General features: G+C 67.8%; 49 protein-coding genes and 1 pseudogene (1 of these 50 running past the window's edge). 22 read left to right on the top strand and 28 right to left on the bottom strand.

Annotation, left to right across the window (positions count from 1 at the left end):
• Positions 1 to 1882, top strand: partial view of a CocE/NonD family hydrolase gene (locus Q8L83_RS12015; protein WP_305287228.1) — the 3' portion only. The gene continues 245 nt to the left of window position 1, outside the view; only the last 1882 of its 2127 coding nucleotides appear in the window; the start codon falls outside the window, past its left edge; its stop codon occupies positions 1880 to 1882.
• 15 nt (positions 1883 to 1897) lie between these two features.
• Here the strand turns inward: Q8L83_RS12015 and Q8L83_RS12010 are convergent, their stop codons facing one another.
• From Q8L83_RS12010 to Q8L83_RS12000, 3 genes are read right to left on the bottom strand one after another with little or no spacing between them, the layout of a single operon-like run.
• Positions 1898 to 2389, bottom strand: coding sequence for an Lrp/AsnC family transcriptional regulator (locus Q8L83_RS12010; RefSeq protein ID WP_305287227.1), 492 nt, complete (start codon positions 2387 to 2389; stop codon positions 1898 to 1900).
• A 28-nt stretch (positions 2390 to 2417) separates the two neighbouring features.
• Complete coding sequence (locus tag Q8L83_RS12005) at positions 2418 to 3599, bottom strand: Xaa-Pro peptidase family protein (RefSeq protein ID WP_305287226.1); 1182 nt, start codon at positions 3597 to 3599, stop codon at positions 2418 to 2420.
• On the bottom strand, positions 3596 to 4936 hold the full coding sequence (locus Q8L83_RS12000; protein ID WP_305287224.1) for a peptide MFS transporter: 1341 nt from the start codon (positions 4934 to 4936) through the stop codon (positions 3596 to 3598). Before Q8L83_RS12000 ends, Q8L83_RS12005 begins: the two co-directional genes overlap by 4 nt.
• Positions 4937 to 5211: 275 nt before the next feature.
• Between Q8L83_RS12000 and Q8L83_RS11995 the strand changes: the two genes are divergently transcribed.
• Genes Q8L83_RS11995 through Q8L83_RS11985 form a run of 3 tightly spaced genes read left to right on the top strand, consistent with a single transcriptional unit; the run spans position 5212 to position 9181 of the window.
• Entirely contained in the window at positions 5212 to 6630 is a 1419-nt protein-coding gene (locus Q8L83_RS11995) for an NAD-dependent succinate-semialdehyde dehydrogenase (RefSeq protein WP_305287222.1), read from the top strand.
• A 5-nt stretch (positions 6631 to 6635) separates the two neighbouring features.
• The gene (locus Q8L83_RS11990) at positions 6636 to 8039 is read left to right on the top strand and encodes an aminotransferase (protein ID WP_305287220.1); all 1404 of its coding nucleotides are present in this window, start codon (positions 6636 to 6638) and stop codon (positions 8037 to 8039) included.
• Between the two features lie 11 nt (positions 8040 to 8050).
• Complete coding sequence (locus Q8L83_RS11985) at positions 8051 to 9181, top strand: alanine racemase (RefSeq protein ID WP_305287218.1); 1131 nt, start codon at positions 8051 to 8053, stop codon at positions 9179 to 9181.
• A gap of 2 nt (positions 9182 to 9183) precedes the next feature.
• Here Q8L83_RS11985 and Q8L83_RS11980 read toward each other — a convergent pair whose 3' ends face one another.
• Both Q8L83_RS11980 and Q8L83_RS11975 read right to left on the bottom strand, forming a co-directional pair.
• Positions 9184 to 10140: an ornithine cyclodeaminase family protein gene (locus Q8L83_RS11980; protein WP_305287216.1), complete on the bottom strand. Its 957-nt coding sequence runs from the start codon at positions 10138 to 10140 to the stop codon at positions 9184 to 9186.
• Positions 10137 to 11237, bottom strand: a complete 1101-nt coding sequence (locus Q8L83_RS11975) for a DUF2817 domain-containing protein (protein ID WP_305287213.1) — start codon at positions 11235 to 11237, stop codon at positions 10137 to 10139. The genes Q8L83_RS11980 and Q8L83_RS11975 overlap by 4 nt, the downstream gene beginning before the upstream one ends.
• A gap of 180 nt (positions 11238 to 11417) precedes the next feature.
• Here Q8L83_RS11975 and alr (Q8L83_RS11970) point away from each other — a divergent pair, with 180 nt between their 5' ends.
• The 6 genes from alr (Q8L83_RS11970) to Q8L83_RS11945 all read left to right on the top strand — a co-directional run bounded on the left by alr (Q8L83_RS11970) (position 11418) and on the right by Q8L83_RS11945 (position 18254).
• Entirely contained in the window at positions 11418 to 12563 is a 1146-nt protein-coding gene (gene alr / locus Q8L83_RS11970) for an alanine racemase (protein WP_305287211.1), read from the top strand.
• The gene (locus Q8L83_RS11965; RefSeq protein ID WP_305287209.1) at positions 12554 to 13810 is read left to right on the top strand and encodes a D-amino acid dehydrogenase; all 1257 of its coding nucleotides are present in this window, start codon (positions 12554 to 12556) and stop codon (positions 13808 to 13810) included. Before alr (Q8L83_RS11970) ends, Q8L83_RS11965 begins: the two co-directional genes overlap by 10 nt.
• A 27-nt stretch (positions 13811 to 13837) precedes the next feature.
• Entirely contained in the window at positions 13838 to 14185 is a 348-nt protein-coding gene (locus Q8L83_RS11960; RefSeq protein ID WP_305287207.1) for a RidA family protein, read from the top strand.
• A gap of 128 nt (positions 14186 to 14313) precedes the next feature.
• Positions 14314 to 15324, top strand: coding sequence for a dipeptide epimerase (locus Q8L83_RS11955; RefSeq protein WP_305287205.1), 1011 nt, complete (start codon positions 14314 to 14316; stop codon positions 15322 to 15324).
• Positions 15321 to 16631, top strand: coding sequence for a peptide MFS transporter (locus tag Q8L83_RS11950; RefSeq protein ID WP_305287203.1), 1311 nt, complete (start codon positions 15321 to 15323; stop codon positions 16629 to 16631). The genes Q8L83_RS11955 and Q8L83_RS11950 overlap by 4 nt, the downstream gene beginning before the upstream one ends.
• A gap of 24 nt (positions 16632 to 16655) precedes the next feature.
• Entirely contained in the window at positions 16656 to 18254 is a 1599-nt protein-coding gene (locus tag Q8L83_RS11945) for a serine hydrolase (RefSeq protein WP_305287201.1), read from the top strand.
• A 13-nt stretch (positions 18255 to 18267) separates the two neighbouring features.
• On the opposite strand, the gene Q8L83_RS11940 is transcribed toward Q8L83_RS11945, so the two are convergent.
• From Q8L83_RS11940 to coxB, 4 genes are read right to left on the bottom strand one after another with little or no spacing between them, the layout of a single operon-like run.
• Positions 18268 to 20679 (bottom strand): membrane-bound PQQ-dependent dehydrogenase, glucose/quinate/shikimate family, encoded by a 2412-nt coding sequence (locus tag Q8L83_RS11940; RefSeq protein WP_305287200.1) that lies wholly within the window; start codon positions 20677 to 20679, stop codon positions 18268 to 18270.
• A 60-nt stretch (positions 20680 to 20739) separates the two neighbouring features.
• Positions 20740 to 21051, bottom strand: a complete 312-nt coding sequence (locus tag Q8L83_RS11935) for a hypothetical protein (protein WP_305287198.1) — start codon at positions 21049 to 21051, stop codon at positions 20740 to 20742.
• Between the two features lie 29 nt (positions 21052 to 21080).
• Positions 21081 to 23603, bottom strand: a complete 2523-nt coding sequence (gene ctaD / locus Q8L83_RS11930) for a cytochrome c oxidase subunit I (RefSeq protein ID WP_305287196.1) — start codon at positions 23601 to 23603, stop codon at positions 21081 to 21083.
• Complete coding sequence (gene coxB / locus Q8L83_RS11925) at positions 23600 to 24220, bottom strand: cytochrome c oxidase subunit II (protein ID WP_305287194.1); 621 nt, start codon at positions 24218 to 24220, stop codon at positions 23600 to 23602. The genes ctaD and coxB overlap by 4 nt, the downstream gene beginning before the upstream one ends.
• 75 nt (positions 24221 to 24295) lie before the next feature.
• On the opposite strand from coxB, the gene Q8L83_RS11920 reads away from it, so the two are divergent.
• Complete coding sequence (locus Q8L83_RS11920) at positions 24296 to 24778, top strand: DUF2231 domain-containing protein (RefSeq protein WP_305287192.1); 483 nt, start codon at positions 24296 to 24298, stop codon at positions 24776 to 24778.
• Here the strand turns inward: Q8L83_RS11920 and Q8L83_RS11915 are convergent.
• Together Q8L83_RS11915 and Q8L83_RS11910 are read right to left on the bottom strand one after the other, a co-directional pair.
• Entirely contained in the window at positions 24748 to 25239 is a 492-nt protein-coding gene (locus Q8L83_RS11915; RefSeq protein WP_305287190.1) for a CopD family protein, read from the bottom strand. The genes Q8L83_RS11920 and Q8L83_RS11915 overlap by 31 nt on opposite strands.
• The gene (locus Q8L83_RS11910) at positions 25227 to 25994 is read right to left on the bottom strand and encodes a cytochrome c oxidase assembly protein (RefSeq protein WP_305287188.1); all 768 of its coding nucleotides are present in this window, start codon (positions 25992 to 25994) and stop codon (positions 25227 to 25229) included. The genes Q8L83_RS11915 and Q8L83_RS11910 overlap by 13 nt, the downstream gene beginning before the upstream one ends.
• Before the next feature lie 156 nt (positions 25995 to 26150).
• Between Q8L83_RS11910 and mtnP the strand changes: the two genes are divergently transcribed.
• Positions 26151 to 27032, top strand: a complete 882-nt coding sequence (mtnP, locus tag Q8L83_RS11905) for an S-methyl-5'-thioadenosine phosphorylase (RefSeq protein ID WP_305287186.1) — start codon at positions 26151 to 26153, stop codon at positions 27030 to 27032.
• On the opposite strand, the gene Q8L83_RS11900 is transcribed toward mtnP, so the two are convergent.
• Genes Q8L83_RS11900 through Q8L83_RS11890 form a run of 3 tightly spaced genes read right to left on the bottom strand, consistent with a single transcriptional unit; the run spans position 27010 to position 29250 of the window.
• A complete protein-coding gene (locus tag Q8L83_RS11900) occupies positions 27010 to 27612 on the bottom strand; it encodes a DUF2064 domain-containing protein (protein ID WP_305287184.1) in 603 nt (200 codons plus the stop codon). The genes mtnP and Q8L83_RS11900 overlap by 23 nt on opposite strands.
• The gene (locus Q8L83_RS11895; protein ID WP_305287182.1) at positions 27602 to 28282 is read right to left on the bottom strand and encodes a TIGR04283 family arsenosugar biosynthesis glycosyltransferase; all 681 of its coding nucleotides are present in this window, start codon (positions 28280 to 28282) and stop codon (positions 27602 to 27604) included. Before Q8L83_RS11895 ends, Q8L83_RS11900 begins: the two co-directional genes overlap by 11 nt.
• Positions 28279 to 29250: a radical SAM protein gene (locus tag Q8L83_RS11890; protein WP_305287180.1), complete on the bottom strand. Its 972-nt coding sequence runs from the start codon at positions 29248 to 29250 to the stop codon at positions 28279 to 28281. Before Q8L83_RS11890 ends, Q8L83_RS11895 begins: the two co-directional genes overlap by 4 nt.
• 152 nt (positions 29251 to 29402) lie before the next feature.
• Between Q8L83_RS11890 and Q8L83_RS11885 the strand changes: the two genes are divergently transcribed.
• Positions 29403 to 30203, top strand: coding sequence for a DUF1499 domain-containing protein (locus Q8L83_RS11885; protein WP_305287178.1), 801 nt, complete (start codon positions 29403 to 29405; stop codon positions 30201 to 30203).
• A gap of 21 nt (positions 30204 to 30224) precedes the next feature.
• Positions 30225 to 31334 (top strand): FAD-dependent oxidoreductase, encoded by a 1110-nt coding sequence (locus Q8L83_RS11880; RefSeq protein WP_305287176.1) that lies wholly within the window; start codon positions 30225 to 30227, stop codon positions 31332 to 31334.
• Here Q8L83_RS11880 and Q8L83_RS11875 read toward each other — a convergent pair.
• The 3 genes from Q8L83_RS11875 to Q8L83_RS11865 all read right to left on the bottom strand — a co-directional run bounded on the left by Q8L83_RS11875 (position 31318) and on the right by Q8L83_RS11865 (position 36403).
• The gene (locus tag Q8L83_RS11875) at positions 31318 to 32736 is read right to left on the bottom strand and encodes an NAD(P)/FAD-dependent oxidoreductase (RefSeq protein WP_305287175.1); all 1419 of its coding nucleotides are present in this window, start codon (positions 32734 to 32736) and stop codon (positions 31318 to 31320) included. The two genes, Q8L83_RS11880 and Q8L83_RS11875, sit on opposite strands and share 17 nt — an antisense overlap.
• The gene (locus tag Q8L83_RS11870; RefSeq protein WP_305287173.1) at positions 32733 to 33449 is read right to left on the bottom strand and encodes a TVP38/TMEM64 family protein; all 717 of its coding nucleotides are present in this window, start codon (positions 33447 to 33449) and stop codon (positions 32733 to 32735) included. The genes Q8L83_RS11875 and Q8L83_RS11870 overlap by 4 nt, the downstream gene beginning before the upstream one ends.
• A gap of 137 nt (positions 33450 to 33586) precedes the next feature.
• Positions 33587 to 36403: a TonB-dependent siderophore receptor gene (locus Q8L83_RS11865; protein WP_305287171.1), complete on the bottom strand. Its 2817-nt coding sequence runs from the start codon at positions 36401 to 36403 to the stop codon at positions 33587 to 33589.
• Between the two features lie 530 nt (positions 36404 to 36933).
• On the opposite strand from Q8L83_RS11865, the gene Q8L83_RS11860 reads away from it, so the two are divergent.
• Positions 36934 to 37437, top strand: a complete 504-nt coding sequence (locus Q8L83_RS11860) for an Lrp/AsnC family transcriptional regulator (protein ID WP_305287169.1) — start codon at positions 36934 to 36936, stop codon at positions 37435 to 37437.
• Positions 37438 to 37562: 125 nt separating this feature from the next.
• Here Q8L83_RS11860 and Q8L83_RS11855 read toward each other — a convergent pair whose 3' ends face one another.
• Positions 37563 to 39155: an amidohydrolase gene (locus Q8L83_RS11855; RefSeq protein WP_305287168.1), complete on the bottom strand. Its 1593-nt coding sequence runs from the start codon at positions 39153 to 39155 to the stop codon at positions 37563 to 37565.
• 437 nt (positions 39156 to 39592) lie between these two features.
• On the opposite strand from Q8L83_RS11855, the gene Q8L83_RS11850 reads away from it, so the two are divergent.
• The 7 genes from Q8L83_RS11850 (at position 39593) to der (ending at position 45729) form a co-directional block, all read left to right on the top strand.
• A complete protein-coding gene (locus Q8L83_RS11850) occupies positions 39593 to 39997 on the top strand; it encodes a DUF6249 domain-containing protein (RefSeq protein ID WP_305287166.1) in 405 nt (134 codons plus the stop codon).
• A 22-nt stretch (positions 39998 to 40019) separates the two neighbouring features.
• Positions 40020 to 40601 (top strand): RNA polymerase sigma factor, encoded by a 582-nt coding sequence (locus Q8L83_RS11845; protein WP_305287164.1) that lies wholly within the window; start codon positions 40020 to 40022, stop codon positions 40599 to 40601.
• Positions 40594 to 40974, top strand: a complete 381-nt coding sequence (locus Q8L83_RS11840; RefSeq protein ID WP_305287162.1) for a hypothetical protein — start codon at positions 40594 to 40596, stop codon at positions 40972 to 40974. Before Q8L83_RS11845 ends, Q8L83_RS11840 begins: the two co-directional genes overlap by 8 nt.
• A 1-nt stretch (position 40975) precedes the next feature.
• Complete coding sequence (gene panB / locus Q8L83_RS11835; protein ID WP_305287250.1) at positions 40976 to 41803, top strand: 3-methyl-2-oxobutanoate hydroxymethyltransferase; 828 nt, start codon at positions 40976 to 40978, stop codon at positions 41801 to 41803.
• 114 nt (positions 41804 to 41917) lie between these two features.
• Entirely contained in the window at positions 41918 to 42673 is a 756-nt protein-coding gene (locus Q8L83_RS11830; RefSeq protein WP_305287160.1) for a tetratricopeptide repeat protein, read from the top strand.
• Complete coding sequence (locus Q8L83_RS11825; RefSeq protein ID WP_305287158.1) at positions 42670 to 44055, top strand: PQQ-like beta-propeller repeat protein; 1386 nt, start codon at positions 42670 to 42672, stop codon at positions 44053 to 44055. Before Q8L83_RS11830 ends, Q8L83_RS11825 begins: the two co-directional genes overlap by 4 nt.
• A 114-nt stretch (positions 44056 to 44169) precedes the next feature.
• Positions 44170 to 45729 carry a ribosome biogenesis GTPase Der gene (der, locus tag Q8L83_RS11820; protein ID WP_370868390.1) on the top strand — a complete coding sequence of 520 codons (1560 nt, stop codon included), beginning with the start codon at positions 44170 to 44172 and terminating at the stop codon, positions 45727 to 45729.
• Here der and Q8L83_RS11815 read toward each other — a convergent pair.
• From Q8L83_RS11815 to Q8L83_RS11770, 10 genes and pseudogenes are all read right to left on the bottom strand, one after another.
• Positions 45683 to 46447: an SDR family NAD(P)-dependent oxidoreductase gene (locus Q8L83_RS11815; RefSeq protein ID WP_305287156.1), complete on the bottom strand. Its 765-nt coding sequence runs from the start codon at positions 46445 to 46447 to the stop codon at positions 45683 to 45685. The genes der and Q8L83_RS11815 overlap by 47 nt on opposite strands.
• A 9-nt stretch (positions 46448 to 46456) precedes the next feature.
• The gene (locus Q8L83_RS11810; RefSeq protein WP_370868389.1) at positions 46457 to 47455 is read right to left on the bottom strand and encodes a bile acid:sodium symporter family protein; all 999 of its coding nucleotides are present in this window, start codon (positions 47453 to 47455) and stop codon (positions 46457 to 46459) included.
• Positions 47452 to 48942, bottom strand: coding sequence for an amidophosphoribosyltransferase (purF, locus tag Q8L83_RS11805; RefSeq protein WP_305287154.1), 1491 nt, complete (start codon positions 48940 to 48942; stop codon positions 47452 to 47454). The genes Q8L83_RS11810 and purF overlap by 4 nt, the downstream gene beginning before the upstream one ends.
• Positions 48939 to 49547 carry a CvpA family protein gene (locus Q8L83_RS11800; protein WP_305287152.1) on the bottom strand — a complete coding sequence of 203 codons (609 nt, stop codon included), beginning with the start codon at positions 49545 to 49547 and terminating at the stop codon, positions 48939 to 48941. The genes purF and Q8L83_RS11800 overlap by 4 nt, the downstream gene beginning before the upstream one ends.
• Positions 49544 to 50923: a DNA repair protein RadA gene (radA, locus tag Q8L83_RS11795; protein ID WP_305287150.1), complete on the bottom strand. Its 1380-nt coding sequence runs from the start codon at positions 50921 to 50923 to the stop codon at positions 49544 to 49546. Before radA ends, Q8L83_RS11800 begins: the two co-directional genes overlap by 4 nt.
• A gap of 60 nt (positions 50924 to 50983) precedes the next feature.
• Positions 50984 to 52090 carry an alanine racemase gene (gene alr, locus Q8L83_RS11790; RefSeq protein WP_305287148.1) on the bottom strand — a complete coding sequence of 369 codons (1107 nt, stop codon included), beginning with the start codon at positions 52088 to 52090 and terminating at the stop codon, positions 50984 to 50986.
• Positions 52091 to 52136: 46 nt separating this feature from the next.
• On the bottom strand, positions 52137 to 53627 hold the full coding sequence (locus Q8L83_RS11785; protein ID WP_305287146.1) for a replicative DNA helicase: 1491 nt from the start codon (positions 53625 to 53627) through the stop codon (positions 52137 to 52139).
• Positions 53628 to 53777: 150 nt separating this feature from the next.
• Positions 53778 to 56198, bottom strand: coding sequence for a TonB-dependent siderophore receptor (locus Q8L83_RS11780; protein ID WP_305287144.1), 2421 nt, complete (start codon positions 56196 to 56198; stop codon positions 53778 to 53780).
• Between the two features lie 191 nt (positions 56199 to 56389).
• On the bottom strand, positions 56390 to 56974 hold the full coding sequence (gene rplI, locus Q8L83_RS11775; protein WP_305287142.1) for a 50S ribosomal protein L9: 585 nt from the start codon (positions 56972 to 56974) through the stop codon (positions 56390 to 56392).
• A gap of 12 nt (positions 56975 to 56986) precedes the next feature.
• Positions 56987 to 57065 (bottom strand): annotated as a pseudogene (locus Q8L83_RS11770) (30S ribosomal protein S18); the annotation flags it as partial.

The raw sequence follows: 57065 nt of genomic DNA, 5'->3' as shown, positions 1-57065 counted from the left end.
GATCTTCTACTACGCCCGCTACTGGCGGGCGCGGCAGCTGCCTGACGGGTCGATCTCAACCAATCTCGGCGTCCTGATGAAGGGCCAGAGCATTGGCGCCCTGACATCTCGCGACAGCAGCGGCCGGCTTCTGTTCTGGGACACGGGCCGGGAATCGATCCCAGAGATCATGCGTCACGGCTACATTTTCGTCCGGGCCGAGGGCCGTGGGACCGGCGCCTCGGAGGGCGTACGCCTGACCGACTACGCCCCGGAAGAAGCCCGCGATGGGGCCGACCTCGTAGCCTGGATCGCCGACCAGCCCTGGAGCAATGGCAAGGTCGGCATGATGGGCGGATCCTATCCGGGCATCACCCAGCTCATGGTGGCGGCCGAGGCGCCGCCGGCCCTCAAGGCGATCTTTCCGGCCGCGCCGGCCCTGGATTTCTACCGCCTGATGAGCGGCGGGACGGGCGTGCTGCACAAGGGCATTGTCGGCTTCCAGGCCGCCCAGGCCCGCAGCGACGGCCTGGATGTCGAGGCCCCGGTGGCGGCCAAGGTCGTGCCCGTGGATGATGATCCCGACGGCGTGCGCCTGCGGGAAATCCTCGACGCGCGGGTGGCCAATACGCCGCCGGATTCGGCTTTGCGTGCGCTGCATGGGCTGAGTCCTGAGTTTGCCGGGACGGTTCAGGCGCTGGCCCAGGCCTGGGAGCTGACCAGCCTCGCGGAGGCGAGCGCCACCTTCCTGGACGCCGCCACCCTTATGGATCGCCAGCGGCCGGATGCGAATCTCCAGGCCAAGGCCCTGGCGGGCCTGCACCTCTTCCGTGACACCGAGGTCTTCTCCGAGCCGGACACGACCGGCATGGTCTCGCCGCATCTGAAACTGCCGGCCCTGAAGGCGGCCAAGGTTCCCACCTATGTGTGGAGCGGCTGGTACGACATGGACACGGTGGGGGCGACCCAGCTGTTCCAGAACCTCGATGGGCCAAAGAAGATGACCATCGGCCCCTGGAGCCATGGCCCCAATGAGGACAACGGATCCCAGCGGAGCCCCTTGATCCATGCCGAGGCCCGAGCCCGTGAACTGCTGACGGCTGAAGCCACCCGCTGGTTCGACCACTGGCTGAAGGGACGGGACAACGGCGTGATGAACGATCCGCCCGTCCACTATGGCTATAAGGCCAGTGGCGCGATCCGCTGGGCGGGCGCCGAGCAGTGGCCTGCCCCGGACGCGCGGGCCGAAACCTTCCACCTCCTGGGCGGAGCGGGCGAGGGCGGCCTGGCCACGACGCCTGGCGCGGCGGCCGAGATGAGCTTCACGGTGGATTACCTGGCCACGATGGGGCCGCAGTCGCGCTATCACGACTCCTTCAGCGGCGCGCCGGAGATGGCCTATCCGGACCTGGCGGCCCATGCGCAGAAGGGCCTGACCTTCACCACGACGCCGTTGGCCGACGATCTGGTGGTGGTGGGTCATCCGGTCATCACCTTGCTGGCTCGCTCCACCGCCGCCGACGGGGACGTGTTCGTCTATCTGGAAGATGTCGGACCTGAGGGGACCAGTTATGTGACCGAGGCGGTGATCCGCGCCTCTCACCGCACCCTTGCATCGGCGCCCTATGACGTCATGGGTCTGCCCTTCTCGGAGTCGAGCCGGGCCGCCGTCGCCGCCACGAGGCCATTCAACGCCGGCCCCGTCCGGCTGGTCGCCGACCTGCAGCCGACAGCCTACCGCTTCAAGGCGGGGCATCGGATTCGGGTGGTGGTGACGGGGGCGGACGCCGACAACTACATCACCCCGCCCATCCTGCCGGAGCCGGAGATCACCCTGTCGGTCGGCGGACGGTCCGGCAGCGCGATCGTGTTGCCGGTGCTGGCGGAGGCGGGCGCGAAATAAGGCCTGCGCGCCTAATCAGAGGGCCGGCTGTCGCGCCTTCTGGGCGAGGTAGCTGGCCGCCATGGCCTCTTCCTTGGTCTTGCGCATCACGATGTAGGACGAGAACTGGCTCATCTTGCCAAAGGCGTCCATCAGGCCGTCCATCGTCGCCAGATAGTCGGTCATGTCCCGCGCCACGACCTTGAGCATGTAGTCGAACTGTCCGGCGACGAAGAGGCATTCCACTACCTCAGGCGTGGCGGCCACGATCTGTTCGAAGCGTGCGGACTCATGTTGCCGGTGCGACTCCAGGGTCACACAGGCCACGACCGTGACGAAGGAGCCGATGGCCTTCTGGTCAAACTGAGCGCCATAGCGCTGCAGCACCTTCTGTTGCTCGAGCCGCTTGACCCGGTTGAAACAGGCGCTTTCCGACAGGCCGACATCCAGGGCGAGGCGGGCATTGGTGATCCGCCCGTCCTTCTGAAGGACGTCGAGGATTTTAAGGTCGAAGCTGTCGATCTGCATGATCGGTTCCGAAGGCCGCAGGTTGAACTCAGTCGGTGACGAACAGTCGCCGCTCGAACTTGCACAGGGTGTCCGACCCCGTCGCCGTCACCACGAAGGGCTCGGTGATGACGATGGAGGCGTTCTCCTGCCAGACCCCCGGCATCAGGTGGAAGGTCATGCCTTCCTCCAACACCGTCTTGTCTTCCGGCCTCAAGCTGATGTTCAGCTCGCCGATAGTCGGGGGATAGGCGATGCCTATGCCATAGCCGCAGCGGGCGGCCTTATGCACGCCGCGGCGCCCAGCGGCCTTTTGCCACGCATGCTCGACGTCTGCGGCAGTGGCGCCCGGCTTGGCCGCCTCGAGCGCCGCTTCGACGCCGTCCAGGGCCGCCTTCTCCAGGTCGAGCAGGGCCTGGGATGGCTCGCCCAGAAATACGGTTCGGGCCAGCGGCGTGTGATAGCGATGGCGCGCCGCCACCAGTTCGAAATTGGCCTGACCGCCGGCCTCATAGGGGGCGTCGGTCCATGACAGGTGCGGCGTGTCCACGCGCTCCCCGGTCGGCATGAAGGGCGGGGAGGCGGCGTACTGGCCGCCATACTCGGCCGTGCCGCGCATCAGGGCGCGATAGATTTCGGCGGCGACGTCGCACTGGCGGACGCCGGGCCGCGTATGCTCGATGGCCGTGCGCATGCCGCTTTCGACGATCTTCGCCCCCTGGCGCATCAGGGCCACCTCGGCCGGCGACTTCTTCGACCGGATGAAGTTCACCAGCAGGCTGGCCTCGACCAGGGTGGCGTTGGGCAGGGAGGCCTCGAGCACGGCCTGGGTCTTGGCGGTCAGGTAATAGCTCTGCAGTTCTGTGCCGATCCGCCCCTTGTCCAGCCCGCGCTCGGCCAGGAAGGCGGCCAGAAACTGGGCCGGATGGCGCTCGGCCGACTGCACGTAGGTGTCGGGATAGGTGTGGATGTCCTCGTCTTGCAGCCAGGTGGTCAGGCGCGCGCCCCGGGCGTCCATCTCGCGACCCAGCCACAGGGGGCGGCCGCCGTCGGCGGTGACGATAAGGTACTGCTGGACGTAGAAGGACCAGGCCTCGTAGCCGCTGACATAATAGAAGTTGCAAGGGTCGCTGAGGATCAGCAGGTCCAGCTTCTGCGCGGCCATGGCGGCCCGGACGCGACCCAGGCGGGCCTCGAATTCGGCGGTCTCGAAGATGGGGGAGGGGTTCATTCGGCGCCTTTCGAGGAATCGACGACGGCCCGTAGGCTCGGCGAACGCGCGCGGATGATGAACAGCAGCGCGGCCGAGGCGACGAGGCCGACCTGGATGATGGTGAAATAAGGGGCGAGGCCGATGCGCTCGGCATAGATGCCGAGGAAGCCGGCCAGATAGTTGCCGACGCCGACCGTGACGTACCAGACGCCGATCAGAAGGCCGGTCAGCCGCGGCGGCGACAGGCGACTGATGGTCGAGATTTGCGGTGGCCAGATCAGCACGTCGCCGACGGAAAAGCAGAGATAGCCGGCGACGATCCACCAGGCGCTGTGCAGGCCAGTGGCCGACTGTCCGCTCTGCGCGGCCGCCCCAAGGAAGAAGGCGTAGCCGACCGCCAGGGCCAGCAGGGCGCCGATCTGTTTCAGATAGGGGTCGATGTGAATGGCGCGGGCGGCGAGCCTGGCCAGCGCCACTTCGAAGAGGGGGGCCAGGATGACGAAGCCGATGGTGCTGATCGTCAGGAAGACCGAGGCCGGCAGCTCGACCCCGCCGACCATGCGGTCGGTGTCTGACTTGACCATCAGGGTCAGCACGCCGGCCTTCTGGTAAAAGGCAGTGGCGTAGATCGCGGTGAAGGCGGTGAGCAGCAGGATGGCCGGAACCGCCATGGGCGGCCGGCTCGCCTCCAGCCCGGTGGCCTTGCCGGCGGCGGCGGGCCTTCGCCCGATGTCACCGAGCAGCGTCGGCGCCTTGACCACATAGAGGATCAGGCCCGCGGCCATGCCCAGTGACGACACCAGAAAGCCCCAACGGAAGCCAATGAGTTCGCCAAGGGCGCCTGCCAGCAGGGTGCCGGCCACCGAGCCCATCCAGATGCACATCAGGAAGATGGTGTAGCCCGCGGTCCGCGGAAGCTCGGGGCGCGTGTCATACACCCGGCCGACCAGGGTCGAGATGGCGGGTTTGAGCAGCCCGGTGCCCAGTACGATCAGGCCAAGACCGGCGAACAGCAGGGCTCCGGCCAGCGCGCCCTGGAGGCCCCAGGTCATCAGAAACAGCGACAGGTTGCCCAGGAGAATGCCCAGACCACCCAACAGGACGCCCGAACGCTCTCCCAGCCAGCGGTCGGCGATCCAGCCGCCGGCGGCCGGCAGGCAGAAGGCCAGGCCCGCAAAGATGCCATAGGTCTGCAGGGCTTGATCGCGGCTCCAGCCCAGCCCGCCATCGGCGGTGGCGGTGCTGAGGAACAGCACCAGCAGCGCGACCATCCCATAGTAGGAAAATCGCTCCCAGAACTCGGCGGCCGCGACCAGGTAGACGCCGGCCGGCTGCCGCCAAAGGCTCGTGGACATGTCGACCATCATCTTCCCCCGCGGCCATAGCTTCCGACGCTGGTCATGATCTGGACCAAAGGGCGAGATGTCCGCCGCGCAAGGCGCTTTTGACGAAAGAATCTTCTGACCGCGGCAATCCTGGGGAGGACTGTCCTGATTGGGACAATTCAGACCCTCTCCGAAGAGGCCACTGAAAACCGACCCATTCGCAGAAGATCACTTCGTCCGTCATCCCCCTTCTCGAAGTCTTGCGGCGACCGCCCCCCTAGCCTTGGGGAGAGAGGCGGGGAGCGATGTTGTCGTCCAAGATCAAAGATACCGAGCCGCAGGCGACAGGACCGTTTTTCCCGGTCTTTGATCCGGCCACGGGCGCTCAGGTCGGGCTGGCCCCCGACCTGAGCCTCGATGAGGCTGAACGCGTCGTCCAGGCCGCCGCCGCCGCCTTTCCGGCCTGGAGCCGCCAGACGGCCCAGGCGCGCGCGGCCTGCCTCCGGCGCTGGCGCGATATCCTGGCGGCGCAGGCCGATCATCTGGCGATGCTCATCACCCGGGAACAGGGAAAGCCTCTCGCGGAGTCCCGGGGGGAGGTGGCCTATGGCCTGGCCTTCGTCGACTGGTTCGCCGAGGAGGCCGTCCGCGTCAATGGCGCGGTGATTGCAAGCCATATCCCGGGGTCTCAACTTTCGGCCACGCCCGCGCCGCTCGGCGTGGCGGTGGCCATCACCCCCTGGAATTTTCCATTCGCCATGATCCTGCGGAAGGCCGCCGCGGCCCTGGCCGCAGGCTGCGCTGTCGTGGTCAAACCCTCGCCCGAGACGCCCCTGACGGCGCTCGCCATCCAGGTCGCAGCGCGGGAGGCGGGCTTCCCCACAGGCGTCTGCTCCACGCTGACGGGCCTGTCGGCCTCCCTTGGAGAATATCTGGTCGCACACCCCTTGGTGCGGGCGGTGAGCTTCACGGGATCGACAGCGGTGGGGCGGCGGATCCTTCGGGACGCCGCCCCCACCATTAAGCGTGTCCTTCTGGAATTGGGCGGGCATGCGCCGTTCATCATCTTAGACGACGCCGATCTGGACGCTGCTGTGGCCGACTGCGTGGCGGCGAAGTTCGTCACCTCAGGCCAGGACTGCCTGGCGGCCAATCGGATCTTCGTCCACCGAAGTCTCCACGTCGCCTTTGTCGAGAAGCTGGTGGCGGCGACGGCCGCCCTCAAGGTCGGGTCAGGCCTCGAGCCGGGCGTACACATGGGGCCGATGATCCATGCGGCGCAGGCGAAGGCCTGTGAAGCCCAGATCGACGACGCGCTGGCCAAGGGCGCGATTCTGAGGTTCCGAGGCGAGGCGCCCGACGGGCCGGCCTATTGCGCGCCTGCGGTTCTGGACCAGGTCACGGAAGAGATGCGGATCTTCCATGAGGAGACCTTCGGTCCCGTCGCGCCCGTGATCGTCTTCGACGACGAAGACGAAGTCGTCCGCCGCGCCAATGACAGCATCTATGGGCTGGCCGCCTACGTGCAGACCCGCGATCTCGGCCGGGCCATCCGCGTCCAGCAGGCCCTCGACTACGGCATGGTCGCGGTCAACAGCGCCCGCATGACCGGGCCCCCCATTCCCTTCGGCGGGCGTCGCCAGTCCGGCCTCGGCCGGGAAGGCGCCCAGCAGGGCCTGCTCGACTTCACCGACACCAAGTATCTTTGCCTCCATCACAGGTGACCGCCTTGACCGCCAATTTCGATAGCGCTCCGCGTCTCAATGAGAGCCTGGAGCGCCTGGATCAGGTTTCACTGATCCATCCGTTCACCAGCCTGAGGAGTTATGCGGCGGGGGAGGCGGGCGAGCCCCGTATCGTCACGGGCGGGCGCGGCGCCTGGATCCGCGACCAGCACGGCCGGGAGTTCCTGGACGCGTTCGCCGGGCTCTATTGCGTCAATGTCGGCTATGGACGCGAAGAGATCGCCGACGCCATCGCCAACCAGGCCCGCAAGCTGGCCTACTACCATGCCTATGCCGGGGCCACGAACGAGCCGGCCATTCGCTTGGCCGACAAGATCCTCTCCATGGCGCCGAAGGGCATGAAGCGGGTCTATTTCGGCCTGTCCGGCTCGGACGCCAACGAGACCCAGGTCAAGCTCGTCTGGTACTACAACAATGTCCTGGGTCGCCCGCAGAAGAAGAAGATCATCTCGCGACGCCGGGGCTATCATGGCGGCACCATCATTTCCGGAGCGCTCACGGGCCTCGATGTCTACCATGCCGGCTTCGACCTGCCGTATGGCCCCATCCGCCACACGACCGCGCCGCACCACTACTGGGAAGCCAAGCCGGGCATGAGCGAGGACGCCTTCTCGGCCCAATGCGCCGATGACCTGGAGCGCCTGATCCTCGAGGAAGGCCCTGAGACCGTGGCAGCCTTCATCGGCGAGCCGGCGCTGGGCACCGGCGGGATCGTCCCGCCGCCGGCCGGCTATTGGGCCGCCATCCAGGCGGTCCTGCGCAAGTACGACATCCTGCTGATCGCCGATGAAGTGGTCTGTGGCTTTGGCCGTCTGGGCGAGAACTTCGGATCCGACGTCTATGACATGGCCCCCGATCTGATCACCGTCGCCAAGGGGCTGACCAGCGCCTACCTGCCACTGTCCGGCGTGATCGTCGGGGAACGGGTGTGGGAGGTCCTGCAGGCGGGGCAGGACACCTACGGCGCCTTCTCCCATGGCTATACCTATTCGGCACATCCGGTCTGCGCCGCCGCGGGCCTTGCCAACCTCGAACTTATCGAGCGCGAGGACATCATGGGCAATGTGCGTTCGGTGGGGCCTTACCTGCTGGCGCAACTCCAGGCCGCCTTCGCCGATCATCCCAAGGTCGGTGAGGTTCGAGGGGTAGGCATGTTGGCGGCGATCGAGTTTGTGGCCGACAAGGACGCCAAGACGCGGTTTGATCCGGCTGAGCGTATAGGCGCGCGCGTGTCGGCCGCGTGCTCTGACCTTGGCCTGATCGCCCGGGGCATGCCGGGCGGCGATATTCTGGGATTTGCCCCGCCGCTCGTCCTGACCAAGGATGATGTCGGCGTGATCGTCGAGCGCGTCGGTAAGGCGCTGGCGACCGTGTTCCCTGCCGCATAAGGGCAAGACCCGTGAGTGAACATCTGAGTCAGGTCGAAACACCCAGCCTGATCCTCGACCTTGACCGGCTGGACCGGAACCTGGCTCGGATGGGCGCCCAGCTGGCGCCTTGGCCCAAGGTCGCCTTCCGTCCTCACATGAAGACGGCCAAGTGCGTGGACGTCGCCCGTCGCGCCTTGCCGCAGGGTGGGCCGATCATGGTCTCGACCCTGCATGAGGCCGAGTACTTCTTCGGCCACGGGTTCGACGACATCCTCTATGGGGTCGGTGTCTCCCCGGACAAACTGCCGCGCATTGCGCGACTGGCGGGCCGTGGCGCGAAGATTACCGTCATCCTGGACAGCGTGGCGATGGCCGAGGCGCTTTGCGGCTTTCTCGCGGCAGGCGGTCCGCCGATCACGGTCCTCATCGAGATCGACACCGATGGTCACCGCAGCGGCGTGCGGCCCGACGCCCCCGAGCTGCTGGAGATCGGCGCCGTCCTGAGCGGGGCGGGCGCGTTAGGGGGCGTTCTCACCCATGCCGGTGAGAGCTATCAGGCCCGCAGCCTGGAAGATCTTCATGCCTATGCCGAACTGGAGCGCTCGGGCGCCGTGCAGGCGGCTGAGCGTCTGCGTAGCGCTGGCTGGGCCGCGCCGGTCGTCAGTGTTGGCTCTACTCCCACGGCGCTGTTCGCCCAGGACCTGACCGGCGTGACCGAGGTGCGGGCCGGGGTCTTCATGTTCCAGGACCTGGTGATGGCCGGCGTCGGGGTCTGTTCGCCGAACGACATCGCCCTGTCGGTCCTGACCACAGTGATCGGCCATCAGGCCAGCCGGAACTGGATCATCACCGACGCCGGATGGATGGCGATGTCGCGGGACAGGGGCACTGAGCGCCAGGCCGTGGACCAGGGCTATGGCCTGGTCTGCGATATGGCGGGGGCGCCGATCGGCGATCTGATCATGGTGTCGGCCAATCAGGAGCACGGGGTCATCGCTGATCGGGCCGGCGCGGGCCTGGATCTGAGCGCCTTTCCCATTGGGTCAAGGCTGCGCATCCTGCCCAATCATGCCTGCGCCACCGGGGCGCAGCACGGGGCCTACACGGTCGTCCGCGGCGAGGAGATCCTCGACCGCTGGACCCGCGAACGGGGCTGGTAGCCTCAGATCTCGACCACCGTCGTTTCGCTCGTCTGGCTCGCCTTCGACAGGACCAGCTGAGCCATGGCGAGATCCTGCAGACCAAGGCCCGTCCCGTCGAACAGGGTGACGTCATCGTCCGAGACCCGGCCTGGGGCTCGGCCAAGGATGACCCCGCCCAGCGGCGTCAGCGCCTCGGCTCTTTCGGGAACGCGTTGGCATTCGCCAAGCGTCAGGGCCTGGGCGGTGGAATCGACAAACAGCCGAGCCGCCCTGAGAAGCCCGTCGGGGGTTTCGCCCTTGCCGGCCGTGTCTGATCCCATGCAGGCGAAGTGGGTTCCGGGGCGCACTGCGTCGGCCGAAAACAAGGGCGTCGTGGCGCCGGTGATGGTGACGACCACGTCGCAGGCGCTCACCAGCGCATCGGCGGTCGCCGCTGGCCTGGCGTGGGGGCCAAGCGCCGAGGCCAGGCGCGCGGCGGCTTCGGGCGTCCGGTTCCAGACCAGCACCTGATCGAAGTCGCGGACCGCCAGCACGGCCCGGGCGTGCCAGAGCGCCTGGCCCCCCGCGCCGATGATCCCCAAGACCTTTGCATCCCGGCGGGCGAGGACGTCCACCGACAGGGCGGCGGAGGCTGCGGTTCGCAGGGCCGTGATCACATTGCCGCCCACCAGGGCGATCGGCACGCCGCTCTCGGGGTCGGTGAGCACCACCGTCGATTGATGTCGGGCCATGCCGCGCGTGGTATTGCCTGGCCAGTACCCGCCGATCTTGAGCCCGAGCAGGCCGCTCGCCCGGTTGACCCCGGACTTGATCCCGTAGACGCAATCGCCAAGGCCGGGGCGCTCGCGGATCACCGGAAAATTGTCGGCCTCGCCGGCCGCCATCTGCGCGAATAGGGCTCGCATACAGGCCAGGGCGTCGGCAGGCGCGAGTATCTTGGCGCACTGGGCGTCGGAGATCAGGGCGACAGCGCTCATGACTTCACCCGGCTCATGCCGCTCAGGGCCTGCTGTGCGATCTGGCGGCTCCGGAATAGCACCATCTCTTTCCACTCCAGGTCTTCGGGATAGAACTGCGCCCGCATCGCGGCGCGGGCCGCTCGGCCGATCTCGTCATGGGGATCACCGGTTCCATAGGCGTGATGCCAGTGGTCCAGACGGTAGGCGACGCGGCTGGCCTCCTGACTGAAGGTGCCGAACTCGAGGCAGATATAGACGTAGCGCCCATCGCCTCGCAGCTGCTCCCAGAAGAGTTGGAGGGAGCCATTGATGGGCACGGAGAAGGATGTCCCGAGCTCCGGAAAGGTGAGGGATGGGCCAAACATCTGCGTCGCCAGGCGATGGCAGTCGGTGTCGGCCTGGTTCTCGGACTGGGCCTCGCCATAGCCGTAGGGACCAAGGCCGGTGTGGATGTCGAGGATGGTGACGAAGCGACGGCTCGCCAGGGCGTAGTCCGCCGCAATGGCGTCCAGGGTGTTCTGCGCCGCTGAGGGACCAAAGCCACCAAAGAACATGCCCTTGGGGTCCACATACTGGCCGCTTTTCCGGGCCATCTGGAAGGCCAGTTCGCCGACCTCCGCCCGATAGGTCGCCAGGGCGGCCTCGGCCTCGGCCAGGGCCTCGACCTCCATGCTCCGGGGCAGCAGAAGCTGCGCAATGGCGTCGTAGCCGGGATTGGCCGGAAGCGGCTGGCCGAAGTCGATGAAGTTACGATTGAGGTCGCAGCCCTCCTCGGTGACGCGACGGTCCCAGGCGAAGCCGTAGGGATTGACCGCATGGATCAGCAACAAGGCCTGGCCCTCGTTCGGCCGAAAGGCGGCCATGAGGTCGCGCTGAACGCCCGAACCACAATAGCCCTCGACCCCATGGACCCCGGACAGGACGACGAGAACGTCTTGCGCGTCGGCGGGTCCGATCCAGGCGGCGTCGGTCCACAAGGGCTCGCCGTCGGGTCCTGTCGCGGCGCTGGGATAGGCGCGCGCCTCGCCGGGCGCCTGACCCCGAAACGCTGCGCGCGCGGCGGCATAGCTCTGGGGGAAACAGGTCGCGGCGGCTCGGGTCAGGTCGTCAATCATTTCTGCGCGGCGCTCCTGTCAGGGACGACGCCATCATAGGGTGTCGTGGCGGAAGTCGATCCCCCCGATGGATGCGGCGTTTACGGCGTATCTTGCCGTTGCAGGCGCCCTGGCGCGTGGTTTCTTCGCGGCGGGGTCCGCTAGCTTCCGCGCGTTCAGTGCGAGTGGAGCGAGGGCGTGATGACGGGAGAGACAGGGGAGGGGCCAGTTTTCGCCGGCGCCCGGATCACCGTCGATCTCGCCGCCCTGAGAGCCAACTACCGCCATCTGGCGAAACTGGCGTCCCCGGCCCGTGTGGCGGCTGTCGTCAAGGCTGACGCCTATGGGCTCGGCGCGGCCCAGGTGGCCGTGACCCTCTCTGAACTGGGCTGCCGCGACTTTTTTGTCGCCCATCTCCACGAGGCCCTGTTGCTGAAGCCGATAGTCGGCGATCACGTCGACCTGTTCGTCCTGAACGGCCTGCCGCAGGGGGCGGAGAGCGCCTGCGCGGCGGCGGGGGTCATTCCGGTCCTCAACAGCTGGGACCAAGCCATGCGTTGGCAGAGCCTCGCGGTGGAGACGGGGCGGCGTTTTCCCGCTGCGATCCAGCTGGACAGCGGGATGTCGCGCCTCGGCCTCCCACCCCAGGACGTCAGTCGCCTGGCCCAGGAGGCAGGCTTCTTCGACCAGGTTGAAGTGCGCCTGATGATGAGTCACCTGGCCTGCGCCGATCATCGTGACTCGTTCGCCAATCATCGTCAGTGCCGAGCCTTCAACGCCCTGGCTGATCGGCTGCCCCCCGCCCCACGGTCACTGGCCAATTCCGCCGGGATTTTTCTGGGCGCGGCCTTTCACGGGGAATTGGTGCGGCCCGGCTTGGCGCTCTACGGCGCCGGACCGTTCGACGGCGAGACTAGCCTCATGGCGCCTGTGGTCGGGCTGGAGGCGACGGTGATCCAGGTGCGCGAGGCGCCGTCCGGTACGGGCGTCGGCTACGGGCTCAGCTTTGTGGCCACGCGGCCGGTCCGGATCGCCACCGTCGCCATCGGCTATGCCGACGGCTGGCCGCGGCGGATGGAAGGGATCGGCGCGGTCCATTTTCAGGGTCGCCGCCTGCCCATCATCGGGCGGATCTCGATGGACAGCCTGACCATCGATGTCACCAGCCTGCCCGAAGGGGCGATTGGCGAGGGCGATGCGGTGGAACTGGTCGGACCCAATCAGACGCTGAGCGAGGTCGCCGCCGCCGTGGGCGCCATTCCCTATGAAATCCTCACTGGCCTCGGACGGCGCTGTCGCCGGATCTATCTGGACGGTGACAGCTTGGAGCACGATCGATGCGGGTGACCGTTCTGGGCGCAGGCGTGATCGGCGTGACCACCGCCTACTATCTGGCCCGGGCGGGTCACGAGGTCACCGTATTGGATCGTCGCCCGGGTCCGGCCCAGGAGACGAGCTTCGCCAATGCAGGGGAGATTTCCCCTGGTTACGCCTCGCCCTGGGCGGCGCCTGGCGTGCCGTTGAAGGCCTTGCAATGGCTGACCATGGCGCACGCGCCGCTGATCCTGCGGCCGCAGCCGGACCTGGCGATGGTCGCCTGGATCCTGGCGACACTGAGCAACTGCACCGCAGCGCGCTACGCGATCAACAAGAGCCGAATGGTGCGGCTAGCCCTGTACAGTCGCGATCGGCTCATTGAGCTGCGGACCGAGACGGGCCTGACCTACGACCACCGGAGCCTGGGCACGCTGCAGCTCTTCCGCACACAGGCGCAGATGGACAGCGTGGGCAAGGACGTGGCCGTGCTGGAGGCCGACGGAGTGGCCTATGAGGTGCTCGACGCTGCGGGATGCATCGCCGCCGAGCCCGGCCTCGCCCACGCGAAGGACCGCATCGTTGGCGGGTTGAGGCTGCCAGGGGACGAGACCGGCGACTGTTTCAAGTTCACCCAGGCCCTGGCCGGATTGGCGGCCGGCCTTGGCGTCGACTTTCGGTATGAGGTCACGATCCAGGGGCTTCGGGTCGACGGCGACAGGGTCACAGCAGTGCGCACCGACCAGGGCGAGGTGCCATCCGACGCCTATGTCGTGGCGCTGGGCAGCCATTCCCCCGCGCTGTTGCGGCCGTTCGGTATCGGCCTGCCGATCTATCCCGTGAAGGGCTATTCGATCACCGTGCCGATCAAGGCCTTCGACAGCGCGCCGGTTTCGACCTTGCTCGACGAGAGCTTCAAGATCGCCATCACCCGCCTGGGGGACCGGATCAGGGTGGGCGGCATGGCCGAGCTTTCCGGATATTCCACAGACCTTCCAGTGGTGCGCCGACACACGTTGGAGCACTCTCTCGAAAGCCTCTTTCCGGGGGCGGGCGCCACGGAGGCGGCCAGCTTCTGGTCTGGCCTGCGCCCCATGACCCCTGACAGCGTGCCCCTGATCGGACCCTGCGCGCTGGGAAACCTCTTCCTGAACACCGGACACGGCACGCTGGGATGGACCATGGCCTGTGGTTCGGCCCAGGTCTTGGCCGATCAGATCAGCGGCGTGCGTCCGGCGATCGAGACGCGTGACCTGTCCCTTTCGCGCAGCCCTGCCTAGATACGCACTCCAGCCAAAGGACTCCTGATGACCATCACCCGTCTCCACTCCGGCCCGCGCATGAGCCAGGCCGTCATCCACGGCGACACCATCTATCTGGCCGGCCAGGTCGGCGCGCCAGGTGAAAGCGTCACGCGGCAGACCGAAGCCGTGCTCGCCTCTGTCGACGCTCTGTTGGCGCAGGCCGGAAGCGACAAGTCCAAGATCCTCAGCGCCACCATCTGGCTGGCTGACATGGCCGACTTCGCCGAGATGAACGCCGTCTGGGACAAGTGGGTGGCCGGCAAGGACGCCCCGGCCCGCGCCACCGGCGAGGCCAAGCTGGCGACGCCAGATTACAAGGTCGAGATCATCGTCATCGCCGCTCGGGCGTAGCCGGAACAAAGCACAGCCTTTCGCGGAGCGGGGCGACAAGGGCGGTTTCTTCAGCTCAAGCGGCGCGCCGGGCAAGGCTTCGGCGTCGCTGCGTTCTGTACTGGCGGGCAAGTCGCCAGGAGTCCGTCTTGTCCCCCATCGCGCCCAGCCGTCTGTCTGTGACGGTCGCCAGCGAACGCTGGCCTCTGATCACGCCGTTCCGCATTACGGGCTATACCTTCTACGACATCGAACTCGTGGTCGTGACCTTGGACGACGGTCGTCACCAGGGGCGAGGGGAGGCGACGGGCGTCTATTATCTGGACGACCGGCCCCCGGCGATGTTGGCCCAGATCGAGGCCGTTCGGTCTCAGATCGAGGCCGGCGCCGACCGCCAGCAACTGGCGCAGATTCTGCCGCCCTGCGCGGCCCGCAGCGCCCTGGACTGCGCGCTGTGGGACCTGGAGGCCAAGCGGGCGGGACGACCGGTCTGGCGGCTGGCGGGACTGGCCCCGCCAAAACCTCTTCTGACGACCTACACCATCGGTGCGGACGCCCCGGAGGCTATGGCGGAACGGGCGGGGGGCTTCGCCGACGCCCGCGCCCTAAAGCTGAAGCTGGTGGGCGACGGCCTGGACGCCGCCCGGGTCCAAGCCGTCCGTGAGAGCCGGCCCGAGGTCTGGCTCGCCGTGGACGCCAACCAGGGCTTCACGCCAGAAAGTCTGGCTGACCTCACGCCCACCCTGGTCGAGGCTCGGGTCGAACTGATCGAGCAGCCGTTCCACCGCGGCCAGGACGCCTTTCTGGATGGCTTGAAGTCTCCGATCCCCATCGCCGCCGACGAGAGCGTGCAGGGCCTGGCCGACGTCGCCGCCATGGTCGGGCGTGCGCAGGTAATCAACATCAAGCTCGACAAGTGCGGCGGCCTGACAGAGGGCCTGGCCATGGCGGCGGAGGCCAGGCGCCTCGGCCTTGGGGTCATGGTCGGCAACATGCTGGGCACGGGCCTGGGCATGGCGCCAGCCTACCTGGTCGGTCAGCTCTGCGATGTCGTGGATCTTGACGGGCCGCTGCTGCTGGCGGCCGACCGGACGCCAGGCGCCGTCTACCGGGACGGGCTTGTGGACTGTCCCGAAGCCCTCTGGGGCGGCGCGGCATGACCGCCCCTGCGCCCACCTGGTTTGGTCAGCCGCGCGGCCTGACCGTCCTCTTCCTCACCGAGATGTGGGAGAAGTTTTCCTTCTACGGCATGCGCGCGCTGCTGGTCTATTACATGACCCGCCAGCTGATGTTCGACCAGCAGCGCGCATCCCTGGTCTATGGCCTCTACACCGCCTTCGTCTTCCTGACGCCGATCCTGGGCGGCCTGATCGCCGACCGCTGGCTTGGCCGCCGTCGGGCCGTGATCCTCGGCGGGTCGATCATGGCGCTGGGCCATTTCATGATGGCCTTCGAAGGCCAGTTCTATCTGGCCCTGGCAGTGATCGCCCTGGGCAATGGCCTGTTCTTGCCAAGCCTGCCCAGCCAGATCAGCGGCCTCTATAGCGCTGACGATCCCCGCAGGGGCTCGGCCTATAATGTCTACTATGTCGGCATCAATCTCGGGGCCTTTCTGGCGCCGCTCGTCTGCGGCACGCTGGGCGAGGTCTATGGCTGGCACTGGGGGTTCGGCGCCGCCGGCATCGGCATGCTGGCGGGGCTCTGCATCTACATCGCCGGGCAGAAACACCTGCCGCCGGAGCCTAAGCGGACTGCGCCGGTCCATGCCGAGGCGGACCTCGCCAAGGATGAGCTGAGGCGTCGGTTCATCCTGCTGGGCGCCGTGGGACTGGCCGTGGTGGTGTTCCGCGCCGCCTACGAGCAGACCGGCAACACCCTGGCCCTGTGGATCGACGCCAGCGTTGATCGCAGCCTGGGCGTGAGCTGGACGATTCCCAGCACCTGGTTTCAGTCCCTCAACCCGCTGCTGGTCTTCCTGCTCAGTCCCTTCGTCGTGGCCTATTTCATCCGCACGGCGCGAGAGGGCCGCGAGGCCTCGCCGTTGCGAAAGATGGCCCTGGGCGCCGTCATGGTCGCGGGCGCCTATCTGATGTTGGCCGCGCTCAGCGCCTGGACGGCGGCGTCAGGCGTACAGATCGGCTGGCTCTGGGTGCTGGCCTTCTTCGTGCTCCTCACCGCAGGCGAGCTCTTTATCCTGCCTGTAGGCCTCGGGCTGTTCGGCCGGATGGCGCCGCCCAGAATGGCCGCCACCCTGATCGCCGCCTGGTTCCTCGCCGGCTTCTTTGGAAATCTCCTGGCTGGGTTGGCGGGAACGACCTGGAGCCAGATCGGGCCGGCGCTCTTCTTCCTGATGATGGGGGGGATCGCGGCGGTGGCCGGCGGCCTGCTGCGGCTGTTGGATGGTCCGATGCGACGCCTGACCTTAGCGCCCAGAGAGGCGTCTCGTCTCCCGGCCCTTGAGCCCTGATGTGTTGAGATTGGAGCGCCGTGCATGACGACCTTCGGACCTGTGCGTCTCATCATCGCCGCGTCAGCCATCGCCTTCGTCTTCGCAAGTCCGTCCGCGGCGGCGCCGGCGGCGGATTTTGACGAACGCATGGACGCTCTTCTCCAGGCTTCAGGCACGCCAGGGGCGGCGGTGGCCATCGTCGAGGCCGGCCAACCGCCAATTGTCCGGGCCTATGGCGTCCGTCGCCTCGGGCGGCCCGGACCCGTCGGCGCGAACACCGTCTTTCCGATCGCGTCGGTCAGCAAGGCTTTCACCAGCGCGGCGCTGGGCATCCTGGTGGACGAGGGGAAGTTGGGCTGGGACGACCCGGTGATCGACCATCTCCCCCAGTTCCAGATGCATGATCCGTGGGTGACCCGCGAGATGACCGTGCGGGATCTGCTGGTCCATCGCAGCGGTCTTGGCCTGGGCGCCGGTGATCTGCTGTTCTGGCCACGCTCGACCCGTACGCGCGCCGACACGGTCAAGGCCCTGCGCCACCTGCCGCCAACCACCAGTTTCCGCAGCGGCTACGCCTATGACAACGTCCTCTACATTGTGGCGGGTCAGTTGATCGAGGCGGTCAGCGGTCAGACCTGGGAGACGTTTGTTCAGGATCGCATCCTGGCCCCGGCCGGCATGGCCACAGCGGTCGTCACATCCGAAGACCTGTTCGCCAGTCCAGATCGGGCGACGCCCCATGCGCGGCTGAACGGCGAGGTTCGCGGTCTTGGGGCGATGACGGCGCTGGATGAAGGCCATGTGCTGAGCGCCAATGCCGCGCCCGCTGGCGGCATCGCGGCGAGCGCCGAGGATATGGGCCGCTGGATCGCATTGCAACTGGCGCGAGGCGCGCTCGCCGACGGGCGCGGCCGCCTGTTCAGCGCGGCGACGGCCGAGGAGATGTGGACGCCGCAGACCCTGATCCCGCGGAATGTCGCCGCCGTTCCGCCTGGAGCTGCGCCGCTGTTCTCGACCTATGCGCTGGGTTGGCGGGTCATCGACTACAGGGGTTACCGGATCATCTGGCACACTGGCGGGATCATTGGATTCAGATCCGTAGCAGTCCTGGCGCCGGAGTTGAATGTGGGGTTCGCCATCCTGACCAACGCCGAAGACACGGGCCTGATCATGGGCCTGATGTACGAGCTGTTGGACCACTACGCTGATCCCGTGGCGCCCCGCCAGAACTGGCCCGAGCAATGGGCGGAGCTGATGGCTACACGCGCAGAGGCGCGGGTCGAAGAGCGGCTGTCAAAGCCTTCGCTCACGCGGCCGCCGTTGCCGCTGAACGCCTATATCGGCGCCTATCGCGACCCCTGGTACGGCCCGATCACCGTCGTGCGCCAAGATGATCGCCTGGTCATGGATTTCCCCCAGACCCCGGGCCTGCGTGGAGTCCTGGCCCCTTGGTCCGGCGACACCTTCCTGGCCGAGTGGGAGGGGGAGGGCTATGAGCCCGCCCTGGTGACCTACGCCTTTACGGCCGAAGGCGAAGTCGAGGAGATCCGGGTGAAGGCGGCCTCGCCGCTGGCCGACTTCTCCTATGATTTCCAGGACCTCCGCATCCGCCCGGCTGGGACGGCCGGCGCTCCGGAATGAGGTTCAAGTCGGGCTACCGTATGGGCAGGGCGTAGGCGATCAGGTCGTCATTGACCGGGGTCTCCATGAAGTGATGGCCGCCGGCCATGATCACCAGGTATTGGCGCCCATCTACTTCATAGGTCATCGGATTTGCCTGGCCGCCGCCCGGCAGGACGTCCTGCCAGAGGGTTTCGCCGGTCTCCATGTCGATGGCGCGGATCAGGTCGTCGGTCGCAGCGGCGATGAAGATCACGCCGCCAGCGGTGATCACCGACCCGCCGTTGTTTGGCGTGCCGATCTGCAGGGGCAGCATGGAGGGAATCCCGAACGGGCCGTTCTTGCGAGCGGTGCCCAGGGGGCGGTCCCAGAGGGTCTGGCCGCTGCGCATGTCGATGGCCCGGATGCCGCCATAGGGGGGCTGCTTGCAAAGGAGGCCAGTGAAGGGCATCCGCCAGCCGGCGTTGACGTCGATGGCGTAGGGCGCGCCGATCTGCGGGTCGCCGGCGCCTTCGGCCGAACCGCCGCCCCGCGCATTGGCGGGCGGCTCCTCCCCATGGGGGACCCACCCCATTGCGTCGGCCTCCGCGCGGGGGACAAGGCGGTTGTAGTTGGGCATGTCGTTATAGTTGGCGATGATTACGCCCCGTTGCGGATCGATGGCGATGCCGCCCCAGTCGGAGCCGCCGTTGTAGCCGGGATACTGGATCCAGCGCCGGTCGGTGGTGGGCGGGGTGTAGATGCCCTTGTAGCTCGCCCGCTTGAACTGAATGCGGCAGGCCATCTGGTCGATGGGCGACATGCCCCACATGTCCTTCTCGGTCAGGTTCCGCTTGGCCAGGGTGTGATAGCCGGAGAAGGGCTGGGTGGCGGCCCGCTGGGCCGGCTCAACGCCCCCCTGCGGAACGGCGCGATCTTCGACCGGGGTCAGCGGCCGGCCTGTCCTGCGGTCCAGCACATAGAGGTCGCCTTGCTTGCTAGGCAGGATCAGGGCCGGGACGGCGCCGCCGGCGGTCGGAAAGTCCACCAGGGTCGCCTGCGAGCCGAGATCATAGTCCCACACGTCCATCCGCACCGTCTGGAACGACCAGGCCGGTCGGCCGGTGTTCACATCCAGGGCCACCAGCGCCGTGGCGTAGCGGTTTTCCTCCGGCGCGCGGTCGCCTGACCAGTAGTCGACGGCGGAGTTTCCCATGGGCAGATAGACATGGCCCAGGGCCTCGTCGCCGGTGGCGATGGTCCACATGTTGGGGGTGCCACGGGTATAGGAATCGCCGTCGGCCGGCCGCCCGGTGAGATCGGGGCGCATCATGTCCCAGGCCCAGCGCAGTTCGCCCGTGACCGCGTCGAAGCCCTGGATCACCCCCGACGGGGCAGAGCGCTTTTGGCCATCCAGAACCTGGTGCCCGGTGACAATCACGCCTTGAACGACAACGGGCGGCGAGGTGATCGAAACCATGCCGGGCACGACATCGCCCATGCCGACCTTGATGTCGGCCTGGCCGTTCTGGCCAAAGCCGGTGCAAGGGGTCCCGGTGCGGGCGTCGACGGCGATGATCCGGCCGTCCAGCGTGCCTTCGATGATGCGCGTGGCGCAGGGCGCCGCCGGATCAGCCTCGGGGACGGCGTAGTAGACGACCCCGCGACAGGCGGCCGTGTAGGGGATCCAGTCATCGCTGACGCCGGGGTCATGGCGCCAGATCTGCTGTCCGGTGCGGGCGTCCAGGGCGAACAGGATGTTCTTGGCCGAGCACAGATAGAGGGTGTTTCCGATCTTCAGCGGCGTTGTTTCGGCGCCGTGCTTGTTCTCGGTCCCAGGGGTCGGCAGGTCGCCAGTCTCGAATACCCAGGCCCGCTCCAGACGCCCGACATTTTCCCGGGTGATCTGCGCGAGCGGAGAGAAACGCCGGCTGCTGTAGGTTCCGCCATAGGCTGGCCAGTCGGCCCCAACGTCGAAGCGCGAGGGCTCGCCCATCTGGGCGGCGGTCTGCTGCGGCAGGGGCTGGGCTGCGTCGGGCCGGTTGGCCAAGCCGATCACTACGCCGCCGATCACGGCGACGACCACAAAGGCGGCCAGGCCGCCCAGGGCGAAGGTCCGCCCTTGGCGCTGAGGTTTCAGGGGCCAGATCGCCAGCAGGGCGAGAACCAGCAGGACTGACGGGGCGAAGAGGCGCGGCAGCAGGGCCCAGCCGTTCAGCCCCACTTCCCACAGGGCCCAGACCAGGGTCGCCGCCCAGATGGCGACATAGATCCAGACGCCGGTGATGTTTCGCCGGAACAGGAAGAATCCAGAGGCCAGCAGGCCCAATCCCGCCAACAGGTAATAGGGCGATCCGCCGAGGACGACGAGCCATGCGCCGCCGATGGCGAGCACCAGGCCGATAAGCGCGAAGATGACGCCTAGCGCCATCACGCCCCAGGTGGCGGGGCCACGGGCTGCCGGCATGAACGCCTCCTCAGATTTTCAGCTTCACAGCGCCAACGGGCCGACGCGGTGAAGGTTCCTTCAGGCGCAGACCCTGACCAGGAAGAGCGGCGCGCCGAGCCAGGCGGTAGACACCGCGCCGATGACGGCGACAGCGAGGGTCGCGGTCCTCAAAAAGCCCTGGGCGGCCTGGTCCTTGATGGGCCGTTTCCAGGTCCACAGGGCGAAGGCCGCCGCGGCGGAGGTCATCACCAGCCACAGTCCGATCAGCGTCAGGCGCAGGGGCCAGGGGTTCTGAACGCTGGCCCAGCCGGCGGCGCAGGCGACGCCGTGGACCCCATAGAGGGCGATGAAGGCGAGGCTCCAGATCAGGAAGGCGGCGACCAGGAGCACGAGGCGCCAGAAGGCTTGCGTCGAGGGCGTCATGAGAACCAGACCGGCCCGTGGAGGAGGGTGAGGCTGATGCCGACAACGGCGGCGAGATAGAGCCACCAGAGACGCAGGGCGGCGAATTCGACCCGCCGCTGGGCCGAGATCCAACCGCCGCGCGCGCGGCTCCAGGCATAGGCGCTGAGCAGGACCGCAATCAGTCCGTGGAAGGCCATATAGCCACTGATGAAGGCGACCGCTGCGCCATAGGCGTGCGCGGTGGGCGAGGGCGCGGTGAAGACCGGGACCGCCAGGGCGGCCAGGGCGATGACAAGCCCGCAGGCGGCCGACGTCACCAGGGCCGTCTGGCTGGCCGCGCGTTCGCCGCGGGCGTTGGCGCCGCCGGCCCGGCTGACCGCCCAGAGGCCCGCGGCCGCCGCCGCGACCAGCAGGAGGGGCGTGACCGGCTCGCGGACCAGTAGTTGCGGCGGCGGCCAGTTCGGCGCGACGACCCACAGGAAGAGATAACCGAACACCAAGGCGCCGAAGAGGACGCCGTTGGCCATCAGAGTGAAGACCATGCCCCACAGGGTGGGCGGATCGGCCGTGGTCGCATGCAGGGGAGCGGTCTGGCCAAGGCCGATGGCGACGGGCTCGGCGTCCGTCCTCAGTCCGGAATTCCACATCCAGCGCCAGGCGCAGATGACGACCAGGACGAAGGCTAGGGCCGATATGGGGTAGAGCTTGAAGAGGAAGCTGACGAAGAACAGGCCAGTGGCCAGCGCCGTCCACAGGGGGATGAAGGTGGGCCCCGGCAACAGGACCACCTGCTCGGGCTTGCCGGTGAGCATGTGGACGCCAAGCGTCTCGCGCCAGCCATTGCGGGGCTCGCCAAGATAGCCCTCGCCGCGGGCCAGGGCGGCGGGCAGGCCAGGATCGTCGATCAGGGGGTCGCGGTCGCGGACCTCCGGCTGGGAGCCGATATTGTAGGCCGGCGGCGGCGTGGGCATGGCCCATTCCAGAGTGGTGGCGTTCCAGGGATTTCGCCGGGTGCGCCGGCCAAACCGCGCCACCTGGATCACGTCGACCACCACCAGGGCGAAGCCGATGGCCAGGACAAAGGACGAGACCGAGCTTACCAGGTTGAGCAGGTTCCAGCCCAGGTCGCCGCCATAGGTGTAGACCCGCCGGGGCATGCCCAGCAGACCCGTCAGGTGCATGGGCAGGAAGGCGGCGTTGAAGCCCAGGAAGATCAGGGCGAAGGCGGTGCGGCCCAGGCCCTCCAGGTGCTTGCGGCCCGTCATGTGCGGCAGCCAGTAGTAGATCGCCGCCAGGACCGGGAAGATGAACCCGCCCATCAGGACGTAGTGCAGGTGGGCGACCACGAAATGGGTGTCGTGCGCCTGCCAGTCGAAGGGCACGACGGCCACCATCACGCCGGTCAGCCCGCCGATGACGAAGGTCGAGAGGAAGCCGTAGAAGTAGAGCATCGACAGGGTGATGCGGGGTCGGCCGCTGAGCAGGGTGGCGAGCCAGGCGAAGATCTGTACCGCCGTGGGGATCACGACCAGCGTGCTGGCGGCGGAGAAGAAGGCCAGCGACAGGTGCGGAATGCCTGTCGCGAACATGTGGTGGGCCCAGATGCCGAAGCTGATGAAGCCAAGCGCGATCAGCGCCACCACGATCCAGGAATAGCCCACCAACTTTCGCCCGGTGAAGACCGGCAGGATGGTGGAGATGATCCCGGCTCCGGGCAGGAAGATGATGTAGACCTCGGGGTGGCCGAACAGCCAGAAGAGGTGCTGCCAGAGCAGCGGGCTGCCGCCGCGGGTGGGATCGAAGAACGGCCAGTCGAAGGCGCGCTCCATCTCCAGCAGGACGCTGCCCAGGATCAGGGGCGGGAACCCGAACAGCATCATCGCCGCCGTCACCCACAGGTACCAGACCATGATCGGCATGCGGTGCAGGGCCATGCCGCCGGTGCGCATCTTCAGCACGGTGGTCATGAACTCGACCGCCGCGCAGACGGCCGAGACCTCGACGAAGGTCACCCCCACCAGCCAGACGTCGGAGTTGATTCCGGGTGAGAAGGGCTTGGAGGAAAGCGGCGTATACATGAACCAGCCGCTGTCGGGCGCCGCGCCGGCCACCAGGGCCAGGATCAGCATCGAACCGCCGAACAGGTAGCACCAGTAGCCAAAGGCGCTGAGCCGCGGGAAGGCCAGGTCTCGCGCCCCCAGCAGCTTGGGCAGCATGTAGAGGGCCAGCCCCTCGATCAGCGGGATGGCGAACAGGAACATCATCACCGTGCCATGCATGGTGAAGACTTGGGCGTAGGCCGCCGCGCTCAGGAAATCGGTCTCAGGCCCCGCCAGCTGCGCCCGGATCAGCATGGCGAGAACGCCGCCGATCAGGAAGAAGACGAAGGACGTGATGATGAAGCGCATCCCGACCGTGGAATGGTTCACCGCCGACAGCTTGCCCCAGCCCCCAGGCGTGCCCCAGAGGCGCTCCAGGGCCTTGTGCCGGGCGATGGCCGACATGGCGGGCGCTTGGCGCAGCTCGGCGTCTGTCATGGGGCGTCTCCCAGAGGGCTTCCAGGCGCATGAGCCTGAAGGGTGAAGGTCATGGCCGCATGACCGACGCCGCAGAACTCTGCGCACTGTCCGCGATAGACGCCAGGCTCGGCGGCCTGCAGGCGGATGACGTTCACCTGACCGGGAATGGCGTCGATCTTGCCCCCCAGCCTTGGCAGCCAGAAGCTGTGGATCACATCGCGGCTGGAGACGTGGACCTCGAACGGAACCCCGGCCGGCACATGCAGGACATTTTCGGTCGGGGCGCGGCCGTCAGGATAGTGGAAGGTCCAGGCCCACTGCTCGGCGACGGCCTCGACCGTCAGGACATCGGGCTCGCCTCGCGGGCTCAGCCGGTCGCCGACCAATAGTGCGGCGATCAACAAGGCCATCAGGACGACCGAGGGAAACACCAGCCCGCCGCCGATCAGCATCCCCTTTTCCGAGGGCGCCGCGGCCGAACCCCGGCGGATCAGAGGATAGAGGGCCGCGCCGAGCACGCCGCAGAAGATGACCACCGACCCGATCAGCATCGCCCACCACAGGATGGCGATGGCGTTGGCCGAATCCCCAGCCGGCGCCAGGGTCGAAAGCGGCGTATCGCAACCCGCGAGCAAAAGCGTGGCCGTCAGGCCGAACCCTTGCCGGGTCCATCGCGTTCGGGTCCTATTCCAGGGACGAAGGAGAGCATCTTGGCGCAGGACCGGTCGCGGGACCCCTTCGAAGAAAGCGTGCAGTCGAGCATCCAGCTGGCTGGCCACCCGATCCACGTCATGCTGGTGACCTTTCCCATCGCCCTGGTCTGCGCGACCCTGGGCGCCGATCTCTTCTACTGGTGGTCGGCCGATCCGTTCTTCGCCCGCGTCGGGCTCTGGACCAGCGGCTGGGGCTTCGCTATGGGCGCGGTGGCGGCCTTGAGCGGAACGGCCGAGCTGCTGCTGGTGCGCGGCATTCGCCGCAGCGCCGAGCCCTGGAGCCATGCCGTCGCGGCCATGATGCTGCTCAGCGTCATAGCCGCCAACTGGGGCCTGCGCCTGTTCGACCGCGAGGCGGCGGTGCTGCCTTGGGGCCTGTTCCTTTCGGGCCTCGGCCTGGTGTTTGTCGGGCTCGCGGGCTGGCATGGCGGGAAGCTGGTGTTCGAGCATCAGATCGGCGTGTCCGACAGCAGCGACTGAAGGCCGCCAGGCTCCAGAAGCCAGGCCGGGAGGCCCGCTATACCCAGGAACGGCTTGTCGAGGACGAGCCAGAGAATGGCCGTCATCGCGCCGAAGACGAGCGTCCATACCGCGAGCAGGCGCAGGCGCGGCGGCTGGGAGCCGGCCTCCGAAAGCGCCGAGAGCACGAACCCGTACTGGACGTGGGCCATGACCAGGAGCCCAACCAGGGCCAGCTTCACGAACATCCAGCCCTGGAGCACGCCGGGCGCCAGCAGCAGCAGCGCCGTTCCAGCGCCGATGGCCAGGAAGGCGGCGGGCGACGTGACGGCGTTATAGCTGAACCGACTGGCGTTGCGGATGCGGACGAAGTCCTCGCGGTTGGTCACCTTGCGGTGGGCCAGCAAAAGCCCGGGCAGGTAGATGAGCCCCGCGCACCAGACGAGCAGGGCCGAGATGTGCAGGAATTTCAACCACGCCACGCCATGGCCTCATCTTTCTCCAGGCCCTGCATCCAGCGCGCCGCCAGCCACAGCACGGCGGCGAAATAGGGCAGGGCGCCAGGCGCCCACATGATCAGACCGGCCAGTTGCTGGTCCTCCAGCGGTGTCAGGCCCCAGGCCTGGGTGGTCAGGAGATGGGGGCCATACAGCGGCGCCTGGGCGAAGGTGATCAGGGCGGCCAGCAGCCCCATCTGCGCCATGGTCAGGATGAGGGCGACGATGACGGCGGGCGGCTCAGCCTTCCGCGCCCAGACTGCGCTCCAGAAGGCCATGGCGCTGCCCAGCAGGCTGAGCTCCATCAGCCAGTAGGACGCTGTCCCACCCAAGGCCCATTCGTAAACCCGGGGCGCGTGCCAGACCCAGAGGACCACCATGTGGGCGAGGCCAGCCCCTGTGAGCCAGCCGCCCGGAAGTTTGCGAGGCAGAGCGAGGGCCAGCAGCGGCGCTGCGGCGGCGACCATCAGCATGTGATGGGCGATCCGCGCCGAAAACAGCGATGTGCTCAGCGCGCAGAGGGGAGACACAAAGGCGACGAGGAGAATCCCAAGTCCGCCGAAAAACGCGGCCCTTTGCGAGCCTGCCGCCCCAGAGCGCCAGACATAGGCGATCGCACAAAGGCCCAGAGCGCCCAGCAGGACCGGATCAAAATTCCAATCTGTCCAGAGGGACGCCGGCGCGGGCGGCGGTCCGCAATAGGTCACATCGGTTAGCTGTGCTGCAGTGGCCCCGTCCACGCCCCCTCCTGCCGCGAGAATTCAACCTGACAAGGAAGAACAAGCTTGGCGGCGGTCTGTTCCAAAGAGAATGGCCCCGCAGATGAATCGCGTCAGATCGACAAAAGCCTCGGGCATGGCTAGGCCCTTGGCCACATCTGATCCAGAGGGGCGGCGATGAAGCAATGGACCTTGGGCGTCATTGGCGGTTCGGGCCTCTATGAACTCGACGGCCTGCGCCATCGCGAGCGCCTGACCATCGAGTCGCCCTGGGGCGAGCCCTCGGACGACCTGATCGCCGGCGAACTCGAAGGGGTGCGGCTGGTCTTCCTGCCCCGTCACGGCCGGGGCCACCGCATTCCGCCGGGCGAGCTGAACGCCAGGGCCAACATCGACGTGCTCAAGCGGGCCGGCTGCACAGATGTGCTGTCGGTCTCGGCCGTGGGTTCTCTGCGCGAAGACCTGCCGCCCGGGACCTTCGTGGTGGTCGATCAGTATGTCGACCGGACGGTGTCTCGGCCGGCGTCGTTCTTCGGCTCCGGCCTTGTGGCCCACGTGTCGATGGCCGATCCTGTGTGCCCCCGGCTGTCGATGGCGGCGGCGGACGCCGCGCGGGCGGCCGGCGCGCCCACCGTGCAAGGCGGGACCTATCTCGCCATGGAGGGGCCGCAGTTCTCGACCCGCGCCGAGAGTAACCTCTACCGCAGCTGGGGGTGCTCGGTGATCGGCATGACCGCCATGCCGGAGGCGCGCCTGGCGCGCGAGGCGGAGTTGCCCTACGCCAATGTCTGCATGGTCACCGACTATGACTGCTGGCGCGAAGCCACGGCCCATGTGGAGGTGACCAATGTGCTGGAGGTGTTGCTCAGCAACGCCGACACCGCCCGCCAGATGATCGCGGCCCTTGCTCGGGGCTTGCCCGAGACCCGGACGCCGTCGCCCATCGACACCGGCCTCGATCAGGCGGTGATCACCGATCCGGCCCTGTGGGCGCCGGAGCTGGTGCGCAAGCTGGCGGCGATCTGCCCGCGGAAGTTCAAACCAGCCGGCGACGCCTGAGCGCCCGGCGCAGGGCCGGACCGTCGTCGACGTCTTCGCGCGCCTGAAGCTGGGCCACGCGGTGACCAGCGAGGCTCGCCAGCGTGTCGGCCAGGGTGTGTTCGCTGGACCAGCGGATGTCGGCGAAGGGCAGGGGATCGCGGGGCGCCCGGCGCAGGCCGATCAGCCAGTAGCCGCCATCCACGGCTGGCCCGAGCACGGCGGCGTGGTTCCCCAGGTGGCGGAAGGCCTTGGCCACGTCGATGCGGGTGACGGCCGGCGTGTCGGCCCCAAGGATGACGACCGGCCCTGGCGGCAGCGCGCGGGTCACGCGGGCGAGGCGCGCGCCCAGATCACCCTGGCCCTGGGCGATGGGGCGGCCTTGGCGCACCCAGGCCGTGGGACGGTCGGGCGTGATCGCCAGCCAGAGGGTCCAACGCGGGTCGCTCCCCAACCGCCGCGTCAGCTCGGCCAGGGCGCTGCGGGAAAATCTGAGGGCGGCGAGGTCGCCGACGTCGCGAGCCAGCCGCCGCTTGCCCAGGCCATAGCGGGGCTGGCGGGCGAAGATCACCAGATGACGACGGCAGGGATCAGCGGCCATAGATTTGCGCTATCCGTTCGGGGGCGACACCGGCCAGATACAGACTAAGGCAGCGGAGATTGGTCAGGGTCTGGCGTAGCCATCCGCGCCGTCGCCACCGCGCCGCCGAGGTGATCGCGCTCCCATCGAGGGACGTCAGACGCCGGCGGCCGAGGCGTCGCACAAGATCGACATCCTCCATCAGCGGCAGGGGCGCGAAGCCTCCTATCTCATCATAGAGCCTGTGGGAGATCAGCAGGCCCTGGTCTCCATAGGGCAGGGCCAGGACGGCCACACGAAGCCGGACGCCGAATTCCAGGACGCGGGCCTGCCAGGCGGCGTCATCCAGTCGCAGGCGAAAGGCGCCGGCCTTGCCGCGGGACCGAGGATCGGCGAGATGGCGGCGCACCGCTGACCAGGCCTTGGCGTCGAGCCGGGTGTCGGCGTGCAGGAACAGCAGCCACGGGGTCTGCGCCGCCACAGCCCCGGCCTGGAGCTGACGACCTCGCCCGGGCGCGCTGGTCAGTACGTGCGCGCCGTGCGCCGCGGCGATTTGCCTGGTGTCGTCGGTGGATCCGCCATCGATGACGATCACCCGGCCCACCCGGGGCAGGGCGCTCAGGGTCACGGCCAGGCTGGGCGCGGCGTTGAGGGTGGGGATGACGACGGCGAGGTCGGCCAGCTCGCTCATCCGGCGCTGCAGCTCGCCCCGCCCAGAACGCAGAACTGGGCGCAGAAGGGATGGTTGAGCGGCACATCGCCGGCGGCCTGGGCCAGGGTCTCCCCCAACTCGAACTGCGGATCGTAGGGGGTCAGGGTGCAGGCGACGACCGTCGCCTCCGCCGCGCCCTTGCGACGCACCACCATGCGGCTCGTGGCGCACATCATCTCGCTGGGGTTGCGGTTGAGGATTCCCCAGCAGGCTTCAGTGATTTCGGGGACTTCGGCGTCGGCCTCCATTTCCGGGAACATCACCAGGGCGCCGGGATCGTCGGCCGCCACGTCGAGGCCGCGGGCGGCGAACAGGTCGCCGTAGGCGCTGCGGGCCTCGGCCTCTGGCTCGTCGGCCAGCCGTCGCCCGGCGATGGCGATGCCGAGGCCCTGGCCCCGCAGCCAGTCGAGCCCTTCCCAGGCCTTCTCCCAGGACCCCTCGCCGCGCTCGGCGTCGTGGAGGACCTGGGTGTGGTGATCCAGACTCACCCGGAAGGTCAGCTGGTCGCGATAGGCGCCCGCAAGGTCCGCCAGCCGCCGGCTCCAGCGGGTCATCGGCCGCATGGCGTTGGTCAGGACCAGGACCTGGAAGCCCCCGGCCAGGGCCTGCTCCAGCATGACCAGGATTTCTGGGTTCATGAACGGCTCGCCGCCGGTGAAGCCGATCTCCCGGGTCGTCAGCCCCGTGCGCGCGATCTCGTCCAGATACCGCGCAACGTCCTGCGCCCGCAGATAGGTCAGGGCGTCGTTGGTCGGCGAGCTTTCGATATAGCAGTTGGCGCAGGCGATATTGCAGAGCGTGCCCGTGTTGAACCACAGGGTCTCCAGGGCGGTCAGGGGCACGGTGGCGCGCGTCGATCCGTCCGCCGTGATCGCAGGGTCGATAAAGCGCCCCGGTGTGGCCGCGCCGCGATGGGTGGCGAAGGGCGAGGTCGCGGTGCGGGTCATCGGGCTCCTGCGGGCTTTCGGTGCAAGGGTCTTGCTAGACCTATTCGAACCACATGGCCCGCCGGTTTCAAATCCGCCTCTAGCCTATGGCGCAGGTTCGTGGAACGGTCACGCCTTCGCCATCGGGTGGAAAGGCTGGGCTGATGAGAACGATGCTGGCGCGATTAGCGCTGATCCTGTCGCTGTTGGTTCCGGTCTGGTTCATGGCCGCAGCCCTGGGCTCCAAGTTCGACCTGTGGTCGTGGCGGATCGGCCTTGGGGTTATGATCGTTCAGTGGGGCCCGAGAATCCTGATCGGGACGGCGATCCTGGGGCTCGTCGCCCTGATCGTCACCCTGGCGCGGGCGCCGCGGACGGGGTGGCGGGCGGCGCTGGTCGCCCTGCTTATCCCGGCCCTAGGCCTCGGTTATCTGCTCTGGGTGCGAGGCCAGTCGGCCGACATCCCGCCGATCCACGACGTGGCGACCAACATCGAGGACCCGCCGACCTATTCGCCGGCCCTGCTGGCGGCGCGCGAAGCCGAGGGCGCCAACCCGGTGGCCCAGCTGTCGGCGCCGATCACCAGCCTGCCGGCCTATCAGGGTCCGCGGTTCGCCGCCCTTCAGGGCAAGACCCTGGGGCAGGTGGGCCGGGAGGCCTATCCGGAGGTTCGCACCCTGACCGTGGCGGCGTCGCCGGACCAGGCCATGGCCGCCGTCCAGGCCGAGGTTCAGGCCCAGGGCTGGACGCTGGTCGGCGCCGACGCCGCAGCCGGTACGGTCGAGGCCACGGCCGAAACCTTCTGGTTTGGCTTCAAGGACGATGTGGTGGTCCGCGTCGCGCCTGCGCCGGATGGGGGCAGCCTGATCGACATGCGCTCGACCTCTCGGGTCGGGCTGAGCGACCTGGGCGCCAACGCCGAGCGGATCGATGATTTCCTGGACGACGTCGAGGACCGTCTCGGCGAGGACTGAGCCAGGCGAGGACGGCGACCTATGCGGCTCGTCCTGGTCGGCGCAGGCCACGCCCACCTGCACCTGCTCACCCACGCGGCGCGGCTGCGGGCGGCGGGCCTGGATCCGGTCCTCGTCGCGCCAGCGAGGTTCGATTATTCGGGCCTGGCGACGGCGGTGCTCTCGGGCGCCGTTGCGCGGGAGGCCGCAGGCGTCGATGTGGCGGCTCTGGCGCGCGCCGCAGGGGTGGCGCACCATCCGACGCAGGTGGTGGCCGCGGACCTCACCGGGCGCCGCCTGACCCTTGCCGAGGGACCATCGCAGGACTTCGACCTCGTCTCCTTCAACATCGGCAGCGTGTCGCGAGATCCGAACGGCCTGGCGGACAGGCCCGGGGTTTGGGCGGCTAAACCCCTGGCCAGCCTCTTCGATCTCAAGACATGGCTGGAGACAGCCATGCTCGGCCGAGCAGAGGCGCCGCGCGTGGTCATCGCTGGGGGAGGCCAGAGCGGCTTCGAACTCGCTGCGGCCCTGGCCGGCCTTGCCGCTCGCCACGGGACGCCGCCGCAGATCCGTCTGGTTGGCGATCCTGAGGCGACCTGGGCGCCGGGTCGGGCGGGCGATCGCCTGCGACGGTCGCTCATTGGCCGGGGCGTCGTCTTCGAGCGCGGGAGAGTGATCGCACGCACGCCGACCGGCTGCCGGCTTGACGATGGGCGCACCCTGCCTTGCGACGCCGTCGTGCTGGCCATGGGCCTGGAGGCGCCGCCGCTGATCGCTGAGCTTGGTCTGCCGCTCGGCGCCCACGGACGTCTGCGGGTGTCACCGAGCCTGCAATCTCTGGCCGACCCCCAGGTGTTCGCCGCAGGCGACTGCGCGGTCATCGAAGGGGCGGAGCGGCCGATGGTGGGCGTGTTCGGCGTGCGGGCCGCGCCGATCCTCCTGGAGAACCTGATCGCCATGGCGCGCGCCGCGCCGCTGAAGGCCTACCAACCCCAGGCCCACTGGCTTTCGATCATGGATCTTGGTGACGGGACCGGCCTGGCCATGCGGGGCAGGCTGTGGACCAAGGGTCGCGCCGCCCTGTGGCTGAAGCGTCGACTGGACCGGGGCTTCGTCGCCCGCAGCGGACGGCTCAAGCGAGGTGCTTGAGCAGGGCGACAATCTTGCGGGTGCGGCTCGAGAACAGCGCCGGCGTGTACCACTGGCCGGCCAGGCGCTTGTTCAGCTCCCCCCGCGTCGGATAGGGGGCGATCATGCCGGTGATCTGGCTGAGTTTCAGCCCTGCGGAGAGGGCGAGGGCCCAGAGCTGAATGTGATCGCCGGCATGGCGCCCCACCAGGGTGACGCCCAGGATCTTGCCCCGGGAGGTGGTGATCAGCTTGCCGAAGCCGCGGACGTCCCCCTCGGCGATGGCCCGGTCATTGCCGGCGAAGTCGACCAGCTCTACGCGGATGTCGTCCCCGTGCGCCTTGCGGGCCTCGGTTTCGCTGAGGCCGATGGCTGCGAGCTCGGGATCTGAATAGGTGACGCGGGGGACCTGCAGCGTGTCGGCGTTGACCGGCAGGCCAAAGATGGCCCGGCGCACCACCAGGCCCGCATGGGCGCCGGCCAGATGGGTGAACTGGCCGCGGCCGGCGGCGTCGCCCACCGCATAGATCCGGCGGTTGCTGGTGCGCAGGCTCCGGTCGGTGACCACGCCCCGGGCGTTGCGCGCAACGCCGGCCTTGTCGAGATGGAGGTCATCGAGGGATGGCTGGCGGCCCACCGCGACCAGCAGGTGCGAGCCGGTGATCTTCTCTTCGCCCGCCGCACCCTCGACGACGAGAGTTGGCCCAGCCTCGATCCGCACGGCCTTGCGGCCGGCCATCAGGGTCACCCCGTCGGCGGTGAGCTGATCCAGGACCGCAGCGGCGGCGCTGGGATCCTCACGCCCGAGCAGCTTGTCGGCCTCGACGATCACCACCTCAGACCCCAGGCGACGGAAGGCCTGGCCAAGCTCCACCCCGATCGGCCCGCCGCCGAGGATGATCAGTCGGCTGGGAAGGGTCTCGAGATCGAACAGGCTTTCATTGGTCAGGAAGGGGATTTCGGCGAGGCCGGGAATGTCGGGGATCGCCGCCCTGGAGCCCGTGGCGATCACGATCTTGCGCGCCTGTACGGTGACGCTGGCGCCCGCGACGGTGCGGTCGTCGACGAACCGCGCGGTCTCGCGCACGACCGTGACGCCGAGGCCTTCGAACCGTTCCTGGCTGTCATGCGGGGCGATGGTGGCGATGGCGGCGCGCACATGGGCCATGACCTTGGGAAAATCGACGGCGATCTCGGCGGCGCTGACGCCGAGGTGGCTTGCCGTCCGCATCTCATGGACCGCCGTGGCCGCCGCGATCAGGGCCTTGGACGGCACGCAGCCATAGTTGAGGCAATCGCCGCCCATCTCGCCCCGTTCGAACAGTACGACCTTGAGTCCCAGCTGGGCGGCGCCCGCGGCGACGGAAAGGCCGCCGGAGCCGGCGCCGATGACCACCATGTCGGCCTTGATGGGAGGGCTCATAGGGATTTCCCCGCGCGCGCCCTTCGGCGCTGAAAGAGGGTGGCGCCAAGGGACAGGAGGCCCAGGGCGACAAGCGGCAGGAAGATGGCCGGCTGGAAGATCACGCCAAGGTCCGGCGCTTCATCCCTCGCCAGCAGTTCGCCGACGCCAGCGCCGATGCCGCTATAGATGAAGGTGGCCGGCATGATGCCGATCAGGGTGGCGAGGGCGTAGGCCCGTAGCGGGGCATGGGCCAGGGCCGCGGCCACATTGACCAGCCAGAAGGGTGCCAACGGGATCAGCCGCAGGGTAAGGATATAGCCGAAGGCGCCGGCCTCAACGCCGTCGATGATCGCCTTTAGCCGCCCGCCCGAGGCCTCGGCCTTGTCCCGCAGGGCCGCGCCGAGCGACGTGCGGACGGCGTAGAAGACGGCGATGGCGCCCAGGGTCGCTCCGACCACGGTGGCCGCCCCGCCGACCCATGTGCCGAACAGATAGCCGCCGGCCAGGGTCAGGATCACGGCGCCAGGCACGCTGAGCGCCGTGGACAGCGCGTAAATCCCGATGAAGGCGGCCAGCGCCACCACCAGATTGTCGGCCACCATGGCGCGCAGGGCCGCTTCGTGGGTCTGGAGCGCGTCGAGGTTGAGATGGCGGGTCACGCCGCTGGCGAACACCGCAATCACGCCGACCACCAGGATCGCCAGGGGCAGGTAGCGTTTCAAATGACTCATCACGGCCTCGGCTGGAGGCGAGGGGAAATGGCCTCCTGATACTGGTTACAGCCAAGCCGAGGTCGGCGTCGCCTCAAAATAGCGACGGCGCGCCGGTCCTGGACCGACGCGCCGCGCGCCACGATGCCGCTGGGCGCTTAGAAGGCCAGTCGCATGCCGATGCGGAAGGTGCGGCCGACCACGTCATAGAGGGTGCGGTTGGTCTGCAGGTATCCCACCGTGTTCTCCGCGCCCAGGGCGGCCGGATTGGCCGTCAACGGCGGGTCGTTGTTGAACAGGTTCTTGATCGAGATATAGGCCTCGCCGCTGGCTCCGCTCTGGCCGACGTCAAAGGCGTAGGTCGCCGAGGCGTCGAAATAGAGCGCGCCGTCGATGTGGTTGTCGTTGATCGTATAGTAGGGCGGGGCCAGCGTCGGGCATGCGCTCGTGCACTCGGTATAGGCGTTGCTGATGACCCCGTCGCTGACCCCACGCGCTGTGATGTTGAAGGTCATGGGCTCGATGTCATAGGCCGCCGTCACGCGATAGACCCAGTCCGGCGTCGAGCCCACATTGGAGCCTGCCAGATCGATGGCGGTGACGCCGTTGTCCGTGACGTTCTCCATATAGTGGGTCGCCATGGCCCGCAGGCTCAGGTCGCCGGCCGCGCCGGGGATGAAGGCGTCGAGGGAGGTCCGGTAGGACGCCTCGATGTCCAGACCCTTGGCGCTCAGGCTGTTCAGGTTGTCGTAGAAGAGGTCGATGAAGGCGAGCTGCCCATTCTCGTACCGGAGATTGCTGCAGTAGCGCTGGACGTTGTTGAGCAGGCAGAAGTCGGCGGTCTGCTGGGCGGTCACGAAGTCGATCACCCCTTCGACCTTGATCTCGTAATAGTCGATGGAAGCGGCGAAGCCGGGCAGGAAGCTGGGCTGGAACACCACGCCCAGGCCGAGGCCATCGGCCACCTCGGGCTGGACGTCAGCATTGCCCCGCAGGTTCTGGACGAAGGCGGTGGCCACGCCGTTGATGGAGACCGAGTTGCTTCGCGCCGTGCCCGCGTCGAACAGCTCGCTCATGTTCGCCGCCCGGATGTCGCGGGACGCCGAGGCGCGCAGGGTGATATCCGGAATGGGCGTATAGGTCAGGCCCGCCTTCCAGGTGGTGACGCCGCCCGAGGTGCTGTAGCGCGTGTAGCGGGCGGCGCCGTTGAAATCGAGGCCGTCAAAGATCGGGACCAAGGTTTCGACATAGCCTTCGACCACATCGTATTCGCCGCTGGTGACCTTGTAGTTCCCGTACTTCCAGCCATCGAGATATTGGGCCTCGACGTCGCCGGACATCTTCTCGTTTCGCCATTCGCCGCCGAAGGCGATATCGATCGGACCGGCCCAGCCCGGCAGGTCCGTGGTGAAGTTCACCGCGGCCACATCCTGCACGAATTCCTGGGTGCGCAGGGGCTGGCCGAGGACATAGTCGAGCGCCTCCTGGCTCGCCACGCCGATGCCGAACCGGTTGAGCGGGACGCATCCATTGGTCGGGCTGGTCAGGGTCGAGCGGCAGACGATGGCGCCGGTCGCCGGATTGACGACGGCGTCGGTGGCGAGCGCCAGACGCGCATTGTTCCAGGTCGGCGTCAGTTCTTCGCGGGTCTTGGTGACGCCGTGCTGATAATAGGCGTCCCACCCGAAGTCGCGGCCAAGAGCGCTGAAGTCGCCATCGGCGCCGACGACATAACGCTCGGTTTCGCGGATATTGTTGCTGCCCGAGGCCGGCATGTCTTCGTTGCCCGAACCCATGACGAAGCTCGTCAGGCCCAGGCTCGCCATCTGGCTCCGCACGGACGCCGGGAGGAAGGCGTTGTCGGCGCGGATGGTGATGCCGGTGTTGGTGGGCTGGATGTAGTAGCTGAGCCCTTCGTATCGCGCATAAGAGGCCTGGGCGAAGACCGACAGGTTCGGGGCGACCTCATAGCTGACCCGGCCGAAGAAGCTGTCGCGGTCCTCATCGGGGATCAGCGAATTGGTGCCGTTCAGGCTGGAGGTGTACTCCCAGTCTCCGCCGACCATCCACTGGCCGGAGACGGCGCCGTAGGCGAGCTGGCTGACCTGGCCATTCACGCCGAAATAGGTGCCGCGAAGCGGCCCCGACGTGATCAGGCCGCCGGGTGAGTAGCTCGAAATCCCCACATTGTCGGCGACGATATAAAAGGGCGCCCCCGCCGAGGTGTCGGTGTTGCGGATGGCGAAATGCCCCGTGGTGTTCCAGTCGCGGCTCTTGTCGTGCACGCCGGTCTGGCTGACGGTTTCGGCGCTCAGCAGGATATGCCCGCGACCATCGGCGAAGGGCGTGCCGGCGGTGAAGTTGTACTTCCAGTTTTCGCCGTCGCCATAGGTCGTCTCGCCGTACTCGGCGGTCATCTTCAAGCCCGTATAGGTCTTGTCGAGGATGAAGTTCACGACCCCGCCGACGGCGTCCGAGCCATAGGCCGACGAGGCGCCGCCGGTGACGACCTCGACCCGCGAAATCAGCGATTGCGGGAAGGTGTTGGTGTCGACCTGGCCGGTGGCCGCCGAGACCACGGAGCGCTGTCCGTCGAACAGGACGAGAGTCCGGCCGGTGCCCAGGGCGCGAAGGTTCAGGGCGCTGATGCCGGCCGCCCCGTTGCTGAGCGAACCGGATGAACTGGCCGCCGTGACCGAGCCCGCCACCGAGGGCAGAGTGTTCACGAAGTCGGCGATGTTGGCCGGCGCCTCGGCCAGGATCTCTGCTGCGCCCAAGACGTTGACGGGAGTCGGCGCGTCATAGCCGTCGCGGACGATGCGCGATCCGGTGACGACAACCTCCTGCAGCTCGGCGTTCGACGCCGTCTGGGCGAAGGAGGGGGCGGCCTGGGCCATCAGGGCGGCGGCGCTCGCCGTGGCCAGGGCATAGTGGCGTAGGCGGCGAGAAGGACGGGAGAGTGACGGTTGGCTCATTGCGGTTCTCAACTCTTCTAGCTTGGCGCCCGCCCGCCGCGAGGCGTGAGGGGCCGTCACGCCCGCCCCTCCAGTGAGGCGAGCGCCTGCCAAGCGCGCCGGAGATCCGCGCGCCTGTTGTTTTGGATCGGTCGGGAGCCCCAACACGCCGGGCCGGGGAAGCGGTCCGAAAGGGCGTGTCGGGGCGTTTTCTGCGGACGCTTGCGTCCTACGGGCCCCGCAGATGCGTATCAGGGCTCATGGGCTGCTACGCCAGATGACGCCGCCATTCGAAAGATCGGTTTCGCCGCGCCCTACCAGGCGGACGGCCCCTTTTAAAAATCGACCACACATGGAGACTACCCCCAGTTATATTTGTTCCAATGCGTCGGTTTCTTGCGACCAGGACTGCCGACACCCATCTGCACCCATGGCCGCTGTCTCAGCAGGGACAGATTAGTTTTGATTGCTGTCGAGCCGCATTTGAATATAGGAATCTTAAGCTCAATTCGCGATTCTGCCGCTGAATTGCGCAGTGAAACGGGGATTGCATGTCGAAATTCGAACACGTTGGCCTCGACGCCATCGACTTTCAAATTCTGAGAGAGCTATCAATCGACGGGCGAGCCTCTGATGTTTGGCTTGGGGAAAAGATAAATCTCTCCAGCACAGCCGTGGCGCGCCGTCGGAAGATACTTGAGGAGCGCCAGGCGGTTCTCAGCTACTCAGCCGATCTGAACCTGCCGATGCTTGGGTTCAGTGTGGTCGTGTTCGTGGCGATTGAGCTGAGTTCTCAGGCCGAACGGGCGCTTAACGAGTTCGAGCGCGAGGTGGTGAAATGCCCCTCGGTTTCGTACTGCGGCTTTGTTTCCGGGGACACCGACTTCCTGATCATGCTGAATGTGGAGTCCTTCGAGGACTATGACCGAGTCTATCGCCGGGAGCTGTCCATGCTGCCGCACGTCTCGCGGATCCGCAGCAGCTTCGTGATCCGTGAAGTCGCCAGTCGCTCGACCCCGCCCATCGTGTTCCAGGATCGCGCCGAGGGTCGGTAAGGAAACTCAAGCTCTGGTGGCGCGTCTGGCGCCGGACTCAAGAAGAAGGGCCGGGGATACCGGCCCTTCTGAATATTTGCGTCTCGCGCCAAGGGGATCAACGCGAGACGCTGGCCTTGGGACGTTTATTTCGCCGGCAGATTGGGGTAGGCGATCCCAAGTTGTTCCAGATACGTGTCGTACTTGGATGGGTCGTAGTAGAACGGCTCCATCTTCGGACGCATCTGAGCCATGATGTTGGTGTTCAGGTGGATGCCCGGGGTGTCTTCGGCGGTAAGCACCGGATCATACTTCTGATCCTTGAGCTGGACGTTCTGGAAGTAGTCCTTGGCCTCGGCCACCAGGCTCGGCGTGGTCGCGAGATCCAGCACCGTCATCGCCACCGCCTTGGCCCCGACCACGACGCCCTTGTGCGCGATCGGCGTCGCCATCCCGATCGCCGCCGTCACATGGTGGCCGATGGTGTTGGGGATGTTCGAGGGATAGCGAACCGTGATGGTGGGCACGGTCCACATGATGTCGCCGATATCATCCGACCCGCCGCCCATGGACGGGCCGCGGCCGTCGGGCGTGGAGAGCGGGGAAACCTCCGTCGCCAGGGGCTCCACCGTCAGATGGTTGGCCTCCTGGGTGGCCCGGGCGAAGGCCTGGTCGGCCGCCGTCCACTGGGGCATGCCGACGGCCTGGATGTTGGCGTAGGCCGCCTCGGCCAGAGGCTTGTTGCCATAGTTGGGCGCCGCATAGCCCAGCAGGCGACGCTCCACCGTGGTGTCGGTGGCCATGGCGGCGGCTTCGGAGATGCGGTTGCCGATCTCATAGAGGCCGCGGATGGTGTCGAAGTTCTGCTCGCGGAAATAATACCAGACGCTGGCCTCGCCCGGGACGATGTTGGGCTGGCCGCCGCCATTGGTGATCACATAGTGCGAGCGCTGGGTCACCGGCAGATGCTCGCGCCGCATGTTCCAGGCCGTGTTCATTAGCTCAACGGCGTCGAGGGCGCTGCGGCCGGCCCAGGGCGCGCCGGCCGAGTGGGCCGTCTTGCCATGGAAGGTGTACTCCACCGAGACCATGCCGTTGTTGCCGGCCGGACCCCAGCCGGTGGAGAAGTCGCGGCTGACATGGCTGAAAATGCTGACGTCGACATCGTCGAACAGGCCGTCGCGCACATAGAAGGCCTTGGTGGCGAGAAGCTCCTCGGCGACGCCGGGCCAGAGCATCAGCTGGCCGGGGATATTGTTGGCCTCCATGACGTCCTTGGCCGCCAGGGCGGCGACCACCATCATGGGCATGCCGGAATTGTGGCCCTCGCCATGGCCCGGCGCGCCGGGGACCTGCGGCTTGATCTCCGCCGAGCCGGGGACCTGTGAGAGGCCGAGCAGCGCGTCGATGTCGCTGCCCAGGGCGATCTTGGGGCCGCCCGATCCCCAGGTTGCGATCCAGGCCGTGGGGATGCCGGCCACGCCGCGCTCGATCTTGAACCCGTTCTGCTCGAGGATTCCGGTGATGTATTCCGAGGTGCGGAACTCCTGGAAGCCCGGCTCGGCGAAGCTGTAGATGGAATCCACCATCTCCTGGGCCAGCTTGGCCCGCTGCTCGACGCCGGCCACGGCGGCGGCCTTCATCTCGGGCGGCGCGGCGGCCTGGGCGGCAAGGCCCGGCAGGCACATGGCCGTGGCGAGCAGGATTGCGGTCAAAGATCGGGTGCGGCTGGCGGCCATGTGGTCATCCCCCAAGTGGTTTCACTGCTGACCGCCGGCGCCCCTTGAGCCCCCGCCGGTCCGTTTTCGTCCACCCTGATGTCTCGCCTTCAATTGACCAACCCGCGGTGTCGTGCGCAGGAAATCAAATCAAAACGGTCAAAATGGTTTGAAAACCATCAGGATGATCGAGCGCACCATAGAATTCCTGCGGTGTAAACGCCGAGGTTGAGAGCCTGGGATGGAATCGCCCTGCTGCGTCAGGGATGATGATTTTTTATGCGCACTGCAGCGCTCCGGGGCGGCTCAACAAGAGGCAGGGCCCGGGGCGGCGGAGCTGAGCGCCTTTGATTCATGACCAAGATTTCATGGCCGCGCTTGCATCTGTCAGGGACGGCCGCGGCCTCTTATGATCGAACGGGTCTAGAGCATCCGCTGCGCTTAACAGGAAAACTCTCATGGACGTCGCCATCGCTGGCATCATCTCCAGTGTCTTTACGACTGCGATCGTGTTCGGCGCGATCGTGGCCATCGTGGTTGTGCCCCGCTACCTGAAGGCTCGGGAGCGAACGGCGCTCCACAAGACGATCCAGGCGGCCTACGAGCAAGGCCAGCAGTTGCCGCCAGAACTCATCCAGGCGCTGACCCAGGATGTGAAGGTCAAACCCAAGCCTTCCCCGGCGCGCGACCTGCGCACGGGCATCATCTGGCTGGGTGTTGCTGTCGGCCTGGCCGCCTTCGGCTACGCTCTGGGCTTCGAAGAGCCCGACGCGACCTACATCTTCATGGGCATCGCCGCCTTCCCTGGCTTCATTGGCCTGGCCTTCGTGATCATGTCGTTCGTGGCCAAGGACAGGTCCTGATCGCGCGCTTTAGGGGAAAGCCATGTCGCGCGCCGAACGGCACCGACTCTCAAGTCTGCACGACGTCGAGCTTGCCACCCTGGCGGCGGCCGGCGACCGTCAGGCCTTTGGCGAGCTCGTGCGGCGTCATGGCTCGGCGGTCCGGGGGCTGCTGCGCCGGATGGGCGCCAGCGCCAGCGAGGCCGACGACCTGGCCCAGGACGCCTTCATCTCTGCATTTGAATCGATTTCGGAGTTCCGCGGGGAGGGCGCTTTCGCCGCGTGGGTGAAGAAGATCGCCGCCCGGGCCTGCATGCGGCGGATGCAGCGGGCCAAGCGGCTGCGCGACCTGACGGCCGCCGGCGCCGACGATCCAGCGCCTGTGGCCCACCCTGATCCCGGCGGCCGGATGGACCTGGACGAGGCGCTCAAGGCCCTGACCGACGGCGAGCGCCTTTGCGTCAGTCTCTGCTACGGGGCGGGGCTATCTCATGGCGAAGCGGCTGAGGCCTTGAACCTGCCGCTGGGAACGGTCAAATCCCATGTCAAACGTGGTCTGGATAAACTCAGGGCGCGCTTGGCGCCGGAGGATCAGTCTGTTGAGGGACGCCGCGACAATGGCTGAGGTGGAATTCGAGCGCGCCCTGGAGCGGATGTTCGCCCGGACGCCCGACATCTCCGACGCCGCGAGCTTCGCCGACCGCGTCCAACGGCGATTGGACCGCGGCTGGGCGGCGCGGCGACTCCTGATCGGATCGGCCGGCGTCATCGGCGGCGTCATCGGCGCCAGCCAGCTGATCATGTCCAATCTCTTCAGCCGCGCTGAGGCCGCCTCCAGCGAGTCCGCGCGCGTGTTGACCTCCAGTGTCCGCCAGATCGCGCCTCAGGCCGACTGGCTGTTCAGCCGCCCCGCAGGGGTGGAGACCGTTTGGGTGGCGGCGGGGCTGGCCCTGCTCGCCCTGGGCTTCGTGCTCACCCGCATCATCGAGGAGATCTGACCTGTCCGCCCAACGCCAGGAGACCGTGCGACGCCTTGCGGCGCCCGACATCGCCGAGCGCAAAGGCAAGACGCCTGTCGTCTGCCTCACCGCCTACACCGCCCCCATGGCCGAGCTTCTGGACGAAGCCTGCGACCTGCTGCTGGTGGGCGACTCGGTGGGGATGGTCGTCCATGGCCTGCCCAACACCGTGGGCGTCACCCTGGAGATGATGATTCTCCATGGCCAGGCGGTGATGCGGGGCTCGCGTCGGGCCATGGTCGTGATCGACATGCCCTTTGGCTCCTATGAGGGTTCGGCGCAGGAGGCCTATGCCAACGCCGCGAGGCTGATGAAAGAGACCGGCGCCCAGGCGGTGAAGGTCGAGTCTGGCCCCACCGTGGCCGACACCATCGACTATCTGGTCAAGCGGGGCGTGCCGGTGATGGGCCATGTCGGCCTGCGGCCCCAGGCGGTTCTGGTGGACGGCGGTTTCAAGGCCAAGGGCAAGGGCGCAGAGGAACGCGCGCGGATCCTGGAGGAGGCCAAGGCGACCGTCGCCGCCGGGGCCTTCGCCCTGGTGGTCGAGGGCGTGGCCGAGGGCTTGGCGCGAGAGATCACCGAGGCGGTGTCGGTTCCCACGATCGGCATCGGCGCCTCGGCCGGCTGCGACGGCCAGATCCTGGTGACCGACGACATGCTGGGCCTGTTCGACTGGACGCCGAAATTCGTGCGGCGCTACGCCGATCTGCGCGGCGAAATCCTGCGGGCGGTGGAGGCCTATGCGGAGGATGTGCGGGCCAGACGCTTCCCGGGACCGGCCGAAATCTACTTCGCCAAGGCGGTTTAGGCGGGCCTGCCTGCCGGGCGCCATGACGGGCTCGGCCATGCCGTTGCGGCGGGACCTCTTGCACTATAGGTTCGCCGCCTCTGTTTCGTCGCCTGAGCGCGGAGTACCCCATTCGTGACTGACGTTTTTGAAGAGGTCGAGGAGCAACTCCGCGCCGACCGCTACAAGACGCTCGCCCTGCGCGCGCTTCCTTGGGTGCTCGGCGCCCTTGTCATCGCCTTGGCGATCGCTTTGGCGGTCTGGGGGTGGGGCGCCTGGCAGGCCCGCTCCATCGGCGAGGCTTCGGAAGCCTATGCCGAAGGCGTCGAGGCCTTTGCGGCCGGCGATATGGGCAAGGCCGAGCAGCGCTTCGCCGAGGTCGCCGAGGGGAACGCCAAGGGCTATGCGGCCATGGCGCTGATGCAGCAGGCTGGCCTACGCATCAACGAAGGCAAGACCGCCGAGGCGGTCGCGTTGTTCGACCGGGCCGCAGAGACTGCGCCGGATCCGATTCTGGCCGACGCCGCCCGCCTCAAATCCGCCTTCGCCCTCCTGGATACCGCGCCCCTGGAGGACATGCAGGCGCGCCTGCAGCCTCTGACCGAAGAAGGCCGGCCTTACCGCGCACAGGCGCTGGAGGCCCTGGCCTTCGCCAAGCTGATGGGGGGCAAGATGGACGATGCGCGCGCCGACTTCGGGGTGATCGCCCTCATGCCGGGCGCTTCGGATCAGGCTCGCCAGCGCGCCCAGGCCGCCCGGGCGATGATCGACTCCGGCTCGGCCACATCCCTGGCCGAGGTGGTCAAGGCCGCGGCCGCGCTTCCCGACACCGCTTCCGACGATGCGGCCTCCGTTGAGGCTTCGCAGCAGCAAGGTTCCGCTTCGCAATGATGTCTTCCCGTCTCCCGATGGTCGCCGTGCTGCTGGCTGGCGCGGTCGCGCTCAGCGGCTGCTCGACCATCAACCGTCTCAACCCCTTTGGTCAGGATGACGGGCCGCAGGAGATCGCGGGCGAGGGCGAGCGCATCTCGATCATCGCCTTCGACGATACGTTGAGCGTGTCCGACACCCTGCGCGGGGCCGACTTCTTCCTGCCGACGCCCTATAGCCGCACCAACTGGCCGCTGCCGGGTGGGAACGCCGAGCAGGCGCCCGAACATATCGAAGCGCCGGTGAACTTCGATGTCGCCTGGCGTCGCGGTTTTGGCCAGGGCTCGGGGCGCGGCAACCACGTCACGGCCCCGCTCGTGGCCGCCAACGGCCGCATCTATGTGATGGACGGCGCGGCGACCGTGTCGGCCATCGACGCGCAATCTGGCCAGGTGGTCTGGAACGCCAATCTGGAGCCCACCCGGCGCAGCGAGCGCGAGGGCTTCGGCGGCGGCCTCGCCCTGGCCGATGGCAAACTCTATGTGGCGTCCGGCTACCGGTTCATGGCCCGCCTGGACGCGGCCACGGGCGCCGCCGAATGGCGCACCCAGACCGAACAGCCGATCCACGCCGCCCCGACCGTGACGGCCGGCCGCGTCATGGCCGTGGCCATCGACAACACCCTGCTGACCTATGACTCCGCCACCGGCGCGCCCAGCTGGACCTATCAGGCCCTCAGCGAGCCGGCCCGCATTCTCGGCGCCTCCAGCCCTGCGGTGTCGGGCGACACCGTGGTGGCCTCGTTCAGCTCCGGCGAGCTGGTCGCCCTGCGCAGCGGCAACGGCAACGACCTGTGGAACGAGGGCCTCTCGCGGGCCAGCCGCACCAACGCCCTGTCGGAGATCCGCGACATTGTCGGACGGCCGGTCATCTATCGCGGCGATGTCTATGCGGTCAGCCATTCGGGCGCCTTCGCCGCCGTTGACCTGCGCACCGGCGCGCCGCGCTGGACCCTGCCGGTTACGGGCGTGACCACGCCCTGGCCCGCCGGCGACGTCGTGTTCGTCGTGTCCAAGGCCGGCGAGGTGATCTGCGTCTCCCGCGAAAGCGGGCAGGTCTATTGGATCCGCGACCTGAACGAAGGCGTCGAACCGCGCAAGACCGGGGGCTTCTTCGGCTTTGGCGGCACCGTCGCGCCCAAGCCCCTGTGGACCAGCCCGCTGCTGGCCTCCAACAAGCTGGTGCTCGCCTCGTCCTCCGGCGAGATGGCGGTTCTCAACCCCAAGACAGGCGCGGTGGAGCGCAAGCTGAACCTCGGCGGGTCGGTGCTGGTGGATCCCATCGCCGTGGGCGGTATGATCTATGTGGCCACAGATAACGCCCAGCTGATCGCCATTCGCTAGGTCGCTCGCAGAAGGCGGCGGTTGCGTCGCCGGGCGACAGGCGTCAAATCATTCCATTCTCCACCCGGTTCGACCCATCGGTCGGGCCGGGTTCCAGCGCGCCAGGGAGCGCCTATGCCGCTCAAGATCGCGATCGTCGGCCGTCCGAATGTGGGCAAGTCGACCCTGTTCAACCGTCTGGCCGGGCGAAAGCTCGCCATCGTCGATGACCTGCCCGGCGTCACCCGGGACCGCAAGTTCGCGACCGGACGCCTGGGGGATATCGATCTCGAGCTGATCGACACCGCGGGCTTCGAGGATGTCACCGACGAGAGCCTGGAAGCGCGCATGCGCCGCCAGACCGAACTGGCCATCGACGAGGCCGACCTGATCCTCTTCGTGATGGATTCCCGCGAAGGGGTCGCCCCGATGGACGAGGTGTTCGGCGAACTTCTGCGCAAGTCCAGCAAGCCGGTGATCCTGCTGGCCAACAAGGCCGAGGGCCGCCAGGGCGACGACGGAACCCTGGACGCCTTCCGCCTGGGCTTTGGCGAGCCGGTGCCGGTCTCGGCCGAGCACGGCGAGGGCATGGCCGATCTCTATGCCGCGGTGCTCGCCCTGGCGCCTGAGGCCGGCGAGGACGAGGACGACGGGGGCGAGAAGCCTGTGCAGCTGGCCATTGTCGGTCGGCCGAACGCCGGCAAGTCGACCCTGGTCAACCGCCTGATCGGCGAGGAGCGCCTGTTGACCGGGCCCGAGGCCGGCATCACCCGCGACTCGATCCCCGTCGATTGGATTTGGGATGATCGGGCCATCCGCCTGGTGGACACCGCCGGCCTGCGCCGCAAGGCCAAGGTTCAGCAGAAGCTGGAGAAGCTTTCCACCCAGGACACGATCCGCGCCATCACCTTCGCCGAGGTGGTGCTGCTGGTGATGGATGCGACCCATCCCCTGGAGATCCAGGACCTGCAGATCGCCGACCTGGTCGAGCGCGAGGGCCGCGCCCTGGTGTTCGTCCTGGCCAAATGGGACCTGGTGGAAGATCCGCAGGAACGGCTCAAGGAGCTGCAGGAAGAGGTTTCGCGCAAGCTGCCGCAGGTTCGCGGCGCGCCGATGATCGCCCTGTCGGCCGAGACGGGACGCAATATCGACCGGCTGATGCCGGCGGTGTTCAAGGCCCACACCGACTGGTCCACCAAGGTCAAGACCCGGGACCTCAACGACTGGCTGGCCATGGCCGTCCAGCGCCACCCGCCGCCGGCGGTCAATGGCCGCCGGGTCCGCCCGAAGTATATCGCCCAGACCAAGGCCAGGCCGCCGACCTTCGTGCTGTTCGCCAGCCGGGCGAGCCAGCTGCCGGACTCTTACCGGCGCTATCTGATCCATTCGATCCGCGAGAGCTTCGACCTGCCCGGCGTGCCGGTTCGGCTGACGGTGAAGTCCGGCGCTAACCCCTATGCGGACGGTGAGGCGCGCGCGTCGGGGCCGTCGCGCACGGCGCCGCGCAAGGTCAAGGCGGCCGGCAAGGGCGGTAACAAGAAGCCGACCGTGGGCAAGAAGCCGGTGGGCGCCAAGCCTGCCAAGCCGGCAAGGCCCAAGAGCTCGGGCTTCGGCGGTTCGAAGGCCAAGCCCTCACGGCCGCGGCCGGTCAGTGGGCGGAAGACGCCTGCGCGGCCTTCCACGCGGAGAAGCTGACCGGGCTGTCGGGCGGGCCAAGCTCGGCCTGCGCCAGTTCGACGACCAGCGGACCGATCTCTGATGCGTCCGGTAGGCTGAGCGGGTCTTCCCCCGGCATGGCCTCGGCGCGCATCTTGGTGCGCATGGCGCCAGGATCGATCAGGGCCGCGCGGACCGGTCCATGCTCCAATTCATCGGCCCAGGTGCGCACCAGATGATCGGTGGCCGCCTTGGTGGCCCCATAGACGCCCCAGAAGGCCTTGGGACGGGCGACGCGCCCCGTGGTGAACACGAGCGCCCGGCCAGCGGGCGCGGCCTTCAGCAGACGCTCGGTGCTGCGCAGTAGGCGATAGGTGGCCGTCAGGTTGAGCGCCACGACCTGATCCCAGGTCTTGGGCTCGATGTGCGAGATGGGGCTCAAGCCCCCCAGCATGGCGGCGGCATGGACCAGGATGTCCAGGCGTCCGTGTCGCTCGTGGATGGCCAGGCCCAGCTGGTCGATCCCGCCGCCCTGGGTCAGGTCCATGGGGATAAGGGTGGCCGACTGGCCGGTGGCGGCGCGGATCTCGTCATCCAGCTCTTCCAGGCCGCCCTGGGTGCGGGCGGTGGCGATCACATGCGCGCCGGCCTTGGCGAGCGCCAGGGCCGAGGCCCGGCCAAGGCCGCGGCTGGCGCCGGTGACCAGAGCGATGCGGCCGGCCAGCGGGCCGGTCGAGGAGGCGGGGATATCCGTCATGGGGGCTGTCTAGCTGGTCTGTTCGGGGCTGTCGGCCCGTTTCGCATAGTGGCCGGCGATGGCGGCGCAGGCCATCAACTGGAACTGGTGATAGAGCATGACCGGCAGCAGCACGAAGCCCACCGTCGCGGCGGGGAACAGCACCGCGGCCATGGGCGCGCCGGCCGCCAGGCTCTTGTTGGAGCCGCCGAACAGGATGGTCGCCTCGTCCTCGACCGGGAACTTCAGCCGCCGGCTGATCCAGACGGTCCAGCCCATGGAGGCGACCAGCAACACCAGGCAGATGATCGCCAGGCGGGCCAGGTCGCCCATGGACACCTGGCTCCAGATGCCGACCGCTACGGCGCCGGAAAAGGCGTTGTAGACCACCAGCAGGATCGAGCCGCGATCGACCAGACTGGCCTGTTTGGAATGGCGCTGGATGAAGCCGCCGATCCAGCGGCGCAGCAGCTGGCCGGCGATGAAGGGGGCGAGCAGTTGCAGCAGGATCGCCTCGAAGGCGCCCAGGGACAGGCCGCCGACCTGCGCGCTCAGCAGCACGCCCACCAGCAGGGGCGTGACCACCACGCCCAGGATGTTGGAGGCCGAAGCGCCACAGACGGCCGCGGCGACATTGCCCCGGGCCACCGCGGTGAAGCCGACCGCCGACTGGATGGTTGACGGCAAGCACCCCAGATAGATCAGCCCTGGCGCCAGGGCGGCCGGCACGATCCACGCCGGCAGGGTCGAGAACAGCAGGCCGGCCAGCGGGAATAGGGCGAAGGTGGTCAGCAGCACCACCAAGTGCAGCCGCCAATGGCTGATGCCGGCGATGACCGCCTGCGGCGACAGCTTGGCCCCGTGCAGGAAGAAGACCAGGGCCACGCCGATCTTGGTCGCCACGCCGACCACCTCGGCGGCCTGGCCGCGGGCGGGAACGAGGGAGGCGAAGACCACGGTGGCCAGGATGGCCAGGATGTAGGGGTCGATCTTGAAACGGGCGAGGACGCCGCGGGCGGCCTGGATCACGCGTCCACCAGGAAGGTCAGTTGACGCTCGTCTTCGGCGTTGCGCCCTTCGGCGATCTCCCGGTCCAGCAGGCGCGTGGGGTAGTCGCCGGTGAAATAGTGGTCGGTGAACTGGGGCGCGGCGGGATCCCGGGGATCGGACTCCATGGCCCAATAGAGGCCGTCGACCGAGAGGAAGCCAAGGCTGTCGACCTCCAGCATCCGAGCCATCTCCTCGATGGTGTTGTTGGCGGCCAGCAGTTGCCGCCGTTCGGGCATGTCGATGCCGTAGAAGTCAGGCCACATGATCGGCGGCGAGCCGGAGCGGAGGTGGACCTCCTTGGCGCCGGCCTCCCGCACCATCCGCACCACCCGCAGGGAATTGGTGCCGCGGACGATGGAGTCGTCGATCAGCATCACCCGCTTGCCGGCCAGGACGGCGCGATTGGGGGAGAGCTTCATGCGGACGCCAAGCTCGCGGGCCCCCTGGGTCGGTTGGATGAAGGTCCGGCCCACATAGTGATTGCGCATGATGCCCATCTCATAGGGTACGCCGGTCTCCTGGGCGTAGCCCAACGCCGCGGGCACGCCGGAGTCAGGCACTGGCACCACCACATCGCAGGGCGGCGCACTCTCCTGGGCCAGGCGGCGACCCATGCGCTTGCGCACCTCATAGACCGAGCGGCCGTTCACCACGGAGTCGGGGCGGGCGAAATAGACGTATTCGAAGATGCAGGGCCGGGCGCGGGCGGCGGGGAAGGGGCGAAGGCTCTCGACGCCGCTGTCGTCGATGACCACCATCTCGCCGTGCTCGATGTCGCGGATGAAGCGCGCGCCGATCATGTCCAGGGCGCAGGTCTCCGAGGCCAGGACATAGGTGTTGTCCAGCTTGCCGAGCACCAGGGGCCGAATGCCCAGAGGGTCGCGCACGCCGATGAGCTTCTTGTTGGTCAGCGCCACCAGGGCGTAGCCGCCCTCGATCATCGACAGGGCGTCGATGAAGCGGTCGGTCATCCGCCCTTTGCGCGAGCGGGCCACCAGATGAAGGATCACCTCGGAGTCCGAGGTCGACTGGAAGATGGCGCCCTCGGCCACCAGATGCTGGCGCAGGGTGAGGAAGTTGGTGAGGTTGCCGTTGTGGGCGAGCGCGATGCCGCCGCTTTCCAGGTCGGCGAACATCGGCTGGACGTTGCGGATGAAGCTGCCGCCGGCGGTGGAGTAGCGGGTGTGGCCGATGGCTGCCCCGCCGGGCAGGCGCTGGGCGAGGTTGGCGTCACCAAAGGCTTCGCCGACACGGCCCATATGGCGTTCGGTATGGAACCGGTGGCCATCGAAGCTGGCGATGCCGCAAGCCTCCTGACCGCGATGCTGAAGGGCGTGCAGGCCCAGGGCCGTGAGGCCCGCCGCCTGCTCGGCGCCGAACACCCCGAAGACCCCGCACTCCAGCCGGAGACTGTCGTCATCCGGGTCGCGGACCGGGGAAGTCCAAGCGTCGGGAACGGGGCTCATCGGGATTTCTCCACCAGATCGTCGATGTCGTCGCGGGCGCGGCCGTCATAGCCTTCTTCCGAAGGCGGATCACCTGCGCCGTCGCGAACCGCATCGGTGATGGCCGGCCGTAGCCGATCTGCAACATCCAGTCCCTTGGGCGCGAAGGCTTTCAGCACCTCGCCGGCGCCCTGGGTCAAGGGATAAAGCGCCGCACCCGCGATCCATTGCGGAATCCGCTCCGGCGGCGCCACCGCCATCAGGCCGAGGTGGAAGGCGCCCAGCACCACGAGCGAGCGGATCAGACCAAAGCCCGCGCCGATCACGCGGTCCAAAAAGCCCAATACATTCGTGGCCTGCACACGGTTGGCGAGGCGCCCGCCGATCAGACGGAGCGTGATATAGACCACGACGAACACCAGCAGGACAGCGGCGACATTGGCCGCCCAGACCGGCTCCAGCATGTCGCGCATCAGCGGTCCGGAGAACCGGAGTCCCCAGAGTGCGGCGGCTGCGGCCACCAGCAGCGCCAGGACCGTGGCCATCTCCCGCACGGCGCCGCGGAAGAAGCCGACCCCCCCGGACACCGCCAGCAGGGTCAAGGCCATGATGTCGAACAGCGTCAAGCGCGACCTTTCCAGTCCCCGTCGCCGATGCGACGTATGGCGTCAGCCAGGCGGGCCACGCCGTTGATCTCCAATCCGCCGCCGGCGTCGGCCTCCGCCGGGGCCAGGGCCTGTCCGAAGCCGAGCTTTGCGGCCTCCTTGATGCGGCCATCCATGCGGCTGACCTGACGAATGTCGCCTGACAGGCTGATCTCGCCGAACACCACGCAGTCCTGCGGCAGGGCCACGTCCAGCGCCGAGGAGGCCAGCGCCGCCGCCGCCGCCAGATCTGCCGCCGGCTCGCTGACCCGCAGGCCGCCCGCGACGTTCAGATAGACATCGCGGTCGCCCAATCCAAGGCCGCAGCGGGCCTCCAGCACGGCCAGCACCATGGCCAGGCGTCCTGAATCCCAGCCGACGACCGCGCGCCGTGGTGTTCCATAGGCGCTGGGCGCCACCAGGGCCTGGATCTCCACCAGGACGGGCCGCGAGCCTTCGATGCCGGCGAAGACGGCCGCTCCTGCCGCCCGTTCGCCCGAGGTGTTGAGGAACAGGGCCGACGGATTGACCACTTCGATCAGGCCAGCGTCGGCCATCTCGAACACGCCAATCTCGTCCGTGGCGCCGAAGCGGTTCTTCACCCCCCGCAGAATGCGGAAGGGATAGCCCCTTTCGCCCTCGAAGGTCAGCACGGCGTCGACCATGTGCTCGATCACCCGGGGACCGGCGATGGCGCCTTCCTTGGTGACATGGCCCACCAGGATCACCGCGACGCCCCGCTTCTTGGCCATCCGCACCAGTTCGCCGGCCGCGGCGCGGACCTGGGTGACAGAGCCTGGCGCCGCCTCGTGGGCGTCGCTCCACATGGTCTGGATGGAGTCGATCACCACCAGGTCGAAGGCGTCGCGCTTGAGGCCATCGAGGATGACCCGCAGGGAGGTTTCGGCCGCCAGTTGCACAGGCGCCTGGGCCAGGCCCATCCGGTGGGCGCGGGCGCGCACCTGCTCGACGGCTTCTTCGCCGGAAATATAGGCGCAGCGAGCGCCGCGCAGGGCCGCCTGACCCAGCACCTGCATCAGCAGGGTTGACTTGCCGACCCCGGGGTCGCCGCCCACCAGCAGGGCCGAGCCCGGCACCACGCCGCCGCCGCAGACCCGATCGAACTCCGCCACCCCGGTAAGGATGCGCGGCGGGGCCGGGGTTTCGGCCGCCAGGGTCTCGAAGGCCAGGCCGCGCTGGCCGCGGCTGGACTTGGCCGGCGCCAGGCCGCCGGGGGGGCGTGACTGGCTTTCCTCGACCATGGTGTTCCAGGCGTTGCAGGCAGGGCATTGCCCGGCCCACTTGCCCTGGACCGACCCGCACGACTGGCAGACATAGACCGCGCCGTCTCTGGCCAATCCGAACTCCTGATTCGCGTTTGCCGCAGTCTAACCCGCGAGCCTTGCGGCGCGCGCCGCTCAGGCGGGCTCTGCGACCTTCTCACCCACATATATGCGCTCAGCCCGGGGGCTGAGGCGCACCAGGCACTCATGCGCGATGCTGCCAGCCGCCGCCGCCAGGTCATCGAGCAGGGCGTTAGGGCCAAGCAGTTCGACCATGTCGCCAAGCTGGACCTCGGCCTCACCCAGATCGACCACGGTCAGGTCCATATCGACAATGTAGAGCCGACGGAGGGCGCCGCCGACATAGGCCTGGCCCTGGCGCCGCGCCGCGCGGATCACGCCATCGGCATAGCCGGCCCCGATCACGGCCACGCGGGTCGGCCGGCTCACGCCGATGGTGTCTCCATAGCCGATCAGGTCCCCGGGGCTCAGATTACGGATATCCAGGATCGGCGCCTCCAGCCGCGCCACGGCCCGCAGGCGGGGATCGAAACGCTCCTGAGGCCCACCGCCATAGAGGCTGACGCCCGGGCGGACCAGGTCGAACCGGTAGTCCGGCCCCAGGAAGGCGCCGGCCGACGCCGCCAGGCTGGCCCTGGCTTCGGGGAACAGGCCGCGCACGTGATGGAAGGCGGCGAGTTGCTGGCGATTGCGGGGATGATCGGGCTCGGCGCCGCAGCCCAGGTGGCTCATCACCAGGCCGATATCCAGGCCCCGCAATCGGTCGGGAGACTGAGCAAGGGCGACGGCCTGGGCCACCGTAACGCCCTGGCGGTTCATGCCGGTGTCCACCTGCAGGGCGCAGGGCAGGGGCATGCGCGCGCTGACGGCGAAGGCGCTGGCGGCCGAAACCTGGCTCATGCCGTTCAGCACGGGGATCAGGTTGGCGGCGGCCAGCCTGGGGCCCGTCGCCGGCGTAAACCCGTCGAGGACCATGATGGTCGCATGGCGCGCGTCCAGGGCGGCGCGCAGAGCCTCGCCCTCGGCCAGGCGGGCGACGAAAAAGGTGCGCGCCCCTTCGGCCCAGAGCCGGCGCGCCAGCTGGCCGGCGCCCAGGCCATAGCCGTCGGCCTTGACCACGGGCGCGGTCTCGGCCCCGGCGGCCTCTGCGGCGATCGCATGAAAATTGTGGGCCAGGGCGTCGAGGTCGATGGTCAGCCGGGCGCGGGAAGACGGAGCCATTTCACCCCCATGAACCTCCCAGGCTCCGGGCGCAAGATCAGCCGCTTCAGTGGGGATCGTAGCGTCCGTCGCGGGCCAGATTGCCGAACTTGGTGAGGTCTTCGTTGAACGACAGTTTCACGGTGCCGATGGGGCCGTGGCGCTGCTTGCCGATGACGATCTCGGCCAGACCTTTGACCGTGTCCATCTGCTCCTGCCACTTGAAGTGCTCTTCGGTGCCTTCCCGCGGCTCGGTGCGGCTGAGGTAATAGCTCTCGCGGTAGATGAACATGACCATGTCGGCGTCCTGCTCGATGGAGCCGGATTCGCGAAGGTCGGAGAGCTGCGGCCGCTTGTCCTCGCGGTTCTCCACCTGGCGCGACAGCTGCGACAGGGCGATCACGGGCACAGACAGCTCCTTGGCCAGGGCCTTGAGTCCCTGGGTGATGGCGCTGACCTCCTGCACCCGGTTGTCGCTGGAGCCTGCCCCGATCGTCACCAGCTGGAGATAGTCGACCATGATCAGGTCGAGGCCCGAGGTGCGCTTCAGGCGTCGGGCGCGGGCCGTCAGCTTGGCCAGGCTGAGGCCGCCGGTGGCGTCGATATAGAGCGGAGCCTCCTGGATCTCGAGGGCGGCGTCGCGGATGCGGCCAAATTCCATGGCGTCGATCTCGCCCTTGCGGAGCCGGTCGCCCGACACCCCCGAGGCCTCGGCCAGCAGGCGCATGGCGAGCTGCTCGGCCGACATTTCCAGCGAGAAGAAGGCCACGACCCCGCCGCTGACCGTCTTGCGCGTGCCGTCGGGCCGCGGCTCCCAGGCATAGTTGCGGGCCACGTCGAAGGCGATGTTACAGGCGAGCGACGTCTTACCCATTGAGGGGCGCGCCGCCAGGATCACCAGGTCGGACGGGTGCAGGCCGCCGATCTTCTGGTCGAGATCGATCAGGCCGGTGGACAGGCCCGCCAGACCGCCGTCGCGGGCGTGGGCCTCGGCGGCCATGGCCACCGCGCCGTGCAGGGCGTCGGCGAAGGACACGAATCCCGAGCTGACCCCGCCGGTTTCGGCCAGGGCGTAGAGCTGCTGCTCGGCGGTCTCGATCTGGTCGCGGGCCGAGGTCTCGCCATCGGCGGTCTGGGCGCCCGTGGCGATCTCCTGGCCGATGCGGATCAGGTCCCGGCGAAGGGCCAGGTCATAGACGACGCGGGCATAGTCCGGGGCGTGGGTCGAAGGCGGCGCCCGGTCCACCAGGTCGGCCATGTAGCGCAGGCCGCCCAGCTCTTCGAAGGCCGGATCGCGGGCGAACTGCTCGGCGAGCAGGATGGGCTCGGCCAGCTGGCCCTTGCGGATCGCGGTCTCGATGGCGGCGAAAAGGCGGCCATGGAAAGGCTCGAAGAAGTGCCGCGCCTGCAGATGGTCGCCCAGCCGCTCGAAGACCGCATTGTCATAGAGCAACGCGCCCAGCAGGGCCTGTTCGGCCTCGATATTGGCCGGGGCGTGAGTGGGGGTGGGGGTGTCGTCCTGCGGCATGCGCAGGTCGAGTGCCGGAACGATCGCCATCCCTTGCTGATAGCTTAAGGAGAGCAGAACGACTCCCGACGAAACGTCGCGGTGCACAGGAAAACCCGTCCTGTGGACAAGGTGGGTAGGCCCTCACGAAAAAGGGGGCGGACTTGCGCCCACCCCCTCGTTTCGGAAGGTCTCTTCAGCCTACCAGCGCACGCTCATGCGGCCGTAGACGAACCGGCCGTTGAAGCCGAACGGTGAGAACGACGAGAACGGCGCCGCCCCCGTGGTGTTCAGGTTCGGCTCGATCTGGCGCGGATAGACGTCGAACAGATTGTCCGCGCCGAGCGCCAGGGTGACCCCCATGGGGAAGGTGCGGCGGGCTTCGAAGTCCACCACGCCGCGATTGCCGGTCTCGGTGTCGGCGCTGCCGTCGGCCAGCGTGCCGGGCGACAGGGCGGAGCCATAGAAGGTGGTGCGCAGGGTGGCGCCCCAGGCTTCGCGACTCCAGTCGCCCTGCAGGGTGAGCTTGTGCTTGGGGGTGCCCTCCTCGAACCGCAGGACGGCCTGGCGGCCGAACAGGCTGGTCGGGGTGGGCAGGATCGACGTGCTGGTGGTCGGGGTCTTGGTGACCTCGAACTCGTTGATGTTGCCAGCCGCCGTCAGGTCGAAGGTCCCGGCCTGGGGATCGACGATCCGATAGCGGGCGACCACGTCGACGCCGTTGGTCTCGGTGTCCACCCCGTTGATGAAGAACCGCGCAGCCGTGGCGCCGAAGGGCGCCAGCAGGTCGGCGATGACCCGGGCGTTGGTGCCGGGCGCCGCCGTGGCCGAGCCCTGGAAGGTCTCGCTGAGGACGATGCGGTCCTCGACCTCGATGCGGTAGGCGTCAACGGTCAGTTCGAAAGCGCCCTGACGGTAGACAAGGCCCAGGGAGTAGTTGCGCGAGGTTTCCGGATCGAGATCCTGGCCGCCCAGCGCCACGCCGATCGGGCTCACCGACGGATAGGTGCCGGTCTCGAAGGGCACCCCGTTGATGTAGAGGATCGAGGTGGCCGTATAGTACTGCTGCTGCAGGCTGGGCGCGCGGAAGCCCGTCGAGGCCGCGCCGCGAAGGGCGAAGGCCGGGGTGAAGTCGTAGCGGGCCGAGATCTTGCCAGAGGTGTTGGAGCCGAAGTCCGAATAGTCTTCGTAGCGGACGGCGCCGGAGGCGGAGAACTTCTCGGTCAGCTGACCTTCCAGGTCGACATAGACGCCGACGGCGTCGCGATCAACATCGACTTCGTTGCTCGGGGTGAAGCCGGTGAAGCCGCGCGAGCCGAACGAGACCGTGGTGATCGGGCCGCGGCTATAGGAAGCCGGCTCGCCCTGGTTGATCTCGAAGGTCTCGGTGCGGGCCTGAACGCCGAAGGCGACGTTCAGCGGTCCAGCCATACCCACTTCCACGCCGCGGCTGAAGTCAGCCGAGACGACTGTCTGGCTATATTCCAGACCGCCGGCCTCGAAGGAGGTTTGAGAGGCCGCGCCGAAGGACGGGTTGATGGTGTCGCGGACGCCGAAATTGATGTCGTTCTTGCCGTAGGCGATGTTGAAGTCGGCGTTGAAGCCGGCGATCTCGCCACGCAGGCCAAGGGCCGCGCTCAGATCGCTGGTGTCGGTGGCCAGCTTGGGCACGTAGCCGTTGGGATAGACCGACGGCACGTTCTGGCTGGCGTCGGTGGGCAGGCGATAGGTCGCGGCGCTGGAGGCGTCACGTTCCTGGACGCCGAACCAGCCATAGGCTTCCCAGACATCGCCCAGGGGCTTGCCGGCGTTGGCGTAGAACGAGACGTCCTCCACATCGGCGTCGCCGAAGCGCGAGGTGATCCGATTGGGGGTCACCCGGGTGTCGATATCGCTTCGGTTGGTGTTCTCCCGGTCGCGATATTCAGCCGACAGGGTCAGGAAGCCATCGGCGCCGAGCGGCAGGCCCTGCCAGCCGGCGACGGTGGTCGTGCCGCCGTCGGAGATGTTGCCGTCGCGGCCGTAGAAGCCGTCGAACTGGGTCTCATACTGGCCATAGGTGACCGAGAGGCCACCGCCGCTGGCGGCTTCGCGCAGGCGCAGATTGACCACGCCGGCGATGGCGTCGGAGCCGTACTGGGCGGCCGCGCCGTCGCGCAGGACCTCGATGCGCTCCAGGGCGGTGGACGGGATGGCGTTCAGGTCGACCGCCGCCGAACCCCGGCCCACCGAGCCGTTGGTGTTCAGCAGGGCGCTCACATGGCGGCGGGTCCCGTTGACCAGGACCAGGGTCTGGTCAGGGCCTTGCCCACGCAAGGTCGCCGGACGGACGGCGTCGGTGCCGTCGGTGTTGGACGGACGGGGGAAGCTGATGGACGGCACGGTGCTGGCGAGCGCCGAGGCGAGCTCGGTGACGCCCCGCTGCTGAAGGCTCTGGCTGGTGACGACGTCGACCGGCGCCAGGGTGTCCAGGCGGCTGCGGCCGGTGGTGCGCGTGCCGGTGACCACGATCTCCTGAACCTCGGCGGACGAGGCGGTTGTCGTGGCGGTCTGAGCGATGGCTGCGGTCGACGTCAGGCTGACGGCGGAAGCCGCGGCAAGAAGAAGTGTGCGGTACTGCATGTTGTCCCCGTTGTTTTGGGGTGCGGCTCGGCCGCCCCCAGGTCCTTGGTGGCCCTTGGGGGCTTAGCTAATGTGCTTGGCGCGTCAAAAGAATGACATATTTGCAACAGCTCGCGGCCGTCTTTCAGCCAAAGAAAAACGGCCCGGAACGGGAAGCTCCGAGCCGTTGATCTTGTAGGCTTTTCGGCAGATCAGGATTCGACGTAGTCGCCTTCGATCTGACCGGCGCCACCTTCCAGCAGATCGGCGGCGGCCTCTTCGGCGGCCGCGCGCTCTTCCTCGAACTGGGAGGTGATGACGTTTTCGCCGCGGGCCTGACGATCAGCTTCGTCCTGGCTGCGGGCGATGTTCATGGTCACCGTCACGACGACTTCGGCGTGCAGGCGGACCTTCACCTCGTGCATGCCGAGCGTCTTGATCGGCTTGTCGAGCACGACCATGGCGCGTTCGATCTTGCCGCCATCGGCGTTGACCGCGTCAGCCACGTCACGGCCGGAGACCGAACCGTAGAGCTGACCGCTTTCACCGGCCTGACGGATGAGCACATAGACCTTGCCGTCGAGACCTTCGCCCGACTTGGCCGCGTCGGCGCGAGCCTCGGCGTTGCGGGCTTCGATCTGAGCGCGCTGGGCCTCGAACACCTTCATATTGGCGGTCGTGGCGCGCAGAGCTTTCTGGCGAGGCAGGAGGAAGTTACGGGCGTAACCGTCCTTGACGGTGACGACTTCGCCGAGGCCGCCACGGCCTTCGACGCGTTCGAGCAGAATGACCTTCATGATCCTGGTCCCTTACTTCACGACGTAGGGAAGAAGGGCGAGGAAGCGGGCGCGCTTGATGGCGCGGGCCAGTTCACGCTGCTTCTTGGCC

This window comes from Phenylobacterium sp., from assembly GCF_030680185.1.
In the GTDB taxonomy this organism is placed as follows: Bacteria; Pseudomonadota; Alphaproteobacteria; order Caulobacterales; family Caulobacteraceae; genus Phenylobacterium.
This window is presented reverse-complemented; position numbering and strand designations above follow the sequence as displayed.

Excerpts from the sequence above, each read along its gene's own strand:
- ctaD (WP_305287196.1), bottom strand. The coding sequence starts at position 23,603 with ATGACAGACGCCGAGCTGCGCCAAGCGCCCGCCATGTCGGCCATCGCC.
- Q8L83_RS11950 (WP_305287203.1), top strand. The coding sequence starts at position 15,321 with ATGACCGCCCCTGCGCCCACCTGGTTTGGTCAGCCGCGCGGCCTGACC.
- Q8L83_RS11880 (WP_305287176.1), top strand. The coding sequence starts at position 30,225 with ATGCGGCTCGTCCTGGTCGGCGCAGGCCACGCCCACCTGCACCTGCTC.
- Q8L83_RS11825 (WP_305287158.1), top strand. The coding sequence starts at position 42,670 with ATGATGTCTTCCCGTCTCCCGATGGTCGCCGTGCTGCTGGCTGGCGCG.
- Q8L83_RS11995 (WP_305287222.1), top strand. The coding sequence starts at position 5,212 with ATGTTGTCGTCCAAGATCAAAGATACCGAGCCGCAGGCGACAGGACCG.
- der (WP_370868390.1), top strand. The coding sequence starts at position 44,170 with ATGCCGCTCAAGATCGCGATCGTCGGCCGTCCGAATGTGGGCAAGTCG.
- Q8L83_RS11855 (WP_305287168.1), bottom strand. The coding sequence starts at position 39,155 with ATGGCCGCCAGCCGCACCCGATCTTTGACCGCAATCCTGCTCGCCACG.
- Q8L83_RS11945 (WP_305287201.1), top strand. The coding sequence starts at position 16,656 with ATGACGACCTTCGGACCTGTGCGTCTCATCATCGCCGCGTCAGCCATC.
- Q8L83_RS11895 (WP_305287182.1), bottom strand. The coding sequence starts at position 28,282 with ATGAGCGAGCTGGCCGACCTCGCCGTCGTCATCCCCACCCTCAACGCC.
- Q8L83_RS11850 (WP_305287166.1), top strand. The coding sequence starts at position 39,593 with ATGGACGTCGCCATCGCTGGCATCATCTCCAGTGTCTTTACGACTGCG.
- Q8L83_RS11860 (WP_305287169.1), top strand. The coding sequence starts at position 36,934 with ATGTCGAAATTCGAACACGTTGGCCTCGACGCCATCGACTTTCAAATT.
- Q8L83_RS11900 (WP_305287184.1), bottom strand. The coding sequence starts at position 27,612 with ATGGCCGCTGATCCCTGCCGTCGTCATCTGGTGATCTTCGCCCGCCAG.
- Q8L83_RS11980 (WP_305287216.1), bottom strand. The coding sequence starts at position 10,140 with ATGAGCGCTGTCGCCCTGATCTCCGACGCCCAGTGCGCCAAGATACTC.
- Q8L83_RS11815 (WP_305287156.1), bottom strand. The coding sequence starts at position 46,447 with ATGACGGATATCCCCGCCTCCTCGACCGGCCCGCTGGCCGGCCGCATC.
- Q8L83_RS11875 (WP_305287175.1), bottom strand. The coding sequence starts at position 32,736 with ATGAGCCCTCCCATCAAGGCCGACATGGTGGTCATCGGCGCCGGCTCC.
- alr (WP_305287211.1), top strand. The coding sequence starts at position 11,418 with ATGACGGGAGAGACAGGGGAGGGGCCAGTTTTCGCCGGCGCCCGGATC.
- Q8L83_RS12010 (WP_305287227.1), bottom strand. The coding sequence starts at position 2,389 with ATGCAGATCGACAGCTTCGACCTTAAAATCCTCGACGTCCTTCAGAAG.
- Q8L83_RS12000 (WP_305287224.1), bottom strand. The coding sequence starts at position 4,936 with ATGTCCACGAGCCTTTGGCGGCAGCCGGCCGGCGTCTACCTGGTCGCG.
- Q8L83_RS11840 (WP_305287162.1), top strand. The coding sequence starts at position 40,594 with ATGGCTGAGGTGGAATTCGAGCGCGCCCTGGAGCGGATGTTCGCCCGG.
- Q8L83_RS11965 (WP_305287209.1), top strand. The coding sequence starts at position 12,554 with ATGCGGGTGACCGTTCTGGGCGCAGGCGTGATCGGCGTGACCACCGCC.
- Q8L83_RS11870 (WP_305287173.1), bottom strand. The coding sequence starts at position 33,449 with ATGAGTCATTTGAAACGCTACCTGCCCCTGGCGATCCTGGTGGTCGGC.
- Q8L83_RS11785 (WP_305287146.1), bottom strand. The coding sequence starts at position 53,627 with ATGGCGATCGTTCCGGCACTCGACCTGCGCATGCCGCAGGACGACACC.
- mtnP (WP_305287186.1), top strand. The coding sequence starts at position 26,151 with ATGAAGCAATGGACCTTGGGCGTCATTGGCGGTTCGGGCCTCTATGAA.
- Q8L83_RS12005 (WP_305287226.1), bottom strand. The coding sequence starts at position 3,599 with ATGAACCCCTCCCCCATCTTCGAGACCGCCGAATTCGAGGCCCGCCTG.
- rplI (WP_305287142.1), bottom strand. The coding sequence starts at position 56,974 with ATGAAGGTCATTCTGCTCGAACGCGTCGAAGGCCGTGGCGGCCTCGGC.
- Q8L83_RS11885 (WP_305287178.1), top strand. The coding sequence starts at position 29,403 with ATGCTGGCGCGATTAGCGCTGATCCTGTCGCTGTTGGTTCCGGTCTGG.
- purF (WP_305287154.1), bottom strand. The coding sequence starts at position 48,942 with ATGAGCCCCGTTCCCGACGCTTGGACTTCCCCGGTCCGCGACCCGGAT.
- Q8L83_RS11975 (WP_305287213.1), bottom strand. The coding sequence starts at position 11,237 with ATGATTGACGACCTGACCCGAGCCGCCGCGACCTGTTTCCCCCAGAGC.
- alr (WP_305287148.1), bottom strand. The coding sequence starts at position 52,090 with ATGGCTCCGTCTTCCCGCGCCCGGCTGACCATCGACCTCGACGCCCTG.
- Q8L83_RS11845 (WP_305287164.1), top strand. The coding sequence starts at position 40,020 with ATGTCGCGCGCCGAACGGCACCGACTCTCAAGTCTGCACGACGTCGAG.
- Q8L83_RS11780 (WP_305287144.1), bottom strand. The coding sequence starts at position 56,198 with ATGCAGTACCGCACACTTCTTCTTGCCGCGGCTTCCGCCGTCAGCCTG.
- Q8L83_RS11940 (WP_305287200.1), bottom strand. The coding sequence starts at position 20,679 with ATGCCGGCAGCCCGTGGCCCCGCCACCTGGGGCGTGATGGCGCTAGGC.
- Q8L83_RS11865 (WP_305287171.1), bottom strand. The coding sequence starts at position 36,403 with ATGAGCCAACCGTCACTCTCCCGTCCTTCTCGCCGCCTACGCCACTAT.
- Q8L83_RS11960 (WP_305287207.1), top strand. The coding sequence starts at position 13,838 with ATGACCATCACCCGTCTCCACTCCGGCCCGCGCATGAGCCAGGCCGTC.
- Q8L83_RS11890 (WP_305287180.1), bottom strand. The coding sequence starts at position 29,250 with ATGACCCGCACCGCGACCTCGCCCTTCGCCACCCATCGCGGCGCGGCC.